This window comes from Pseudomonas sp. HMSC065H01 (genome assembly GCF_001815235.1).
Taxonomy (GTDB): domain Bacteria; phylum Pseudomonadota; class Gammaproteobacteria; order Pseudomonadales; family Pseudomonadaceae; genus Pseudomonas; species Pseudomonas aeruginosa.
In genome coordinates this window covers 1-55,105 of record NZ_KV819829.1, presented here as the reverse complement: position 1 = coordinate 55,105, position 55,105 = coordinate 1, and the positions used below count along the sequence as shown (strand labels likewise).

General features: G+C 68.3%; 52 protein-coding genes. 36 read left to right on the top strand and 16 right to left on the bottom strand.

The genetic code is table 11. The features are described from left to right. Positions 1-74: 74 nt before the first annotated feature. The 3 genes from atsA to HMPREF3014_RS01310 all read right to left on the bottom strand — a co-directional run bounded on the left by atsA (position 75) and on the right by HMPREF3014_RS01310 (position 4,225). Complete coding sequence (gene atsA, locus HMPREF3014_RS01320; RefSeq protein WP_023085734.1) at positions 75-1,685, bottom strand: arylsulfatase AtsA; 1,611 nt, start codon at positions 1,683-1,685, stop codon at positions 75-77. Between the two features lie 87 nt (positions 1,686-1,772). After that, positions 1,773-2,612, bottom strand: coding sequence for an ABC transporter ATP-binding protein (locus tag HMPREF3014_RS01315; protein WP_023086868.1), 840 nt, complete (start codon positions 2,610-2,612; stop codon positions 1,773-1,775). Further along, positions 2,609-4,225, bottom strand: coding sequence for an ABC transporter permease (locus tag HMPREF3014_RS01310; RefSeq protein WP_003106694.1), 1,617 nt, complete (start codon positions 4,223-4,225; stop codon positions 2,609-2,611). Before HMPREF3014_RS01310 ends, HMPREF3014_RS01315 begins: the two co-directional genes overlap by 4 nt. Before the next feature lie 266 nt (positions 4,226-4,491). On the opposite strand from HMPREF3014_RS01310, the gene HMPREF3014_RS01305 reads away from it, so the two are divergent. Beyond that, complete coding sequence (locus tag HMPREF3014_RS01305; protein ID WP_003112655.1) at positions 4,492-5,553, top strand: ABC transporter substrate-binding protein; 1,062 nt, start codon at positions 4,492-4,494, stop codon at positions 5,551-5,553. A 22-nt stretch (positions 5,554-5,575) separates the two neighbouring features. Here HMPREF3014_RS01305 and HMPREF3014_RS01300 read toward each other — a convergent pair whose 3' ends face one another. Next, complete coding sequence (locus HMPREF3014_RS01300) at positions 5,576-6,934, bottom strand: OprD family porin (protein ID WP_023086869.1); 1,359 nt, start codon at positions 6,932-6,934, stop codon at positions 5,576-5,578. 247 nt (positions 6,935-7,181) lie between these two features. On the opposite strand from HMPREF3014_RS01300, the gene HMPREF3014_RS01295 reads away from it, so the two are divergent. Beyond that, positions 7,182-7,907: an acid phosphatase gene (locus HMPREF3014_RS01295; RefSeq protein ID WP_003083962.1), complete on the top strand. Its 726-nt coding sequence runs from the start codon at positions 7,182-7,184 to the stop codon at positions 7,905-7,907. A 23-nt stretch (positions 7,908-7,930) separates the two neighbouring features. On the opposite strand, the gene HMPREF3014_RS01290 is transcribed toward HMPREF3014_RS01295, so the two are convergent. After that, entirely contained in the window at positions 7,931-8,848 is a 918-nt protein-coding gene (locus HMPREF3014_RS01290; RefSeq protein ID WP_003083964.1) for a LysR family transcriptional regulator, read from the bottom strand. A 349-nt stretch (positions 8,849-9,197) separates the two neighbouring features. Between HMPREF3014_RS01290 and HMPREF3014_RS01285 the strand changes: the two genes are divergently transcribed. The 9 genes from HMPREF3014_RS01285 to HMPREF3014_RS01245 all read left to right on the top strand — a co-directional run bounded on the left by HMPREF3014_RS01285 (position 9,198) and on the right by HMPREF3014_RS01245 (position 19,371). Beyond that, positions 9,198-11,570, top strand: a complete 2,373-nt coding sequence (locus tag HMPREF3014_RS01285; RefSeq protein ID WP_023086870.1) for a TonB-dependent receptor — start codon at positions 9,198-9,200, stop codon at positions 11,568-11,570. Positions 11,571-11,610: 40 nt separating this feature from the next. After that, entirely contained in the window at positions 11,611-12,513 is a 903-nt protein-coding gene (locus HMPREF3014_RS01280) for a TauD/TfdA dioxygenase family protein (RefSeq protein WP_023086871.1), read from the top strand. A 67-nt stretch (positions 12,514-12,580) separates the two neighbouring features. Continuing rightward, positions 12,581-13,480: a TauD/TfdA dioxygenase family protein gene (locus tag HMPREF3014_RS01275; RefSeq protein ID WP_010793568.1), complete on the top strand. Its 900-nt coding sequence runs from the start codon at positions 12,581-12,583 to the stop codon at positions 13,478-13,480. 646 nt (positions 13,481-14,126) lie between these two features. Continuing rightward, a complete protein-coding gene (locus tag HMPREF3014_RS01270) occupies positions 14,127-15,245 on the top strand; it encodes a Re/Si-specific NAD(P)(+) transhydrogenase subunit alpha (protein ID WP_003083972.1) in 1,119 nt (372 codons plus the stop codon). Between the two features lie 75 nt (positions 15,246-15,320). Beyond that, a complete protein-coding gene (locus HMPREF3014_RS01265; RefSeq protein ID WP_003083974.1) occupies positions 15,321-15,629 on the top strand; it encodes an NAD(P) transhydrogenase subunit alpha part 2 in 309 nt (102 codons plus the stop codon). Next, positions 15,629-17,065, top strand: coding sequence for an NAD(P)(+) transhydrogenase (Re/Si-specific) subunit beta (locus tag HMPREF3014_RS01260; protein WP_003083975.1), 1,437 nt, complete (start codon positions 15,629-15,631; stop codon positions 17,063-17,065). Before HMPREF3014_RS01265 ends, HMPREF3014_RS01260 begins: the two co-directional genes overlap by 1 nt. Positions 17,066-17,407: 342 nt before the next feature. Then, positions 17,408-18,220, top strand: a complete 813-nt coding sequence (locus HMPREF3014_RS01255) for an energy transducer TonB (protein WP_003117234.1) — start codon at positions 17,408-17,410, stop codon at positions 18,218-18,220. A 28-nt stretch (positions 18,221-18,248) separates the two neighbouring features. Beyond that, the gene (locus HMPREF3014_RS01250) at positions 18,249-18,968 is read left to right on the top strand and encodes a MotA/TolQ/ExbB proton channel family protein (RefSeq protein WP_003083979.1); all 720 of its coding nucleotides are present in this window, start codon (positions 18,249-18,251) and stop codon (positions 18,966-18,968) included. A gap of 1 nt (position 18,969) precedes the next feature. Beyond that, entirely contained in the window at positions 18,970-19,371 is a 402-nt protein-coding gene (locus HMPREF3014_RS01245; protein WP_003106175.1) for an ExbD/TolR family protein, read from the top strand. 180 nt (positions 19,372-19,551) lie between these two features. Here the strand turns inward: HMPREF3014_RS01245 and HMPREF3014_RS01240 are convergent, their stop codons facing one another. Next, the gene (locus HMPREF3014_RS01240; protein ID WP_003111981.1) at positions 19,552-19,764 is read right to left on the bottom strand and encodes a DUF3079 domain-containing protein; all 213 of its coding nucleotides are present in this window, start codon (positions 19,762-19,764) and stop codon (positions 19,552-19,554) included. Positions 19,765-19,979: 215 nt separating this feature from the next. Here HMPREF3014_RS01240 and HMPREF3014_RS01235 point away from each other — a divergent pair, with 215 nt between their 5' ends. Continuing rightward, a complete protein-coding gene (locus HMPREF3014_RS01235; RefSeq protein ID WP_003106176.1) occupies positions 19,980-20,561 on the top strand; it encodes an alpha/beta hydrolase in 582 nt (193 codons plus the stop codon). Between the two features lie 7 nt (positions 20,562-20,568). On the opposite strand, the gene HMPREF3014_RS01230 is transcribed toward HMPREF3014_RS01235, so the two are convergent. The 5 genes from HMPREF3014_RS01230 to HMPREF3014_RS01210 all read right to left on the bottom strand — a co-directional run bounded on the left by HMPREF3014_RS01230 (position 20,569) and on the right by HMPREF3014_RS01210 (position 26,013). Then, on the bottom strand, positions 20,569-22,026 hold the full coding sequence (locus HMPREF3014_RS01230) for an amidase (protein ID WP_004346843.1): 1,458 nt from the start codon (positions 22,024-22,026) through the stop codon (positions 20,569-20,571). Between the two features lie 65 nt (positions 22,027-22,091). After that, positions 22,092-23,126, bottom strand: a complete 1,035-nt coding sequence (locus HMPREF3014_RS01225) for an ABC transporter substrate-binding protein (RefSeq protein ID WP_003106178.1) — start codon at positions 23,124-23,126, stop codon at positions 22,092-22,094. Positions 23,127-23,148: 22 nt separating this feature from the next. After that, on the bottom strand, positions 23,149-23,958 hold the full coding sequence (locus HMPREF3014_RS01220; protein WP_003106179.1) for an ABC transporter permease: 810 nt from the start codon (positions 23,956-23,958) through the stop codon (positions 23,149-23,151). Beyond that, positions 23,955-24,875 carry an ABC transporter permease gene (locus tag HMPREF3014_RS01215; RefSeq protein ID WP_009875683.1) on the bottom strand — a complete coding sequence of 307 codons (921 nt, stop codon included), beginning with the start codon at positions 24,873-24,875 and terminating at the stop codon, positions 23,955-23,957. The genes HMPREF3014_RS01220 and HMPREF3014_RS01215 overlap by 4 nt, the downstream gene beginning before the upstream one ends. A gap of 25 nt (positions 24,876-24,900) precedes the next feature. Then, the gene (locus HMPREF3014_RS01210; RefSeq protein WP_003106181.1) at positions 24,901-26,013 is read right to left on the bottom strand and encodes an ABC transporter ATP-binding protein; all 1,113 of its coding nucleotides are present in this window, start codon (positions 26,011-26,013) and stop codon (positions 24,901-24,903) included. A gap of 230 nt (positions 26,014-26,243) precedes the next feature. Between HMPREF3014_RS01210 and HMPREF3014_RS01205 the strand changes: the two genes are divergently transcribed. The 10 genes from HMPREF3014_RS01205 (at position 26,244) to madM (ending at position 34,631) form a co-directional block, all read left to right on the top strand. Further along, on the top strand, positions 26,244-27,137 hold the full coding sequence (locus HMPREF3014_RS01205) for a LysR substrate-binding domain-containing protein (RefSeq protein WP_003106182.1): 894 nt from the start codon (positions 26,244-26,246) through the stop codon (positions 27,135-27,137). A gap of 120 nt (positions 27,138-27,257) precedes the next feature. Then, positions 27,258-28,922 carry a malonate decarboxylase subunit alpha gene (mdcA, locus tag HMPREF3014_RS01200; RefSeq protein WP_003145070.1) on the top strand — a complete coding sequence of 555 codons (1,665 nt, stop codon included), beginning with the start codon at positions 27,258-27,260 and terminating at the stop codon, positions 28,920-28,922. Further along, positions 28,922-29,803: a triphosphoribosyl-dephospho-CoA synthase gene (locus tag HMPREF3014_RS01195; protein WP_003117235.1), complete on the top strand. Its 882-nt coding sequence runs from the start codon at positions 28,922-28,924 to the stop codon at positions 29,801-29,803. Before mdcA ends, HMPREF3014_RS01195 begins: the two co-directional genes overlap by 1 nt. Position 29,804: 1 nt before the next feature. Then, a complete protein-coding gene (locus tag HMPREF3014_RS01190; RefSeq protein ID WP_003084001.1) occupies positions 29,805-30,104 on the top strand; it encodes a malonate decarboxylase subunit delta in 300 nt (99 codons plus the stop codon). After that, positions 30,097-30,960, top strand: coding sequence for a biotin-independent malonate decarboxylase subunit beta (locus tag HMPREF3014_RS01185; RefSeq protein ID WP_003084003.1), 864 nt, complete (start codon positions 30,097-30,099; stop codon positions 30,958-30,960). Before HMPREF3014_RS01190 ends, HMPREF3014_RS01185 begins: the two co-directional genes overlap by 8 nt. Next, a complete protein-coding gene (gene mdcE, locus HMPREF3014_RS01180) occupies positions 30,957-31,763 on the top strand; it encodes a biotin-independent malonate decarboxylase subunit gamma (protein ID WP_003133103.1) in 807 nt (268 codons plus the stop codon). Before HMPREF3014_RS01185 ends, mdcE begins: the two co-directional genes overlap by 4 nt. 15 nt (positions 31,764-31,778) lie before the next feature. Beyond that, positions 31,779-32,471, top strand: a complete 693-nt coding sequence (locus HMPREF3014_RS01175) for a malonate decarboxylase holo-ACP synthase (protein WP_003118606.1) — start codon at positions 31,779-31,781, stop codon at positions 32,469-32,471. After that, the gene (gene mdcH, locus HMPREF3014_RS01170) at positions 32,468-33,400 is read left to right on the top strand and encodes a malonate decarboxylase subunit epsilon (RefSeq protein ID WP_003133101.1); all 933 of its coding nucleotides are present in this window, start codon (positions 32,468-32,470) and stop codon (positions 33,398-33,400) included. The genes HMPREF3014_RS01175 and mdcH overlap by 4 nt, the downstream gene beginning before the upstream one ends. Before the next feature lie 56 nt (positions 33,401-33,456). Then, positions 33,457-33,861: a malonate transporter subunit MadL gene (madL, locus tag HMPREF3014_RS01165; protein ID WP_003110240.1), complete on the top strand. Its 405-nt coding sequence runs from the start codon at positions 33,457-33,459 to the stop codon at positions 33,859-33,861. A gap of 5 nt (positions 33,862-33,866) precedes the next feature. Continuing rightward, positions 33,867-34,631 (top strand): malonate transporter subunit MadM, encoded by a 765-nt coding sequence (madM, locus tag HMPREF3014_RS01160; protein ID WP_003084016.1) that lies wholly within the window; start codon positions 33,867-33,869, stop codon positions 34,629-34,631. A gap of 73 nt (positions 34,632-34,704) precedes the next feature. On the opposite strand, the gene HMPREF3014_RS01155 is transcribed toward madM, so the two are convergent. From HMPREF3014_RS01155 to HMPREF3014_RS01145, 3 genes are all read right to left on the bottom strand, one after another. Then, entirely contained in the window at positions 34,705-35,634 is a 930-nt protein-coding gene (locus HMPREF3014_RS01155; RefSeq protein ID WP_003084019.1) for a LysR family transcriptional regulator, read from the bottom strand. Between the two features lie 187 nt (positions 35,635-35,821). Continuing rightward, entirely contained in the window at positions 35,822-36,259 is a 438-nt protein-coding gene (locus tag HMPREF3014_RS01150) for a hypothetical protein (RefSeq protein ID WP_023086872.1), read from the bottom strand. 191 nt (positions 36,260-36,450) lie between these two features. Beyond that, positions 36,451-37,371: a LysR substrate-binding domain-containing protein gene (locus HMPREF3014_RS01145; protein WP_023086873.1), complete on the bottom strand. Its 921-nt coding sequence runs from the start codon at positions 37,369-37,371 to the stop codon at positions 36,451-36,453. A 350-nt stretch (positions 37,372-37,721) separates the two neighbouring features. Between HMPREF3014_RS01145 and HMPREF3014_RS01140 the strand changes: the two genes are divergently transcribed. The 4 genes from HMPREF3014_RS01140 to HMPREF3014_RS01125 all read left to right on the top strand — a co-directional run bounded on the left by HMPREF3014_RS01140 (position 37,722) and on the right by HMPREF3014_RS01125 (position 43,338). After that, positions 37,722-39,212, top strand: coding sequence for an aldehyde dehydrogenase (locus HMPREF3014_RS01140; protein ID WP_023086779.1), 1,491 nt, complete (start codon positions 37,722-37,724; stop codon positions 39,210-39,212). A 57-nt stretch (positions 39,213-39,269) separates the two neighbouring features. Continuing rightward, a complete protein-coding gene (locus HMPREF3014_RS01135; RefSeq protein WP_003084045.1) occupies positions 39,270-40,703 on the top strand; it encodes an APC family permease in 1,434 nt (477 codons plus the stop codon). A gap of 30 nt (positions 40,704-40,733) precedes the next feature. Continuing rightward, positions 40,734-42,116, top strand: coding sequence for an aspartate aminotransferase family protein (locus HMPREF3014_RS01130; RefSeq protein WP_003101901.1), 1,383 nt, complete (start codon positions 40,734-40,736; stop codon positions 42,114-42,116). A gap of 163 nt (positions 42,117-42,279) precedes the next feature. Next, positions 42,280-43,338 (top strand): ABC transporter substrate-binding protein, encoded by a 1,059-nt coding sequence (locus HMPREF3014_RS01125; RefSeq protein ID WP_003101898.1) that lies wholly within the window; start codon positions 42,280-42,282, stop codon positions 43,336-43,338. A 76-nt stretch (positions 43,339-43,414) separates the two neighbouring features. On the opposite strand, the gene HMPREF3014_RS01120 is transcribed toward HMPREF3014_RS01125, so the two are convergent. Both HMPREF3014_RS01120 and HMPREF3014_RS01115 read right to left on the bottom strand, forming a co-directional pair. Next, a complete protein-coding gene (locus tag HMPREF3014_RS01120) occupies positions 43,415-44,296 on the bottom strand; it encodes a dihydrodipicolinate synthase family protein (RefSeq protein ID WP_003101895.1) in 882 nt (293 codons plus the stop codon). A 59-nt stretch (positions 44,297-44,355) separates the two neighbouring features. Next, positions 44,356-45,138 (bottom strand): aldolase, encoded by a 783-nt coding sequence (locus HMPREF3014_RS01115; RefSeq protein ID WP_003101894.1) that lies wholly within the window; start codon positions 45,136-45,138, stop codon positions 44,356-44,358. A 154-nt stretch (positions 45,139-45,292) separates the two neighbouring features. Here HMPREF3014_RS01115 and HMPREF3014_RS01110 point away from each other — a divergent pair, with 154 nt between their 5' ends. The 10 genes from HMPREF3014_RS01110 to HMPREF3014_RS01065 all read left to right on the top strand — a co-directional run bounded on the left by HMPREF3014_RS01110 (position 45,293) and on the right by HMPREF3014_RS01065 (position 55,023). Further along, positions 45,293-45,832 (top strand): helix-turn-helix domain-containing protein, encoded by a 540-nt coding sequence (locus tag HMPREF3014_RS01110; RefSeq protein WP_003084057.1) that lies wholly within the window; start codon positions 45,293-45,295, stop codon positions 45,830-45,832. Between the two features lie 150 nt (positions 45,833-45,982). Beyond that, positions 45,983-46,834: a CoA transferase subunit A gene (locus HMPREF3014_RS01105; RefSeq protein ID WP_034067916.1), complete on the top strand. Its 852-nt coding sequence runs from the start codon at positions 45,983-45,985 to the stop codon at positions 46,832-46,834. Continuing rightward, complete coding sequence (locus HMPREF3014_RS01100; RefSeq protein ID WP_003084062.1) at positions 46,831-47,613, top strand: CoA-transferase subunit beta; 783 nt, start codon at positions 46,831-46,833, stop codon at positions 47,611-47,613. Before HMPREF3014_RS01105 ends, HMPREF3014_RS01100 begins: the two co-directional genes overlap by 4 nt. Beyond that, positions 47,610-48,815, top strand: coding sequence for a 3-oxoadipyl-CoA thiolase (pcaF, locus tag HMPREF3014_RS01095; protein ID WP_019681270.1), 1,206 nt, complete (start codon positions 47,610-47,612; stop codon positions 48,813-48,815). Before HMPREF3014_RS01100 ends, pcaF begins: the two co-directional genes overlap by 4 nt. Before the next feature lie 149 nt (positions 48,816-48,964). Further along, entirely contained in the window at positions 48,965-50,263 is a 1,299-nt protein-coding gene (locus HMPREF3014_RS01090; RefSeq protein ID WP_003101889.1) for an MFS family transporter, read from the top strand. A gap of 22 nt (positions 50,264-50,285) precedes the next feature. Continuing rightward, complete coding sequence (locus HMPREF3014_RS01085) at positions 50,286-51,665, top strand: 3-carboxy-cis,cis-muconate cycloisomerase (protein ID WP_003145060.1); 1,380 nt, start codon at positions 50,286-50,288, stop codon at positions 51,663-51,665. Between the two features lie 14 nt (positions 51,666-51,679). Beyond that, positions 51,680-52,471 (top strand): 3-oxoadipate enol-lactonase, encoded by a 792-nt coding sequence (gene pcaD, locus HMPREF3014_RS01080; protein ID WP_023086780.1) that lies wholly within the window; start codon positions 51,680-51,682, stop codon positions 52,469-52,471. A gap of 10 nt (positions 52,472-52,481) precedes the next feature. Beyond that, positions 52,482-52,883 (top strand): 4-carboxymuconolactone decarboxylase, encoded by a 402-nt coding sequence (gene pcaC, locus HMPREF3014_RS01075; RefSeq protein ID WP_023086781.1) that lies wholly within the window; start codon positions 52,482-52,484, stop codon positions 52,881-52,883. A 174-nt stretch (positions 52,884-53,057) separates the two neighbouring features. Further along, on the top strand, positions 53,058-53,999 hold the full coding sequence (locus HMPREF3014_RS01070; protein ID WP_003084073.1) for a LysR family transcriptional regulator: 942 nt from the start codon (positions 53,058-53,060) through the stop codon (positions 53,997-53,999). Positions 54,000-54,189: 190 nt separating this feature from the next. Then, a complete protein-coding gene (locus tag HMPREF3014_RS01065) occupies positions 54,190-55,023 on the top strand; it encodes a hypothetical protein (RefSeq protein ID WP_009875688.1) in 834 nt (277 codons plus the stop codon). Positions 55,024-55,105: the final 82 nt, after the last annotated feature.

Sequence of the window (55,105 nt, the reverse complement as noted above, 5' to 3'; positions counted from 1 at the left end):
GAAGTAGCCCCTCTCCCCGACCTTCTGGCCAGACGTTCCCTCCTGAAGGGAGAGGGCGAGGGGAGAGGTTCCGCTTATCGCAGCAGGAAAGGCGAAGCCCCCTCTACGACACCGGTCTCGCTGACGTATCGCTTCCAATGCTCGATCAGCTCCGCCAGCTTGCCCGGCTGGCTGTCAGCGAGGTCGTGGATCTCGCCCGGGTCGCGGGCCAGGTCGTAGAGCTGCCAGGTGGCCGGGCCCACCGGGGCCGGCAGGTACACCGCCTTCCAGTCGCCCTGGCGGATCGCACGCATGCCGAACAGCTCCCAGCCGGTCACGGTGTTCTCGTCGTGGGCCGCCTCGGTCTCGCCGGAAAGCCAACCCAGCCAAGACCTGCCGCGCGGCTCGGCGATCTCGCGGCCGCGCCAGCGCTTGCCTGGGTGGCGGACACCGGCGAGGTCGAGGAGGGTCGGGGTGACGTCCATCACCGTGGCGAAGGCATGGCTGATCGCACCCTGCCGGCTTAGCCGCGGGTAGCGCACCAGCGCTGGCACGCGAATCCCGCCCTGGGTTGTGAACGCCTTGTACAGGCGCGATGGTGCGGTGGCCGCCTGGGCCCAGCGCGGGCCATACCAGACGTAGGAATTGGCGCGGCCGATGTTTTCCAGGCTGTTGTCGTAGTGCCGGTCGAGAAAGCCCAGCAGGTCCGGGCCGAATTTCGGGAACGCCTCCAGCAGGGCGCCTTCGGCGCCGTTGTCGGACATGAACAGGACGAAGGTGTTGTCCAGCTCGCCCTGCCGGCGCAGGTAGTCCACGACCCTGCCGATGTTCCAGTCCATGCGCTCGACCATCGCCGCGTAGACCTCCATCGCCCGCGCCGACTTAGCCCGCTCCTCGTCCTCCAGGGCCTCCCACTCGCGGGTCAGGGCGAGCACCGGATGGGCTTCGACGTCCGCTTCCACCAGGCCCAGCTCCTTGAGCCGGGCCAGGCGTTCCTGGCGCAGCGCTTCTGGACCGGCGTCGTAGCGACCGCGGTACTTCTCGACGATCTCCCGCGGCGCTTGCAGCGGCCAGTGCGGCGCGGAGAACGGCAGGTAGGCGAAGAACGGCCGGCTCTGGTCGCGCTCCTTGAGGTATTGCAGCAGCTTGTCGCCGAAGGCGTCGGAGGAATAGAAGCCCTCCGGCAGCGTGTCGAGGTAGCGCTCGTCTTCCACGTAGAGCGCTGGCGTACCCTTGAGGATGCGCGGAGTGCTTTCGTCGTAGGGCGGCTCGAAACCATAGTGGTTGGCGGCGCCCGGCAGCAGCGAGAAGGAGCGCTCGAAACCGCGTGCATGGGGCGTCTGTTCCGGCTTCAGGCCGAGGTGCCACTTGCCGGCCATGAGGGTCTGGTAGCCGGCCTCGCGGAGCAGCTCCGGCAGCGCCACCACGCGCTCGTTGAGATGCCCTTCGTAACCCGGCTTGCCTGCCAGTTCCGGGGTCAGCGCCTCGGCCATGGTGCCGATCCCGGCGATGTGGTGGTCGGTGCCGGTGAGCAGCATCGAGCGGGTCGGCGAGCAGGTCGAGGCGGTGTGGAAGTCGGTCAGGCGCAGGCCGGCGATGGCCAGGGCGTCGAGGTTCGGCGTGGCGATCTCGCCGCCGAAGGCGCCGATATCGGAGAAGCCCAGGTCGTCGGCGACGATCACCAGGAAGTTGGGGCGTTTGCTCATGCGCGGGTCTCGTCTGGATGGGAGGAGAAGGTGGGGCCCTCGCCCCCGCCCTTCCCGCAGGGGGAAAGGGCCAGGGCAAGGGGCTTTTCAGCAAGCGAGGAATTCGAAGGGCAGGTTTTCCACCCGTCGCGGCGGCGGCGCGACGTACTCGCCGTCGGCGGTCAGTTCGTGCAGCAGCGCTTCGCGCTGGCGCAGGAAGTCGAAGCCACCGCGCTCGCGCGGATGCGCCAGGCCCACCTCGACCACCCGCCTGATCCGCCCCGGACGCGGCTCCATCACCACCACCCGGTCGGCCAGGTAGAGCGCCTCCTCGACGTCGTGGGTGACCAGCAGGGTGGTGATACGGGTACGCCGGCGGATCGCCAGCAACTCTTCCTGCAACTGCTGGCGGGTCAGTGCGTCGAGGGCGCTGAACGGCTCGTCGAGCAGCAGCAGGCGCGGGCTGGCCACCAGGCCACGGGCGATCGCCACGCGCTGGGCCATGCCGCCGGACAACTGGTGCGGGTAGGCACGCTCGAAGCCGTGCAGGCCGACCAGGCGGATATATTCGTCGATCCGCGCCGCCTTGTCGGTTTCGCCAAGGGCTTCGTTGACCAGGCCGAGGGCGACGTTCTGCTGCACCGTCAGCCAGGGGAACAGGCGGTGCTCCTGGAACACGATGCCGCGTTCGCCGCCGATGCCGGCGATTGGCCGGCCGTCGACGCGGATCTCGCCGTCGTAGTCGCGGTCCAGGCCGCTCAGCAGGCGCAGCAGGGTCGACTTGCCGCAGCCACTGGCGCCGACGATGGCGATGAACTCGCCCTCGCCGATCTCCAGGTCGAACTGCTGGATCGCTTCCAGTCGCCGGCCGTCCACGGCGAAGTGCTTGCGCACCTGGCGGAAGCTGACCAGCGGGGTGCCCGTGGCGGGCGCGGTGAATGCGTTCATGCGTGTCTCCAGCGCGTGGCGCGCGCTTCGATGCGTTGGCCGAGGGCATTGAGCAGGGCGCCGGTGAGGCCGACCAGGAGCATGCCGGCGCCGATCAGGTCCATGCGGAACAATTGCTGGGCGCCGATCATCAGGCTGCCGATGCCGCCGTCGGAGGGCATGAAGTACTCGGCGCCGATGGTTCCCAGCCAGGCGTAGATCAGCGCCAGGCGCAGGCCGGCGAACACCGACGGGGCGGCACCCGGCAGGACCAGCCGGAGCAGCCGTCGCCAGGGACCCAGGCGCAGCACCCGGGCCGCCTCGCCGAGGCTCGGCGGCAGGCTGGCGATGCCGCGCTGGGTGGCCAGCAGCAGCGGGAAGAAGGCGGCGATTGCGACGAACGTCAGCTTGGCCGGTTCGCCCAGGCCGAACCAGGCGGTGAGCAGCGGTACCCAGGCGAAGATCGCCACCTGCCGCAGAGCCGCGAAAGTGGGGCCGAAGAAGCGTTCCGCCGGGCGCCACAGGCCGAGCAGCAGGCCGCCGAGGAAACCCAGGCCGCCGCCCAGCAGGAGCCCGCCGAGCGTGCGCTTCAGGCTGTCGAACAGGGCGCCTGGGAGGCTGCCGTCGAGCGCTCCGCTCCAGGTCGCCCGCGCCACTTCCAGAGGGCTGGCGAGGATCGCCGGGTCGACCCATTCGGCGCTGCTCGCCGACTGCCACAGGAGCAGCAGCGCCAGCGGCGGCAGCCACACCTGCAGGCGCTGCCAGCCGCGTCCCGGCGGGCGCCGGCGGAATTCGCCGGTGGCGGCTTGCGGCCAGTGCAGCAGGCGGCGGTCGAGCCACTGGATGGCGCGGTCCATGCCCACCCCGACCAGGCCGATGATGAGGATGCAGACGAACACGATGTCGAGCATGAACAGTTGCCGGCCCTGCACCATCAGGTAGCCGATACCCTCGCTGGAAGCCAGCAACTCGACCGCCAGCAGCGAGGTCCAGCCCTGCGCCAGGGCCAGGCGCAGCCCGGTGAGGAAGGCCGGCAGCGCCGCCGGCAGGATCAGCCGCCAGACCAGCAGGCGTGGCGGCAGGCGCAGTACTGCGGCGGCTTCGCGCAGCTTGGGCTGGGCGTCGCGCACGCCGACCAGGGTATGGATGGTCACCGGCACCACGACCGCTTTCACCAGCACCACCAGCTTGAGCAGTTCGCCGATGCCGAAGAACAGCATGAACAGCGGGATCCAGGCCAGCGTGGGGATTTGCGCGAGGGCGCTGAAGGTGGGGAAGACCAGGCGCTCGGCACGCGGACTGAAGCCCAGCCAGGCGCCTAGCGCGGCGCCGCTGGCGACCCCGGCGAGCAGGCCCCAGGCCAGGCGCCGCAGGCTGATCGCCAATTCGCTCCAGAGTTCGCCGGCGAGCAACTCGCGGGCGCTCTGCCAGACCAGCTCGGGAGTTGGCAGCACCTGGGCCGACATCCAGTGGCGATGGCTGGCGACCCACCACAGCAGCGCCAGCCCGAGCGGCAGCAACCAGGGCAGCAGGCCGTCCCCCAGGCGCCGGGCGAAAGCCGCGGAGGGCGGCGGCGCCAGGCGCGGCAGGGGCCGGCTCCAGGCGGGCGAAAGGGTTTTATCGATATTCTTCATGGGAATATAAATCGCCGAATCAATGCATTTTTTCGCTAAGAAGGGCCATTTAAAGAAAGGCACCAGGCAGCGGCAAATGCATTTGGAGAATATTTTCCATGCTCTGGCTGCATATGACGCGGAGAGGCCCGTGCGGCCTGTCATACTGCTTGTGGTTATAAAAAAATGAATTTTTATTATTTATTTTCGAGGCGCCGCTGTGCATAGCTAGCCGCACACCCGCTCCCGGCGGGAATCCCTCTCTTCCCGTTCCAAGGAGCCGCCCCATGAAAGCGCTTACGTCTTCCCTGCTCGGTCTGTTCGCCGCGCCTGTGCTCGCCGGCCTGCTCGGTGCCTACGTGCCGCTGGCGAGCGCCGCTCCGCCGAAGGAAATCCGCATCGCGGTGCCGGACGTCAGCGCCGGCAGTTCGCACTCGGGCGGCGGCGTGGTCGACGTGCTCTACACCCGCCAGTTGCTGGAGAAGGAGTTCGCCAACGACGGCATCGCGGTGAAATGGAGCTTCTTCAAGGGCGCCGGCCCGGTGGTCAACGAAGCGTTCGCCAACGGCCAGGTGGACTTCGCCTACCTCGGCGACCTGGCGGCGATCATCGGCAAGTCCGGAGGCCTGGACAGCCGCCTGCTGGCCGCTACCGCGCGAGGGGTCAACCACTATCTCGGCGTGCAGCCGGGCTCCGGGATCAAGACCCTGGAGGATCTCAAGGGCAAGCGCGTTGGCATCTTCCGTGGCACCGCCAGCCAGTTGTCGTTCGACAATGCCCTGGCCAGCGTCGGTCTCAGCGAGAAGGACCTGAAGGTGATCAACCTCGATTTCAGTGCCGCCCTGTCCGCCCTCGCAGCCAGGCAGATCGATGCCACCTGGGGCCTGGCCGGACTGTTCGCCCTGCGCGACCGCGGGCTCGCGGAAATTCCGCTGAGCACCCGCGACCTGAACGGCGCCGGCACCCTGCAGGCGCTGCTGGTCGGCTCCGGAGCCTTCGTCGATGCCCATCCGGACATCACCGAGCGGCTGCTCAAGGTGCAGTTGCAGGCCCAGGACTGGCTGGCCCGCGAGGAGAACCGCGACGCTTACATCGAACTGGTGTCGAAGCAGGCCAGCTACCCGGTGGTGATCCTGCAGAGCGAGTACCGTGGCCGCAAGCTGGGCGACGCCCTGTCGCCGCGCCTGGACGCCGATTTCCTTGGCCGGCTGGATGCTTCGATCCAGGCGGCCAAGCGTTTCGGCCTGATCCGTCGCGAATTCAGCGCCGAGCAGTGGGCCGCGCCGGAACTGCTGGAGGCGGCCGGCAAGCTGGCGAAGGCCAAGGCCGTGGCGCAAGCGGCGGAGTGACGCCGCGCCGCGGCCCGGGGCGTCACCAGATCGAGCGGGAGTAATCGACGACCAGCCGGGTTTCGTCGATGTCGCCGTCGAGATAGCTCGCGTTGCCCCGGTGCCAGGCCTGCGAGGCGCGCAGGGCGAGGCCGGCGAGGGGGCCCGCCTTGACCCGATAGGCGAAGCCGAGGTCGCTTTCCCGGTGCCGCCCGTCACGCCCGTAGAGTCCGGCGTAGATGCTCTCGGCGGCACTGCTGGCGCTGGCCCCGGCACGGCCGCGGGCATGCAGCGCATGCAGGCTGAGCCCAGGCAGGCCGAGCGCGCCGAGGTCCAGGTCATAGCGTAATTGCCAGGAACGCTCGCCCGGTCCGTTGAAGTCGGAGTAGCCCACCGAGTTGGCCAGTACCATGGACGCGCTGGAGCGCCCGTCGCCGAAGGCCATGTAGTCGAACGGCTGCTCGCCATGGACACGCTGGTAGGCCAGGGTGATGCGCTGCGGCCCCTGTTCGTAGCCCAGGGCCAGGGAGCTGGCCAGGGTGTCGATGCGGCCGAAGCGGCTCTGGCCGCTGTCGCGGGTGCGGTAGGCGTCGAGGTCGACCCGCAGCGCGCGCTCCCCGCCCAGCGGCTGGCGATGGCTGGTGCCGAAATAGGCCTGCTGCCAGATGTCGTCGAAGCGCGAGGCGTAGAGCGACAGTTGCAGCCGCTCCGTGGCCTGCCATTGACCGCCGAGGAAGCCGACCGCGTTGAGGCGCACCGGATAGGCGCCGAGGCGTCCGTAGACGGTGCTGATGTCGCCGCGGACCTTGGATTCGCCGGGGCCGGAGGCGGCGGTGAAGCGCCCGCCCTCGAGCAGCAGCCCGTCGAACGAGCGGTCCTCCAGCAGCAGGCCGTAGGCCATGCCGGCCAGCGTGCGGTTGCTGCTGGCGGCGAACACCGGCGCGCTGGTGGTGGTCTGGCCGTACTTCAGGCGGGTTTCGCCGTGGCGTAGCCTGAGGGCGCCACCGACCTTGCCGTAGCGATGGTCGGGATGGCCGTCGGCGCCGACCGGCAGGTTGCCGGTGCCGGTGCGGCCGCCGCCGCTGTCCAGTTGCAGGCCGAGCATGGCATGGGCGTCGAGGCCGAAGCCGAGGCTGCCCGGCGTGTAGCCGGAGGCGAACTGGAGGCGCAGGCCCTGGGTGGCTTCCTCGCGGTAGCCGTTGCGCTCGCTCCTGGGCTTGAAGCGGTTGCGCCCGGCGTTGTTCGGGCTGTCGCGGTAGTCGCGGTTGAAGTAGTAGGTGCGAGCGAGGAACTGCAGTTCGCTGTCCTCGACGAAGCCCCCATCCCCGGCCGTCGCGGCCGCCCCTTCGGAAAGCGTGCCGGCGACCAGGCCGGCGAATACAGCGCGTCTGAGATTTTGCATTTATTGTTTTCTCCCACCTGAGTGCCAGGTGGGCGCAGTCTCGGAAGTCGCTCCGCAGGCCGCTTGTGTTTCCCTGCCTCGGCTTTTGCCGGGGCCTGCCATTGGCAGGGGCTGGCATGTGCAACGGCAGGCCGGGTCAAGCATTTCGGAAGTCACCGACGGAGAGTGTGGCGTCGGCCGTCATCCGCAACGGCCGTGGGTGGGAGCCTAGGCTCCCGATGCTACCTCGCCTCAGGGAATACGCTTCATGAACAACAAGACCCTATGCCCTTCGCTCTTGCTCTGCCTTTCGCTGCTTGCACCGCTGTCTTGTCTCGGGGAGACCGCCGCCGCGCCCTATCCGCTGGCCCACCCACCGCGCCTGGCCGACTACCTCCCGCCGCCGCCGGCGGCGGACTCGGCTGCGGCCGTCGCCGATCTCGGCGCGGTGCTGGAGGCGCAACGCCTGCGCACGCCCGAACAGGTACGCCGGGTACGCGCCCACGACCAGTGGGAGGACAACGTCTTCCCCTTCGCCGGCGACCTGCTGGGCGCCTCGTTCGACAAGGAACGCCTGCCGCTGACCCGGAGTTTCTTCAACCGCGCCCAGGAAAACCTGGTCGAGGTGCTGATGCCGGCGAAGAAGCACTTCGCCCGCCCGCGTCCCTACGAAGTGACACCGAAGGTGAAGCCGGTGCTGCCGCCGCCGGAGGGGGAGTCCTATCCCAGCGGCCACACCATGGACAGCTACTTCAAGGCCTCGCTGCTGAGCATGCTGGTGCCGGAGCATCACGATGCGTTCTTCGCCCGCGCCGAGGAGCATGCGCAGAGCCGTGTGCTGGCCGGCGTGCACTTCCCCAGCGACCTGGAAGGCGGGCAGACCGCCGCCGCGGCGCTGGTGGCGAGCCTGCTGGCCGATCCGGCGGTGGCCGCCGACTTCGCCGCGGTGCGCGAGGAGCTGCGCGGCGCGCTGGGGTTGCCGAAACTCCAGTAGAGGAAGGGAAAGCGCGCGGCGGCTCAGGCCGCCGCGTGTTGCGCCTGGTCCAGTTCCACCAGCGTCTCGATCATCGCCTTGGCCGCTGCCGAAAGCCGGTAGCCGCTGCGGCTGATGATGCCGCAGCGGGCGCTGAGGCTATCCAGGTTCTGCGGCAGGTTGCGCCACTGTAGCGGTTGCAGTTCGCCGCGCTGCAGGTAGGGGCGCAGGGTCTCGTCGCTGGCGATGCCGATGGCGTCGGTCTGGCGGACGATACGGATCAGCGCGTGCATGTTCTCGCAGCGGATGTTGGCGGCGAAGTCGATCTTGCCGCTGAGGTTCGCCAGCAGCTTGCGGATGCCCGGGGGAATCAGGGTCGAGGCCAGCGGGTAGTTGAACAGGTCGTTGGTGGACAGGCTGTCCTTGCCCAGCAGCGGATGTTGCGGACGGCAGAAGAACTGGCCGCGGCGCGGGGTCAGCGGGCGCGTCTGGAAGTTCGGGTCGGCCTCGAAGTCGCGGATGTCGGCGACGAAGAATTCGATCTCTTCGCGGAGCAGGGCGCGGCTGAGCTTTTCCCAGTTGTCCACGTCCAGGCTGATCTGCACCCGCGGGTGGCGGTTGATGAAGTCGGCCACCGCGTCCGGCACCAGTTGCTGGGCCGGCGCCGGCCCGCTGCCGAAGCGCAGCTCGCCGGCATCCAGCTTGTTCAACTGGGCGATCTCGTGGATCAGGTTGGCCGACCCCTGCACCAGGCTCAGCGCGTGTTGCAGCACCACCTGGCCTTCCGGCGTCGGGCGCAGGTCCTTGCTGCCACGGTCCACCAACTGACAGCCAAGCTCCTGCTCCAGGCCCTGGATGCTGCGGCTGAAGGCCGGCTGGGTGATGCCCATGGCGTCCGCCGCGCGGACGAAACTGCGGTGTTCGGCGAGGGCGATGAAGTAACGCAGTTGGCGCAGATCCATGATGCTTTACCGGCATTGGAAATATTGGACAAAGGCATTTGCCGTTCGGGATGTGCTGGTTTTAAATGCAAGCTCTTATTCCGTCAACAAAGAACAAATTAGAAAAATATGCGATTTAGTAATAAGCATAGATAGACCCCAGGAGCTGAACATGGTCCACCGTGCCTTTGCCGCCCCACCTCCGCCGTTCCGAATGCCCTTCCGCGTCGCCGGCGGCTGTCGCCCCTGACAGTCGCCCGGGGCTGAGCTGTCCGCCGGCCCCCTTCGAACCTTTCGCCAGATCGCTGCCTTGCGCGGCATGGCCGCCTGCTGCCTGCGTCCGGCTGCGCCGGAACCGAGGACATTCACGATGAAGCACCACTACCGCCTGCCGCTCCGCCGAACGCCGCCCGGCGGCTCCGACTACGCCCTGGCCCTGCTGCTCGCCCTCGGCGGTGCGTTGCCGGCCAGTGCCGCCGATGCTCCCGCGCCCGCCGAGGAAGCGCCGCCGCTGGCTAGCAGCGTCCCGGACAAGGCCGATACGGCCCTGGGCAAGGTCACTGTCACCGCGCGTCGCCGCGAGGAGGATTCGCAGAAGGTACCGACGCCGATCACCGTGCTCGGCGGCGAGACTCTCGAGGCCCAGCGCATCTCCCGGGTGCAGGACCTGCAGCAGGTGCTGCCCAGCGTCAATGTCGCCTACATCCATGCGCGGCAGTCGAGCGTCGCCGTGCGCGGCATCGGCAACAACCCCGCCAGCGACGGCCTGGAAGGCAGCGCCGGGATCTACCTCGACAACGTCTACCTGGGACGTCCGGGAATGGCCGTGTTCGACCTGCTGGACATCGAGCAACTGGAGCTGCTGCGCGGTCCGCAGGGCACCCTGTTCGGCAAGAACACCACCGCCGGGGTGCTGAACATCAGCACCCGCGCGCCGACCTTCACTGCCGAGCGTACCGTCGAGGTCTCCGGCGGGCAGGATGGCTACTTCCAGGGCCGCGGCACGGTTTCCGGGCCGCTCGGCGAAACCCTCGCCGGACGCCTCTCGGCCTATCGCACCCGCGACGACGGCTACATCAAGAACATCCACGACGACAACTATCTCAACGGCGGCGAGCGCCAGGGCGCGCGCGGGCAATTGCTGTTCGAGCCGAACGAGGACTTCAGCCTGCGCTGGATCGCCGACTACAACGAGGAGGATTCGAGCAACGGCAGCATGGTGGTCTACGGCGGCGCCGAGCGTTTCTGGCAGCGCGCCGCGCTGGTCGGCGCTTTGCCGTTGCGCGATCCGCAGCGCAGGAAGGTCAACATCAACGGCCGCCAGCACGTCAGCGTGCACCAGGGCGGCAGCTCGCTGGAGGCCAACTGGAACCTCGCCGGCGGCTACCGCCTGACCTCCATCAGCGCCTACCGCTACTGGCACTTCACCCCGGCCAACGACGAGCAACTGAACGTCTCGGCGATCAACGACACCGGGGTGGAAGTGCACGACCGGCAGTTCTCCCAGGAGATCCGCCTGGCCTCGCCCACCGGCGGTGCCTTCGACTACGTGGTGGGCGCCTACGCGTTCAGGCAGAACCTCGGCAACAAGACCTTCACCTCCTACGGACCGTTGGCCGACCTGTACCTGCTCGGCGCCAATCTCGGCGCGCTGAACGACACCTACTCGAAGGCCAACGGCAAGATCGAGACCGACAGCTTCGCGCTGTTCGCCCAGGGCACCTGGCACCTTACCGAACGCCTGGACTTCACCGCCGGCCTGCGTGGTACCTACGAGGAGAAGAACGCCAAGGTCGAGCGCTTCGCTCCGCTGGGCGGCGCGGCGGTCGGCGGGGTCGGCGCGGCGGTGCGCAACGGCCAGCTCGGCGCCTACGATTCCGGCGATCTCAGCCAGTACAACTTCGCCCCTTCGGCGTTGCTCAGCCTCAGCTACCAGTTCAGCGACGACCTGCTCGGCTACGCCAGCCTGTCCCACGGCGAGAAGTCCGGCGGGGTCAACCTGGCGGTGGGCAGCGCACCGAGCGCCGGCGCCGATTCGCTGCTGGTCGGACCGGAGCGCGCCAACGACGCCGAGCTGGGCCTGAAGAGCACGCTCTTCGACCGGCGCCTGCTGCTCAACGCCAACCTGTTCTGGACCGGCATCCACGGCTACCAGGCCACCACCCTGTACCAGGCGCCGGGCTCGACCCAGTTGGTGCAGGTGCTGGCCAACGCCGGCAGCGTGCGCTCGCGTGGTCTGGAGTTCGAGGCCACCGCGCTGCCGTTGCGCGGCCTGACCCTGAACTTCAACGGCTCCTATAACGACGTCACCTACCTGTCGTTCAAGGATGCCCCGTGCCCTGCGGAAGTCAGCACCCGGCCCGGCGCGCCGAGCAGTTGCGACCTCACCGGGCAGCGCGTGGTCGGCGCCTCGAAATGGATCGCCAATCTCAATGGCGAATACCAGTGGCGCCTCGACGACCGCTTCCAACCCTACGTCAGCGCCAGCTACGCCTACCGCTCCTCCGCCGAGGGCACGCTGGACAACTCCGACCTTTCGAAGATCGACGGCTACGCCCTGGTGAACCTCGCCGCCGGTCTGCGCAGCGATCTCGGCGACGGCCAACTGGACACCTCGGTATGGCTGAAGAACGCCTTCGACAAGGACTACTACCTGAGCGCCTTCGCCAGCATCAACGGCTCCTACACCGCATCGGTGGGGCAGCCGCGCACGCTCGGCGTATCGCTGCGCTACGACTTCTGAGCCTTCACCCACGCAGTACCCCACGCATGAGGAACATGACATGAGCAATGCAGCACAAGCCCTCGCCACGCCGGTACGGCTCGACGTCCGGCCGGTCGCCGGACGGATCGGCGCGGAGATTCGCGGTGTGACCCTGTCCGGCGAACTGGACGCCGCCACCGTCGAGGCGATCCAGGCCGCCCTGGTACGCCACAAGGTGATCTTCTTCCGGGACCAGAGCCATCTCGACGACCAGACCCAGGAGGCCTTCGCCCACTTGCTCGGCGAACCGGTCGCCCACCCCACCGTGCCGTCCCGCGAAGGCACCCGCTTCCTCCTCGAGCTGGATGGCGCCGAAGGCCGCCGGGCCAATTCCTGGCATACCGACGTGACCTTCGTCGAGGTCTACCCGAAGGCCTCGATCCTGCGCAGCGTGGTGGCCCCGGAGTCCGGCGGCGACACCGTCTGGGCCAACACGGCGAGCGCTTACGCCGACCTGCCGGCGGAGCTGCGCGAGCTGGCCGACCGGCTCTGGGCGGTGCACAGCAACGAATACGACTACGCCGGGGTCAAGCCCAGCGCCTCGGTGGAGCAGTTGGAGAACTACCGCAAGGTGTTCACCTCGACCGTCTACGAGACCGAGCACCCGGTGGTCCGCGTGCATCCGCAAAGCGGCGAGCGGACGCTGCTCCTCGGCCACTTCGTGAAACGCCTGAAGGGTCTTTCGCAGCATGACTCGGCGCACCTCTTCGCGGTGCTGCAGGGGCACGTCACGCGCCTGGAGAACACCGTGCGCTGGCGCTGGCAGGCCGGCGACGTGGCGATCTGGGACAATCGCGCGACCCAGCACTACGCGATCGACGACTACGGCGACCAGCCGCGCGTGGTGCGCCGGGTGACCCTCGGCGGCGACGTGCCGGTAGGCATCGACGGGCAACGCAGCCGGACGATCCGGAAGGCATGACGGACCCGGCCCTCTCCTCGCCGGGGAGGGCGACCACAGGAAGAACGAACCCGCGAGGACCCCTTACATGAGCCAATCCGCCACCGCCCGGCAACCCGAACCCGAGGTCGCCGAGGCATTCCGCATCACCCCCCTGGAGGCGCCGCTGGGCGCCGAAGTCCGTGGCCTCGACGCGCGCCGGCCGCTGGCGCCGGAGCAGGTCCTGGCGCTCAAGCAGGCGCTGCGCGAGCACCACATCCTGGTGTTCCGCCAGCAGCACCTCGACGATGAGCAGTACTTGCGCTTCGCCACCCTGTTCGGCTCGGTGTTCCAGCCGCCGGCGGACATCCCGGTGCTGTCCTCGGGTGGCGACGGCAAGGTGCCGGACATCGTCAAGGTGGCCAACACCGGCGACGGCGAACTGGGCAACTTCGCCCTGCCGGCACACATCGACCACCAATGGACGCCGGTGCCGTCCTCCGGCTCGTTCCTCTACGCACTGGAGGTGCCGTCCAGTGGCGGCGAGACGCGCTTCACCAACCTGACGCGCGCCTACGAGAGCCTCGACGAGGCGACCCGGCGCGAGATCGATGGCCTGCGCCTGATCAACTACAACCCCTTCATCCGCCTGCGCGAGGGCGGCTACGGCGGCGGTTTCGCCACCTACCGCACGCCGGACATCGAACCGATCCAGGGCAGCGAGCACCCGCTGGTACGCACCCACCCGGAAAGCGGCCGGCGCGTACTGTTCCTCAGCGCCCACACCGAGGTGGAGATTCCCGGCTACGACCCCGCGCGGGGCCAGGCGCTGATCGGTCGCCTGCGCGAACATCTGGCGCGCCCGGAACTGAGCTACAGCCACGCCTGGTCGGTGGGCGACATCGTCTGGTGGGACAACCAGGCCGTGCTGCATGCGCGCAACGCCTTCCCGGCCAGCGAGCGGCGGCGCCTGAAGCGCATCAGCCTGGCGGGCAGCCGTCCGTTCTGAGCCGGCATCCCCCAGCGTGCGCCGGCTCCTCCGTTGCCGACCGGCGTAGGTCGCTGCGCGCCGCTCTGGCGAGCCCCTTCCGTTCCGGCGAATAGCTAGCAGAACTGCGACATGCTGTCGCAGTTCTGCCATTTCTCCGCGTCTATCCTGCCCATAGGGCAATTCGCCTTTGGTCTAACGAGCTGGCCTGCAGCGCCCATGGAAAGGCGATCCTGACTTTGTAGTCAAAGTTTTGCTTTGCTACTTTGGCCAGGCATCAGGGATTGCTGATACAGCGTATTAAAAACATTAATTACCCCGCCATTCCGCGGCGCTGGCAGGATATTTTCCCGTCGAAACCGTAGCGGCTTGACCTGATAGCCGGTCATTCACGGCAGGGATGTCATATTCTCGCGCGGGCTTCCCCGGATAGGCTGCACGCCAGTCAGGACGCGCCCGGCGGTGATGGGCGGGAATTGTTGGTCGGTTTATGACTTGTAGTTTCTCTGTCGTATGCCTTCAGAACTTGTTGAAGGCTTTTCGGCTCGATTGCACAATGCCGCGCCAAGGTTCGTTCGCGAATCGCGGTATGTGAGCTAGACCTCCGCAGCCGGTGCGCCATCCGCAGTGCCCCGGACTACTCGACAATCACGCAGGAGATTCGTGAGTGCAGATCGGTGTCCCCCTCGAGACCCATGCCGGTGAGACGCGGGTTTCCGCCACCCCGGAAACCGTCAAGAAGCTGATCGGCCAAGGCCACCAGGTGATCGTCCAGAGCGGCGCCGGCGTCAACGCCAGCCAGCCGGACAGTGCCTATGAAGCCGCCGGCGCGACGATCGGCAGCGCCGCCGAGGCCTTCGGCGCCGACCTGGTGCTGAAGGTGGTCGCGCCCAGCGCCGCCGAGCTGGCCCAGATGAAAAGCGGTGCCGTGCTGGTCGGCATGCTCAACCCCTTCGACAACGAGAACATCGCCCGCATGGCCGAGCGCGGCATCACCGCCTTCGCCCTCGAGGCCGCGCCGCGTACCTCGCGGGCGCAGAGCCTGGACGTGCTCTCCTCGCAGGCCAACATCGCCGGCTACAAGGCGGTGATGCTCGCCGCCAACCACTACCCGCGCTTCATGCCGATGCTGATGACCGCCGCCGGCACCGTGAAGGCCGCCCGCGTGCTGATCCTCGGCGCCGGCGTCGCCGGCCTGCAGGCGATCGCCACGGCCAAGCGCCTGGGCGCGGTGATCGAGGCTTCCGACGTGCGTCCGGCGGTGAAGGAGCAGATCGAGTCGCTCGGCGCCAAGTTCGTCGACGTGCCCTACGAGACCGACGAAGAGCGCGAGTGCGCCGAAGGCGTCGGCGGCTACGCGCGGCCGATGCCGGCCTCGTGGATGGAGCGCCAGGCCAAGGCCGTGCACGAGCGCGCCAAGCAGTCGGACATCGTCATCACCACCGCGCTGATCCCCGGCCGCAAGGCGCCGACGCTGCTGCACGAGGCGACCGTGGCGGAGATGAAGCCGGGCTCGGTGGTCATCGACCTGGCCGCCGCCCAGGGCGGCAACTGCCCGCTGACCGAGGCCGACCAGGTCGTGGTCCGGCACGGCGTGACCATCGTCGGCCACAGCAACCTGGCAGCGCTGGTACCGGCGGACGCCTCGGCGCTATACGCGCGCAACATCCTCGACTTCCTCAAGCTCACCCTGAACGCCGAAGGCTTCAGCGTGAACCTCGAGGACGACATCGTCGCCGCCTGCCTGATGTGCCGCGACGGCCAGGCGGTGCGCAAGAACGGCTGAGCCGCTGCGTCGGGAAGCTTCGATAACGATAAATGCGCACGCCTCGCGCCTGCGCCCTGAAGACCGGTGAAAACGATGGATATCATTTCTGACGGGATCTACAACCTGATCATCTTCGTGCTGGCCGTGTACGTCGGCTACCACGTGGTATGGAACGTCACCCCTGCCTTGCACACCCCGCTGATGGCGGTGACCAACGCGATTTCCGCGATCGTCATCGTCGGCGCCATGCTCGCCGCCGCCCTGACCGTGACCCCGCTGGGCAAGGCCATGGGCACCCTCGCCGTGGCCCTGGCCGCGGTCAATGTGTTCGGTGGCTTCCTGGTCACCCGGCGCATGCTGGAAATGTTCAAGAAGAAAGCGCCGAAGGCGGGGGGCCACTGATGAGCATGAACCTGGTCACCCTCCTGTACCTCATCGCCTCGGTCTGCTTCATCCAGGCCCTGAAAGGCCTGTCGCACCCGACCACCTCGCGCCGCGGCAACCTCTTCGGCATGGTCGGCATGGCCATCGCCGTGGCCACCACCGTCGGCCTGGTGTTCAAGCTGGGCGCGGAGATCGCCACCACCGGCGTCGGCTACATCGTCGTCGGCCTGCTGGTCGGCGGTACCGCCGGCTCAATCATGGCCAAGCGCGTCGAGATGACCAAGATGCCCGAGCTGGTCGCCTTCATGCACAGCATGATCGGCCTGGCCGCGGTGTTCATCGCCATCGCCGCGGTGGTCGAGCCGCAGTCGCTGGGGATCGTCGCGCACCTGGGCGACACCATTCCCACCGGCAACCGCCTGGAGCTGTTCCTCGGCGCGGCCATCGGCGCCATCACCTTCTCCGGTTCGGTGATCGCCTTCGGCAAGCTCTCCGGCAAGTACAAGTTTCGCCTGTTCCAGGGCACCCCGGTGCAGTTCTCCGGGCAGCACCTGCTGAACCTGGTGCTCGGCCTGGCAACCCTCGGCCTGGGCCTGGTGTTCATGTTCACCGGCAACCTCACCGCCTTCGCCGTGATGCTGGCGCTGGCCTTCGTCCTCGGCGTGCTGATCATCATCCCCATCGGCGGCGCCGACATGCCGGTGGTGGTGTCGATGCTCAACTCCTATTCCGGCTGGGCCGCGGCGGGTATCGGCTTCTCGCTGAACAACTCGATGCTGATCATCGCCGGCTCGCTGGTCGGCTCCTCGGGCGCGATCCTCTCCTACATCATGTGCAAGGCGATGAACCGCTCGTTCTTCAACGTCATCCTCGGCGGCTTCGGCGCCGAAGCCGACGCCGGCGGCCCGGCGGGCTCCAAGGAGCAGCGTCCGGTGAAGTCCGGTTCGGCCGACGATGCCTCGTTCCTGCTGACCAACGCCGACAGCGTGATCATCGTCCCCGGCTACGGCCTGGCGGTGGCCCGTGCCCAGCACGCGCTGATGGAACTGGCGGAGAAGCTGACCCATCGCGGGGTCACCGTGAAGTTCGCCATCCACCCGGTCGCCGGGCGCATGCCGGGGCACATGAACGTGCTGCTGGCCGAGGCCGAGGTGCCCTACGAGCAGGTGTTCGAGATGGAGGACATCAACTCCGAGTTCGGCCAGACCGACGTGGTCCTGGTGCTCGGTGCCAACGACGTGGTCAACCCGGCGGCGAAGAACGATCCGAAGTCGCCCATCGCCGGCATGCCGATCCTCGAGGCCTACAAGGCCAAGACCGTGATCGTCAACAAGCGCTCCATGGCCAGCGGCTACGCCGGCCTGGACAACGAGCTGTTCTACCTGGACAAGACCATGATGGTGTTCGGCGACGCCAAGAAAGTCATCGAAGACATGGTCAAGGCGGTGGAGTGATTCCCCGCTGGGGCCACCAGAACCCCGGCCCAGGCCGGGGTTTTTCGTTTTCGCGGGTTGCCCGCGCAGCGTTCTCCGCCGCTTCCAACGGCGAAAACACCAGCCTTTCAGGAATATTTTTCATGCCCGCAAGGCATGGGTTTTTCGTCGGATCGCTGTAGCCCGCCAACCACGCGGCCTGTGGCGACAGGGGCGAAACCCATAGCTCCAGAAGTTATTTCCATAACAAAAATAATTACTTCAGGCGCTAAGCCTCCTTGCCAATCATGCAACTCCCTGCGCCGCTAGGACTCCAGCACGGACCTGAGCGGCCATCGAGTTCGTCAGTGCAAGGAGCTTTTCATGGCAACACCCCAGCCCGTCGATGCCCGCACGCAGCCCTGGCGCGAGACGCCCGGCGGCGACCTGGTGGCGCTCGGTCGGCCGGTTCGCCAGGCGTTGCACCTGGTTCGCCACAACCCGGCACAGGGTCGGGTGCTCAGCCGGCGCGAGACGATCCTGCTGGTCCTGTTCGCCCTGACCCTGCACGGAGCGGTGATCCATTGGCTGAGCCAGCAGAGAACCCCGGCGCTGCCCGAGGTGCCGCCACAGGTGCCGCCGATGACCATCGAGTTCACCGCCCCGGCGCCGCCGGTGGTGGAACCGCCGCCGCCCGAGCCGTTGCCGCCGGTGGTCGAGGAGCCGCCACCGCCGGTGGTCGACGAGAACGCGGTGAAGCCGCCGCCGCCGAAGCCGGTGCCAAAGCCGAAACCCAAGCCCAAGCCGCAACCCCGGCCCAAGCCGGCGCCGAAGGCCGTCGAGCCGGCTCCGCCCGCGCCGCCGCAACCCGCCGCGCCACCCGCCCCGCCGGCGCCAGCCGCCGCCCCGGCGCCGCTGACGCCGCCGTCGGCGAACGCCGGCTACCTGCACAACCCGGCGCCGGAATACCCCGCCCTGGCCATGCGCCGCGGCTGGGAGGGCACCGTGCTGTTGCGGGTGCATGTCCTCGCCAGCGGCAGCCCGAGCGAGATCCAGGTGCAGAAGTCGAGCGGACGCGAAGCCCTCGACCAGGCCGCGGTGAAAGCGGTCAAGCGCTGGTCCTTCGTTCCCGCCAAGCGCGGCGACAAGGCCGAGGACGGCTGGGTCAGCGTACCGATCGATTTCAAGTTGAACTGAATCTGCAGCGTCACGAGGAGCATCCGTCATGAGTCTGTTAACCACCCCGCTCGAATCCGTCGAAGGCGCCGTCATCTGGCTGCTGGTCGGCTTTTCCGTGGTCACCTGGGGCCTGGCCCTGGTCAAGGGCGTGCAGTTCGCCCGGCAGAAGCGCCAGGACCGGCAGTTCCAGAAGCAGTTCTGGAGCGCCACCAGCCTCGACTCCGCCGGCGAGCAGGCGCAGGACAAGCAGGGCGCCGGCGCCCGCGTGGCCCAGGCCGGCTTCGCCGCGATCCAGGTGCAGGACAACGGCCAGCCCGACCTGGCCCAGTCGATCAACCACCAGGACCGTCTCGAACGCGCCCTGCGCCAGCAGATCCAGCGCGAGCGGCGTTCCCTGGAGTCGGGCCTGGCGGTGCTCGCCTCGATCGGCTCGACCTCGCCCTTCATCGGTCTGTTCGGCACCGTCTGGGGCATCATGGAGGCGCTCAAGGGGATCAGCGCGGCCGGCTCGGCGAGCCTGGAGACCGTGGCCGGGCCGATCGGCAGCGCGCTGATCGCCACCGGCGTGGGAATCGCCGTCGCGGTGCCGGCGGTGCTGGTCTACAACTACTTCCTGCGGCGCCTGAAGCTGACCGCCGCCGACCTCGACGACTTCGCCCACGACTTCTACAGCCTGGCGCAGAAGAGCGCGTTCCGCGTCATCGTCCATCCCTCCGCCGCGCGCCAGGCCGGCAACCCCTCGCGCAACGTGAAGGAGGCGTCCTGACATGGCCTTCTCGACCCAGGACAGCGACGAAGTCCTTTCCGAAATCAACGTCACCCCGCTGGTCGACGTGATGCTGGTGCTGCTGGTGGTGTTCATCGTCACCGCGCCGCTGCTGACCAACTCGATCCCGATCAACCTGCCGAAGACCGAATCGGTGGCCCCGCCGGAGCAGAAGGATCCCCTGGTGGTGAGCATCGATGGCGCCGGCAAGCTGTTCGTCAACAAGGACGAGATCCAGCCGGAGCTGCTGGAGAGCAACCTGGCCGCGGCCAAGGCGAAGGACGCCGAGGTCCGCGTGCAGTTGCAGGCCGACGAAGGGGTGAACTACGGCCAGGTGGCGAAGGCCATGGCTTCCATCGAGCGCGCCGGGATCACCAGGCTGGCGGTGATCACCGCACGCTGAAGCGAATCCACGCCGTCCGGCGCAGGCCGGGCGGGCAACGGTTTCGACCGCTCCGATCCGGGCAGGGGAGAGCGGTCTTTTTTATTCCGGATGGACGCTCCTCGGGCGTGTCCGCCGAGGCCGGGCTCGCGAATGCGTCGCGCACCCTGTCCGGCGCTCGCACGTCCCACGCCTGGGTGCTCAGGCCTGGCGTGCCGGCGCCTCCTGCTCCTTGGCGTCCTCCGTTCCTTCGACTTCCCATTCACCGGCCCAGTCCTCGCCGAACAGTTCGCTGGGATGCTGGGTGCGGCTGGCGCCGTTGCCGCAGCCCATAGATTCCGCCGAACAATAGCGGTCGCAACCCCAGCAGATGCGCTCCGGATGGCTGGGATGGAGAGGAAATTTCTTGGCCATGATCCTGTCCCGATACCTGATGCCTGCGCTCAGGTATACCGCCGATGGCTTGCGCCGCCCAGGCGTTGCCGCGGAAAAGTGGCTTCGGCTTGCGCTGGATCAACTCGATTGGCATATATGTATTAATAGAATATTAAAATTGCTTTTTATTCCTTAGAGAAAAAAGGCTGCGCCCTTACACTTCCCTGGTGATGAATTTTTCTGGAGGGTTCTCCATGCACAGCGAACGCGTCCGTTATGTGTTGGTGCCCGGTTGGTACGGCTCGGAAGACGCCCATTGGCAAAGTCACTGGCAGCGCGCGCTGCCCAATGCCTCACGGGTCGAGCAACAGGACTGGATCACCCCGCTGCGCGCCGACTGGATCGCCGAGCTGGACGCCGAGATCCGCCGCCAGCCCGGGCCGGTGGTGCTGATCGCGCACAGCCTGGGTTGTGTGACAGTGGCGCTGTGGGCGGCCCAGGCCGAGCGCCGGGTGCGCGACCAGGTACGCGGCGCCCTGCTGGTGGCGCCGGCCGACGTCGAGCGCGAGAGCTGCGCCGAGGCGCTGCGCAACTTCGCGCCGATCAGCCGCGAGCCGTTGCCGTTCCCCAGCGTGCTGGTGGGTTCCGACAACGACCAGGCCTGCAGCCCGCAGCGCGCCATGCACCTGGCCCGCGCCTGGGGCGCGGAGACGGTGATCCTGCCCGAGGCCGGGCACATCAACGTGAAGTCCGGCCACGGCGCCTGGGAGGCCGGCTACCGTCACCTGTTCCGCTTGCAGTACCTGATCGACAGCCAGGCTCGCCGCCGCGCCTGAGACCACTTCAGTTCGCCAGCAGCGGCGACGGCTGGCGCTCGAACCAGCGGCTGGCCCGCTCGTAGGCGTGGGCCAGTTGCAGTACCGCGAAGTCGGCCTGGTGCGGACCGATGATTTGCAGGCCCATCGGCAGTCCCTCGGCATTGAAGCCCGCCTGCACATTGGCCACCGGGCAGCCGGACAGGCTGCCGGGAACCACCACTTCCATCCAGCGGTGATAGGTGTCCATTGCCACGCCTTCGATGCTGCGCGGCCAGGGGGTTTCCTTGGCGAAGGGAAATACCTGCGCGCTGGGCAGCAACAGGTAGTCGTAGCGCTCGAACAGCCGGCCGATGGCGCGATACCAGTCGCTGCGGATGACCGACGCGCGAAAGACCGCGTCGGCGCCCAGGCGCAGCCCGTTCTCCACCTCCCAGAGCGCTTCCGGCTTCAGCAGGGCACGCTTCGCCGGATCGGCATGCACGCCGCCGAGCGAGCCGGCCACCAGCCAGTGGCGCAAGGTGCGCCAGCATTCCCAGAGGCGCTCCGGGGCGAAGCCGAGGTTCGCTTCTTCGATCTCGCAGCCGAGGCTGCGGAAATCGCCTAGCGCGCGCTGGCACAGTTGGAGGATGCCGTCCTGCATAGGCAGGTAGCCATCGAGGTCGCCCAGCCAGCCCAGCCGGATGCCTTCGAAATCGCGCTCCAGCGGAGCGGCGAACCGCGCGCCGGGTTCGGCGATGGATAGCGGCGCGCGGCGATCGGCGCCAGCCTGCACCGAGAGCAGCAGGGCGGTGTCGCGCACGCTGCGGCCCATCGGGCCTTCGTAGCCGAGCTGGTCGAAGAACAGGTCGGCGCTGTCGTCGAACGGTACGCGGCCTTGGGAAGGGCGGAAGCCGATGACGTTGTTGAAGGCCGCCGGGTTGCGCAGCGAGCCCATCATGTCGCTGCCGTCGGCCACCGGTACCAGGTGCAGCGCGAGGGCAGCGGCGGCTCCGCCGCTGCTGCCGCCGGCGCTGAGGCGTTCGTCGTAGGCGCAGGCGGTGGCGCCGAACAGCGGGTTGTAGGTCTGCGAGCCGAGGCCGAACTCGGGGGTGTTGGTCTTGCCGATGAGAATCGCGCCGGCGGCCCTGATCCGCTCCACCATGATCCCGTCGCGCTCGGGAATGTAGTCGCGGTACAGCGGCGAGCCGAGGGTGGTGCGGATGCCACGGGTCAGCGACAGGTCCTTGATGGCATGTGGCAGACCGTGCATCCAGCCACGCCATTCGCCACGGGCGAGTTCGCCGTCGCGCGCGTCCGCCTCTTCCAGCAGGCGTTCCGCCGGCAGCAGGCTGACCAGGGCGTTGACCCGTGGGTTGAAGCGCTCGATATGCGCCAGGTAGGCCTGCATCACCTCGCGGCAGGACACCTGGCGCAGGCGGATGCGTTCGGCAAGCTGGTGGGCCTGGAGCAGGACCAGCTCGTTGATCGGAGGGTTGGGCTTCATCGGGGTCGGGCCTTGGCAGTCGAGAAGGGGCGCCCCTGTGCCAGGGGCGCGAAACGGCGCTGCGCTCAGCGCATCAGGTTGGTCCACAGGCGGTCGGCGAGGCGGATCGCGTCTTCGCCGCAGGTCTGGCTGAACACCACGCGGGTACCGGCGGGGACGTGCAGCTCCGGGGCGTCCTTGAGACTGGCGTCGAGGTAGGGCTCGACGCCCTTCACCGGGCTCTGGTGCTTGAGGAAGTTCTGGGTCAGCGCGGCGTTCTCCGGCTGGGCGAGGAAGGCGATGAAGCGCCGCGCGTTGTCCGGGTTGCGGCTGCCGCGCGGGATCACCAGGTTGTCCACCCAGGCCAGCACGCCTTCCTTCGGATACAGGTACTTCAGGCTCGGCTTGAGTTCGCGCGCACGCATCGACGAGCCGCCCCAGAACATCGACATGTCCACCTCGCCCGCGGCGAGGTTCTCGCGGATCGAGCCGGCCTTGGAGCTGTAGGTCTTGACGAAGGGTTTCTGCGCCTTGAGCAGTTCGAGGACGCGCTGCATCTGCTTCGGGTCCGCGCTACAGAGTGGGATGCCCAGGTACAGGCTGGCCATGTCGACCACCTCGCTCACCGAGTCGAACATGTTGATCCGCCCGCGCAGTTCTTCCGGCGGCTGGTAGAGCACCGCGTAGCTGTCGGCCGGGCCGGCGTAGCGCGCGCCATCCAGCACCACGCTGGTGGTGCCCCAGATGAAGGGCACGCTGTAGGCGCCCTCCGGGTCCCAGGCGGGCTTCTTCAGGTTGTCGAGCAGGTTGGCGTAGTACGGCTCGGCGGCCGGGTCGAAGCGCTCGAGCAATGCTTCCTTGACCAGGATCGGAACGAACTGCTGCGAAGGAATCGCCACGTCGTAGCCGGCGCCGCCCTGCTTGAGCTTGGCCAGCAGGGTTTCGTTGGAGTCATAGGAGTCCACCGTGACGCGGATGCCGCTTTCCTTCTCGAATTTCTCCAGCAACTGCGGCGAGAAGTAGCCGCTCCAGCTGACCACGTTGAGTTGCCCGGCGGCCTGGGCGCTGCCGCCCAGGGCCAGGGTGAGGCCGAGGCCGATGCTTGCGATCCGTTGATGCATGGGGATTTCTCCGACGTAGGGCTCAGGCGCGTGGCTTGCCGAGCAGGTAGGAAAGGCTGACGAAGATCACGGAGACGCCGAGGATCAACGTCGACACGGCGTTGACGTCGGGCGTGACGCCCATCCGCAGCAGTCCGAAGATGAAGATCGGCAGGGTGGTGGTGCCGGCCTGCGAGACCATCATCGAGATCACGAAGTTGTCCAGCGAGACGATGAAGGCGAGCATCAGGCCGGAGAAGATGCCCGGCGCCAGCAGCGGCAGCGTCACCTTGCGCAGGGTCCGCCACGGACCGGCGTAGAGGTCGGCGGCGGCCTGCTCCAGCGAAAGGTCCATGTCATCCAGGCGGGCACGGATCGGCAGGTAGGCGAACGGGATGCAGAACACCGTGTGGGCGATGATCAGGTTGCCGTAGCCGAGAGACAGCCCGACGGTGGAAAACAGCGCCAGGGTGGCGACCCCGACCACGATTTCCGGCAGCACCAGGGGCAGCATGATCGCTCCCATCGACAGGCGCAGGCCCCTGAACTTCGCCCCACGCGAGGTGCCGAGGGCGGCCAGGGTGGCGATCGCGGTGGCCGCGGCGCTGGCGCACACGGCGATCAGCAGGCTGTTGCCGGCGGCCTGGCGCAGCGCCTGGTTGGCGAAGGCGGCGCGGTACCAGTCGAGGCTGAAGCCGGTCCAGACGGTGGCCGACTGGTTGGCGTTGAAGGAGTACACCACCAGCACCAGGATCGGCGCGTACAGGTACAGGTAGAACAACAAGCTGAAGGCACCGAAGCCGGGGAAGTCCTGGACGTTATGGCGGCTGCCTTTCCACAGGCGCGCGATCATCGGCCCATCCCCCGTGCGAGACGTTCGGCGCGCCAGGCGTAGACGGTCAGGACCAGCATCACCGCAGCCATCAGCACCAGCGACAGGGCGGCGCCGAACGGCCAGTTCCGGGCGTCGGCGAACTGCCGGAAGATCAGGTTGCCAAGCATCATGCGGGTGCCTCCGCCAAGCAGTTCCGGGGCGATCATCGCGCCCAGGCAGGGCACGAAGGTCAGGATGGCGCCGGCCAGGATGCCCGGCCGGGCGATCGGCAGGACCACCTTGCGTAGCGTGCGCAGGCGGCCGGCGTAGAGGTCCTGGGCGGCTTCCAGCAGGCGCATGTCCATTTTCTCCAGGGTCGCGTAGATCGGCAGTACCACGAAGGGCGCGTAGGTGTAGACCAGGCCGAGCAGCACCGCGCCGTCGCTGTAGAGCAGCGGCAACGGGTGGTCGACCAGGCCGAGGCCGAGCAGGCCGTTGTTGATCACTCCGCTGCCGCGCAGCAGGAGGATCCAGGCGTAGGTGCGGATCAGCAGGTTGGCCCAGAACGGCACGGTGATCAGGAAGATCAGCAGGCCGCGCCGACGCGGCGGCTGCATGGCCAGCCAGACCGCCACCGGGAAGCCGAGCGACAGGGTGATGAGGGTGGTCAGCGCGGCGATGCCGAGCGAGCGCAGGGCGATTGTCAGGTAGGAGTCGGCGAAGGCCAGGCTGTCGTCCATCTGCCGTTCGAAGAGCAGGGATACGTACGCCTCGCCGCTGAAGGCCCGGTCGACCCCGCCATAGGGGTTGGCCTCCATCAGCGAATAGGCGGCGACGATGAGGATCGGCAACACCAGGAACAGGCCGATGGCGACCAGCGCCGGAGTGACGCCGAGGAAGCTGCGCAGGGCCTGGCGACGCTGCAAGGCTGCGCCGGGGGAAGGGATCGGATGCATGGCTGGGGTCCGTTGCCGAAGGGGATCAATCCAGCAGGACGCTGGCGCTGTCTTTGGCCACGGCCAGGCAGGCAGCTTCGCCGGTGGCGAAGCGCCGTGCCGTGCCGTTCGGTGTGCGCACCGTCAGCAGGCTGCCGTCGGCCAGGCGCACCCGGTATTGCAGGTCGGTGCCGAGGTAGACCTGGCTTTCCACCGTGCAGGGCAGGCCGCCGCCGGTGTTGGCCGCCAGCAGGTCCAGGCGTTCCGGGCGGATCGACAGGCAGACCCGGGCTCCGGCTGCCAGGCCGTCGCGCGCGGCGGCCTCGAACGCTTCGCCGCCGGGACCGCGGTACAGCGCCAGCGGGCCGTCGCGCTGGAGCAGCTCGGCTTCGATGAAATTGGTCTCGCCAATGAAGTCGGCGACAAAGCGGTTGCCGGGGCGCTCGTAGATCTCTTCCGGCGGCCCGACCTGTTGCACCTGTCCCTCGGAGAGCACGGCGATGCGATCGGACATGGTCAGCGCCTCCTCCTGGTCGTGGGTGACGAAAATGAAGGTGATCCCGGTCTTCGCCTGGATCGCCTTGAGTTCCTCGCGCATCGCCTGGCGCAGCTTCAGGTCGAGGGCCGAGAGCGGTTCGTCGAGCAGCAGCACCCGCGGTTGCGGCGCCAGCGCACGGGCCAGTGCCACGCGTTGCTGCTGGCCTCCTGAAAGCTGCCCGGGACGGCGATCGGCGAAACGTTCCATCTGCACCAGGGCGAGCATCTCGCGGACCCGCTCGGCGATCTCCGCCTTGCCCAGGCTGCGTCCCAGTGGGCGCGATTCGAGGCCGAAGGCGAGGTTCTCGGCGATGCTCATGTGCGGGAACAGCGCATAGTGCTGGAACACGGTGTTCACCGGGCGCTCGAAGGGCGGTCGCGCGGCGATGTTCTCGCCGTAGAGGAGGATCTCGCCCTCCGTGGGAAACTCGAAGCCGGCGATCATCCGCAGCAGGGTGGTCTTGCCGCAGCCGGACGGGCCGAGGAGGGTGAAGAATTCATTGTCGCGGATATCCAGGTCGACGCGCTTCAGCGCCACCGGGCCGCTCTCGGGATCGCCGTACACCTTGCGTACCGCGCGGATGGACACTGCATGGGTACGCAGCGAATGCAGGGCACTCATGGACTTACCTCCGATTCCCCTTCGTGCGTGCCGCAATGCGGCGCGACGATGGTTGTTGTTCTTATGGCAGGGCTGGAAAGTAGGCTTCCGCGAGGTGGCGGAAGGGTAGCGCCGGCTTGTGGTCGCCGATGGCTGGAGCGGATGATGCGGAAAAGGGGCGGCTGTCGAAAGCTCAATTTTCTTATATAAGGTGTTAAAAAAATTAACACCTAGCGAGGTTCGCAAGGCCCATGTCGATCCCCCGTCTGCCCCCGTTGAACGCTGTGCGCGCCTTCGAGGCCGCCGCCCGCCTGGGTAGCTACGTGGCGGCGGCGAAAGCCCTGCACGTAACCCAGCCGGCGGTCGGCCGGCATGTCCGGCTGCTGGAAGACTGGCTTGGCGCGCGTCTGTTCGAACGTACTTCGCGTGGCGTGCTGTTGACCCCGGCCGGGCGGCAGTACTACGCCGCGGTGTCCACCGCGTTGCAGCAGATCGCCGAGGCCGGCGGCCAGCTCAGTGGCGCGCGCTGGCTGCGGATCATGGCGGTGCCGGCGTTCTCCCGGCGCTGGCTGACGTCGCGCCTGGAAACCCTCTGCGCACAGCGACCGGGGCTGAAGATCGCCCTCGAACCCAATCCCACCTTCGACCACGTGGAGGAGCGCAGCGCCGACCTCGGTATCGTCTATGGCCTGCCGGGCCAGTACGCCAACCCGCGCGCGCTGCTGATCCGGCCCAAGGTGTTCCCGGTGTGCTCGCCGGCCTACCTGGCCGCCGCCGGACCGCTGGAGTCGGCGGAGCAACTGGTCGCGCACAAGCTCATCCATGTCGACGACGGCGAGTGGTGGAACCTCTGGTTCTCCGCCATCGGGGTCGACGTCGAGGTCCGTCCGGCGGTGCTCTACCTGAGCAACGATCATGCCCTGGCGCGGGCCGAAGAGGGTCTCGGCATCGCCCTGGCCAACGAGGTGCTGGTCCGCCAGGAACTGCGCAGCGGCGCTCTGGTGCGGCCCCTGGCCGCCGAGGCGGCACTGGAGTGCTACCAGGTGCTGACCCCGCCCGGCACGCCCTCGGCGGACGTCGAGTGGTTCATCGGCTGGTTGGGCGAGGCCCTGCGCGAAGAGTTTCCGGACGCCGTGACGTCCTGAACGCAGCGCCAGCGCTGCATCGTTAACCCAAGCGTAACGATCATGTCGGCTGCTTGATTGAACAGGCCTGGCGGCCTGCCTACCGTGGCTCCTCACCACAGCGTGAAACCTGGAGCCGACATGACGACACCGATCTCTCCCCCGCCGCAGTGGTCGCGGCGCCGCCAGGAAAAGCAGCGGCGCCTCGAGCGCGTGCGCGGCCTGGCTGACGGCGCGGTGCTGCCGCGCGAACGCCTGGTCGCCGCGCTGGAGGCGCTGATCGCGCCGGGCGATCGGGTGGTGCTGGAAGGCAACAACCAGAAGCAGGCGGATTTCCTCTCCCGTTCGCTGGCGCGGGTCGATCCCGGCAAGCTGCACGACCTGCACATGATCATGCCCAGCGTCGGCCGCCCGGAGCATCTCGACCTGTTCGAACTGGGCATCGCGCGCAAGCTCGACTTCTCCTTCTCCGGCCCGCAGAGCTTGCGCATCGGCCAGTTGCTCGAAGACGGCCTGCTGGAGATCGGCGCGATCCACACCTACATCGAGCTGTACGCGCGGCTGGTGGTCGACCTGATCCCCAACGTGGCGCTGGTCGCCGGTTTCGTCGCCGACCGCGAAGGCAACGTGTACACCGGGCCGAGCACGGAAGACACCCCGGCGCTGGTGGAGCCCACCGCGTTCAGCGACGGCATCGTCATCGTCCAGGTCAACCGTATCGTCGACGACCCGCGCGACCTGCCGCGAGTGGATATCCCGGCGTCCTGGGTGGACTTCGTGGTCGAGGCCGACCAGCCGTTCTACATCGAGCCGCTGTTCACCCGCGACCCGCGCCACATCAAGCCGGTCCACGTGCTGATGGCGATGATGGCGATCCGCGGCATCTACCAGCGGCACAACGTGCAGTCGCTGAACCACGGCATCGGCTTCAACACCGCGGCCATCGAGCTGATCCTGCCGACCTACGGCGAGTCCCTCGGCCTGAAGGGCAAGATCTGCCGACACTGGACCCTCAACCCGCACCCGACCCTTATCCCCGCCATCGAGAGCGGCTGGGTCGAGAGCGTGCACTGTTTCGGCACCGAGCTGGGCATGGAGGGCTACATCGCCCAGCGTCCCGACGTGTTCTTCACCGGTCGCGACGGCTCGCTGCGTTCCAATCGGATGTTCTGCCAACTGGCAGGACAATACGCCGTCGACCTGTTCATCGGCGCTACCCTCCAGGTCGACGGCGACGGCCATTCCTCCACCGTCACCCGCGGACGCCTGGCCGGCTTCGGCGGCGCCCCGAACATGGGCCACGACCCGCGCGGCCGGCGCCACTCGACGCCGGCCTGGCTGGACATGCGGGGCGAACCCGAGGCCTTGCTGGAGCGCGGCAGGAAGCTGGTGGTGCAGATGGTCGAGACCTTCCAGGACGGCGGCAAGCCGACCTTCGTCGAGCGCCTCGACGCGCTGGAGGTGGCGCGCCAGACCGGCATGCCGCTGGCGCCGGTGATGATCTATGGCGACGACGTCACCCATGTGCTCACCGAGGAAGGCATCGCCTACCTGTACAAGGCGCGCTCCCTGGAGGAACGCCAGGCGATGATCGCGGCGGTGGCGGGGATCAGTCCGATCGGCCTGCGCCACGATCCGCGCGAGACCCAGCGGATGCGCCGCGAAGGGCTGATCGCGCTGCCCGAGGACCTCGGCATCCGCCGCACCGACGCCTCGCGCGAGCTGCTGGCGGCGAAGAGCATCGCCGAGCTGGTCGAGTGGTCCGGCGGGCTGTACCAGCCGCCGGCGCGTTTCAGGAGCTGGTGATGAACGCCATCGCGAACCTCGCGGCGACGCCGTGTGCCGACCTCGGCGAATGCCTGGCCGACCTGGCGGTGGACGCCCTCATCGACGAAGCCGAACTGTCGCCCAAGCCGGCCCTGGTGGACCGCCGCGGCAATGGCGCGCATGCCGACCTGCACCTGGGCCTGATGCAGGCCTCGGCGCTGAGCCTGTGGCCGTGTTTCAAGGAAATGGCCGACGCCGCACAGCGGCATGGGCGCATCGATGCGCGCCTGCGCGGCGTCCTTGGCCAACTGGGGCGCGACGGCGAGGCGGCGATGCTGCGTACCACCGAAGGCGTGAACACCCATCGCGGAGCGATCTGGGCGCTCGGCCTGCTGGTCGCGGCCGCCGCTCTCGAACCGCGCCGCACGCAGGCCGGCGAAGTGGCCGCGCGCGCAGGACGCATCGCCCTGCTCGACGATCCGGCGGCCGCCATCGGCGACAGCCACGGCGAGCGCGTCCGTCGGCGCTACGGCGTCGGCGGCGCCCGCGAGGAGGCGCGTCTCGGCTTCCCCCGCGCAGTGCGCCACGGCCTGCCGCAGCTATGGCGCAGCCGCGAAGGCGGCGCTGGCGAGCAGAACGCCAGGCTCGATGCGCTGCTGGCGATCATGAGCGTCCTCGACGATACCTGCGTGCTGCACCGCGCCGGCCGCGTCGGCCTCGCCGCGATGCAGGATGGCGCCCGCGCGGTGCTCGCCGCCGGCGGCAGCGCCAGTCTCGCCGGGCGTCGCCGCCTGTGCGAGCTGGACCGCCGCCTGCTGGCGCTGAACGCTTCGCCCGGCGGCGCCGCCGACCTGCTGGCCGCCTGTCTTTTCCTCGATCGCCTGCCCGCCGTGTCCGGTGGGTGGGCTGGGAGTCTCTGAGATGGAAACCCTGACCTTCGAATTTCCCGCCGGCGCTCCGGCGCGCGGTCGCGCCCTGGCCGGCTGCGTCGGCTCCGGCGACCTGGAGGTGCTGCTCGAGCCGGCCGCCGGAGGCGCGCTGAGCATCCAGGTGGTGACCTCGGTAAACGGCAGCGGCCCGCGCTGGCAACAACTTTTCGCGCGGGTCTTCGCGGCGTCCACGGCGCCGGCCGCGTCGATCCGCATCCACGATTTCGGCGCCACTCCCGGGGTGGTCCGCCTGCGCCTGGAGCAGGCACTGGAGGAGGCTGGCCATGACTGACGTCGCCCGCCTGCTGGCGCTGCGCAGCTTCACCGAACTGGGAGCGCGCCAACGCGCCCGGGCCCTGCTTGACGCGGGCAGCTTCCGCGAGTTGCTCGATCCCTTCGCCGGCGTGCAGTCGCCCTGGCTGGAACGACAGGGCATCGTGCCCCAGGCCGACGATGGGGTAGTGGTCGCCCGTGGCCTCCTCGACGGCCAGCCGGCGGTGCTCGCCGCCATCGAAGGTGCTTTCCAGGGCGGCAGCCTTGGCGAAGTCAGCGGAGCGAAGATCGCCGGCGCGCTGGAGCTGGCCGCCGAGGACAATCGCAACGGCGTTCCGACCCGGGCCCTGCTGTTGCTGGAAACCGGTGGCGTGCGCCTGCAGGAAGCCAACCTCGGACTGGCGGCGATCGCCGAGATCCAGGCGGCCATCGTCGATCTGCAGCGCTACCAGCCGGTGGTGGCGGTGATTGCCGGGCCGGTCGGCTGCTTCGGCGGCATGTCCATCGCCGCCGGGCTGTGCAGCTACGTGCTGGTGACCCGCGAGGCGCGCCTCGGCTTGAACGGTCCGCAGGTGATCGAACAGGAGGCCGGCATCGCTGAATACGACTCGCGCGACCGGCCGTTCATCTGGAGCCTCACCGGCGGCGAGCAGCGCTTCGCCAGCGGTCTCGCCGACGCCTACCTGGCCGACGACCTCGATGAGGTACGCACCTCGGTACTCGCGTATTTCGCCAAGGGCCTGCCGGCACGGCCGCGCTGCCGCCGCGCCGAGGATTACCTGCGGCGGCTGGGCGACCTCGATACCGCCGAGCAACCGGATGCCGCCGGCGTGCGCCGGCTGTACCAGGGGCTGGGCCAAGGAGATGCAACATGAGCCAACCGTTCACTTCCCGTGGCCTGGCCTGGTTCCAGGCGCTGGCCGGTAGCCTCGCGCCGCGTCCCGGCGATCCTGCTTCGTTGCGCGTCGCCGATGCCGAGCTGGACGGCTACCCGGTGCGTTTCCTGGCCGTCGTGCCCGATCCCGACAATCCGTTCCCGCGCGCTCGCCAGGGCGAGGTCGGGCTGCTCGAGGGCTGGGGCCTGGCCGCCGCCGTCGACGAGGCGCTGGAGGCCGACCGCGAGGCGCCACGCAAGCGCGCGCTGCTGGCCATCGTCGACGTGCCGAGCCAGGCCTACGGCCGCCGCGAGGAGGCCCTGGGTATCCACCAGGCGCTGGCCGGGGCGGTGGATGCCTACGCCCGCGCCCGACTCGCCGGGCATCCGCTGATCGGCCTGCTGGTGGGCAAGGCGATGTCCGGTGCGTTCCTCGCCCACGGCTACCAGGCCAACCGCCTGATCGCCTTGCACGATCCGGGGGTGATGGTCCACGCCATGGGCAAGGCCGCCGCCGCGCGGATCACCCTGCGCAGCGTCGAGGAACTGGAGGCGTTGGCGGCGAAGGTGCCGCCGATGGCCTACGACATCGACAGCTACGCGTCGCTCGGCCTGCTCTGGAGGACCCTTCCGGTGGAGACCGTCGAGGTGCCGTCGACGGCGGACCTGGTGCGGGTCCGCACCTGCCTGGGCGAGGCCCTGGCCGATATCCTCGGCGGCCCGCGCGACCTCGGCGGCCGCCTCGGCGCGGCCAACCGCGAGGCGTCGGCGCGGGTGCGCCGGCTGCTGCGCGAGCAGTGGTGAATTCAGGAGCGAGCCGTGGTCATCGCGAACAGCTCACAGCGGGGCTCCAGCCGGCGACGGCTCGCTCCTGATCCGATGCGTCGCAGGGCAGGGCCGGAACCCCATGACTTGCTCCTGGGCATGGCGCCGGCGCATTTGCCGGAGAATGCTCCGGCCTGGGTCTGCGCGGCACTGAAGGCCGGCTGGCCGGTGGTGGTGCGCCGTGCGCCGGCAGATCCCGCGCGGGTGGCCATCGGCGTGCGCGGCCTGGCGCGGGAGCAGCGCTGGGCCGGCTGGATGCCGTTGGCGGCAATCACCCGGCGCTTGCGCCCGGAAGCGCTGGGCCAGCGCGAGCCGGCGATGCTGCGCGATCTGCCGGCCTGGCGTGCCTTGCGCGACCTGCGTGCGCCGCTGAACGCGCTGGGACTGGCCTGGGGCGTGACCGGCGGCGCCGGTTTCGAGCTGGCCAGCGGGGTCGCCGTGCTGCATCCGGACAGCGACCTCGACCTGCTGCTGCGCACCCCGCGCCCGTTCCCGCGCGATGACGCGCTGCGCCTGCTGCAGTGCTTCGAGCAGTGTCCCTGCCGGATCGACCTGCAACTGCAGACCCCGGCGGGCGGCGTGGCCCTGCGCGAATGGGCCGAGGGTCGGCCCCGGGTGCTGGCGAAAGGCAGCGAGGCGCCGCTGTTGCTGGAAGACCCCTGGCGGATCGCGGAGGTCGAGGCATGAGCGTGCTGTTCGCCTATCCCGGCCAGGGCGCCCAACGTCCCGGCATGCTCGCGGCCTTGCCCGACGAACCGCCGGTGCGCGCCTGCCTGGAGCAGGCGGCGGACTGTCTCGGCCAGGCGCCGGCCGAACTGGAGAGCGCCGAGGCCTTGCGCGGCACCCGCGCGGTGCAGTTGTGCCTGCTGATCGCCGGGGTCGCCGCCAGCCGCCTGCTGGAGACGCGCGGGCATCGGCCGGGGCTGGTCGCCGGGCTGTCCATCGGCGCCTATCCGGCGGCGGTGGTAGCCGGTGCGCTGGACTTCGACGACGCGCTGCGTCTGGTGGCGCTGCGCGGCGAACTGATGCAGGCCGCCTGGCCCGAGGGCTACGGGATGAGCGCCATCCTCGGTCTCGACCAGGCGCAACTGGATGCGCTGATCCTGATGGTGCGGCGCGAGCACCCGCCGCTCTACCTGGCCAACGTCAACGCCGAGCGGCAACTGGTGGTGGCCGGTAGCGAAGCGGCGCTGGCCGCCCTCGCCGAACGCGCCCGTGCCGCCGGCGCCAGCGCGGCGAAGCGCCTGGCGGTGAGCGTACCGTCGCACTGTGCGCTGCTCGACGAACCGGCCGCGCGCCTGGCCGAAGCCTTCGCCGGTATCCGCCTGCGTCGGCCGCGCGTGCCCTACCTGAGCAGCAGCCGGGCGCGCCTGGTCGCCGAACCTGCCGCGCTGGCCGACGATCTCGCCGGCAACATGGCGCGCCGCGTCGAGTGGCTGGCGACATTGCGCAGCGCCTACGAGCGCGGTGCCCGCCTGCATCTCGAGCTGCCGCCGGGACGGATCCTCAGCGGGCTGGCGCGGCCTCTGTTCGGCTGCGCCACGCCGGCCTTCGAAGGCTCCCGGGCGGATACCCTGGACGCGCTGTTGCGCGAGGAGGAAAAGAGAACCCGATAAGCGTTCGTTCGAGGCATAAAAACAACAACATCGATCCGCAACCGAGGACAACAATAATGATTATCTACGGTGTCGCACTGCTGTCTCTGTGTACCCTCGCCGGGCTGTTCATCGGCGAGATCCTTGGCGTGCTGCTCGGCGTGCCGGCCAACGTCGGTGGCGTCGGCATCGCCATGCTGCTGCTGATCTTCGTCGGCGGCTACCTGGGCAAGCGTGGCCTGCTCTCGGCGAAGACCGAGCAGGGCGTGGAGTTCTGGAGCGCGGTCTACATTCCCATCGTGGTCGCCATGGCCGCCCAGCAGAATGTCCTCGGCGCGCTGAGCGGCGGGCCGGCCGCTATCCTCGCCGGCATCGCCGCGGTCGCCGTGGCCTTCGCCCTGGTCCCGCTGCTCGACCGCTTCGGCCGGAAGAAAGCCGAAGGCGCCCCGCCGTTGAAACCGCGCACCAGCGTGCAGGGGTGAGCGCCATGTTCGAGTCCCTGAACAAAGTCATCAATGGCTACGGCCTGATCAGCGGCTTCGCCATCATCGGCGTGACCATGGCGGTGTCCTACTGGTTGTCGGCGCGCCTCACCCGCGGGCGCCTGCACGGCTCGGCGATCGCGATCTTCCTCGGCCTGGTGCTGTCCTACGTCGGCGGCGTCGCCACCGGCGGGCAGAAAGGATTGGTGGACGTGCCCCTGATGTCCGGTATCGGCCTGCTGGGTGGCGCCATGCTGCGCGACTTCGCCATCGTCGCCACGGCCTTCGGGGTGAATGTCGAGGAACTGCGTCGGGCAGGGGTTTCCGGGGTGGTGTCGCTGTTCCTCGGGGTCGGTTCGTCGTTCGTCGCCGGGGTCGCGGTGGCCATGGCGTTCGGCTACACCGATGCGGTCAGCCTGACCACCATCGGCGCCGGCGCGGTCACCTACATCGTCGGACCGGTGACCGGCGCCGCCCTGGGGGCCAGCTCCGAGGTGATGGCGCTGAGCATCGCCGCCGGGTTGGTGAAGGCGATCCTGGTGATGGTCCTGACGCCTTTCGTCGCGCCCTACATCGGCCTGAACAATCCACGTACGGCGGTGATCTTCGGTGGTCTCATGGGCACCTCCAGCGGCGTCGCCGGCGGCCTCGCCGCCACCGACCCGAAGCTGGTGCCCTACGGTTGCCTGACCGCGGCGTTCTATACCGCCATCGGTTGCCTGCTGGGGCCGTCGCTGCTGTATTTCAGCGTGCGCGGCCTGGTTGGGTGAGCGGGCTCGTCCGGGCACCCTCTCCCTGAAGGGCGAGGGTTGGGGAGAGGTCAGCGGGCTGGACTTCCGTCCGCTATCCCGCCGCCTCCTGCTCCAGGCGCAGGCTGTACATCCGGCACTCCGCGAGCAATGCCAGCAGGTTCGGGTCGCGCTCCTTGGCCTTGAGGAACACCACGCCGATGTGCTGCTGCAGGCGATAGCGCGGTTGCAGCGGGATCAGCCGCACGCGGTTCTCGTAGACCGCCTCGATGCGTTTGGGCAGCAGCGCATGGCCGACCCCCGAGCTGACCATGCTGAGGAGGGTGAATATGTCGTTCACCTGCATGGCGATCTGCGGTTCGAAGCCGGCCTGCTGGAACACCCGGGTGCCGTCCTGATGGGTGGCGAAGCCCTGGGTGAGCGTGACGAAGGGCGTGTCGCGCAGGGTGCTGAGATCGATCTCGGCGAGCCTGGCGTAGGGCGAGTCCACCGGCACGGCGAGGAAGATGTCATCGGAGAACAGCGGCAGGTGCTCGCAGTCGGGATCGCTGACGCTGTCGTTGAGCGACACCAGGATGGCGTCCAGCTCCATGTTCTTCAGCTGGTAGAACAGATCGACGTTGGAGCCGAGGATCAGGTCGATGTTCAGCGCGCTGCGTCGCAGCTTGAGACCCATGATCAGTTGCGGCACGGTCTTCACCGTCAGCGAATAGAGCGCGCCGAGCTTGAAGCGCTCGGCGGAGAAGCCGGCCGCCTCGCGGGTCAGGCGCACCGTGTCGAGTACCTCCTGGACCAGCTTCTGCGCGCGCTCCTCGAGCACGTAGGCGCTTTCCAGCGGGGTCAGGTTGCGTCCCTCGTGCTTGAACAGCGGGCAGCGCAGGGCGCTTTCCAGCGAGTGGATGGCGCGGTGCACGCTGACGTTGCTGGTGCCCAGTTCCGCCGCCGCGCGCGCCAGGTTGCCGGTGCGCATGAAGGCGAGGAAGGTTTCCAGCTTCTTGAGGGTGATTTCTTCGTCGATCAGCATCCGCGTTCCCCTGGCCGGTGGCGTCGGGGGATTGTGCCTGAGGTGGCGCGGGAGGGGTAAAAAGGGCCGTCATGTCCTAGCGCGTGGCGGAGCATGACGGCCTGGAAACGCCTTGGGGAAGGCGGAGTTGCACTGACCGGATGGAATCCCGCTTCGGCAGCCTGAGCCGCCGATAGGCTAACGGAACTCAGCGGATGGAGCGGATGGTGCCCTTGCTGCCGGTGACCTTGACGTCGACCTTCTTGAACAGGAAGTAGTCGATCACCGAAACCTCGTAGCGCGGCGCCACGATCAGGTCGGCATTGGAGTTCTTCACCGCCTTGAACGCGGCGGCGGCCTTGGCCGAGGACACCGGGTCGAAGGCGCCGAGGCTCAGGCCCGAGCCGCTTTCTGCGCCGTAGGTGACGCCGTCGGCGAACTGGCTGTCGCCACCGAACTTGAGGAAGCCGAACAGGATATTGACCGAGGAGTCTCCGCTGATCGGCTCGCCGACGGCGACGTCGGCCTTGAGGTCGGTTTTCACCGCGCCGGCCACCGGGGCGATGGGCTGGCTGACGTTGTAGCTGGCGCAGCCGGTCAGCGAGGCCGCGGCGAACAGCAGGGCGGGCAACAGGAACTTCTTCATCTGACTCTCCATGATGATTCATCGATGAGGCGGCAGGCCCGAATGTCCATCGATCCCTGGGCGCTGCCGGACTGCCGGACCGGGGTGGTCCGGAGCGCCGGCCACCCTAGCAACGGAGGCTTTTTGCCACAGTCATCGGATTCGTCTTTGTCAGAAAGAAAGTTCCTCTTGGAATGTCGGAAAGCTGAGGGTCAGTGCCGGCGCTCGGCAAGCTTGCCCAGTTGCTCCCGGCAGTAGTCGACGAACAATCGTGCCGGCTTGGTCAGTTGCGCGCGTTTCAGCCAGGCGGCGGCGAGCCCGGAGGTGGACACCGGCTCGGTGAGGTCGACCATGACCACCTTCTTGCCGTCGTAGGTGCATTCCGAATGCGGGCGGGTGACCAGCAGGGAGAAGCCGAAGCCCTGGCCGACCATGCCGCGCACCATCTCGATGGACGGCGAGCTGAAGGCGATGTTCGGCGTCAGGCCGAGTTCCTCGAACAGGCTGACGAAATAGGTGCGGCTGGGCTGCACGTCGAGCAGGATCATCGGTTCCAGGCACAGGTCGCGCAGCGACACTTGCGCCTGCCCGGCGAAGCGGTGCCCTTCGGGGAGCAGCGCGTGGGGTCGTTGCGGCGGCATCAGCGGCTCGGTCTCGATGGTCGAGTCGAGGTCGTGCTCGTAGAGGAAGGCCAGGTCGAAGCGCCCGGAGGTGAGGCCTTGCACCAGTTCCTGCTGCTCTCCGTCGCGTATGCGGATCTCCACCCCCGGATAGGCCTGGCGAAAGCCGGCGATCAGGCCCGGCAGGTAGAGCGGGGCGACCGTCTCGAAGCAGCCGATGTCGATCTGCCCGGCGATCACGTCGTTGTCGGCCAGGGCGTTCTGCTCGAACTCGTGGGCCATCCGCAGCAGTTCCTGCGCCTTGCGGTAGAAGCGCGCGCCGGCGGGGGTCAGCGACACGCCCTGGGCGTGGTGGCGGATGAACAGCTGCACGCCGAAGCTTTCCTCCAGACCCTTCACCGCCGTGGAGATCGACGGCTGGGCGATGTACAGCTTGCGCGAGGCCTCGGCCACGCTGCCGCATTCCACGGTGGTCACGAAATACTTGAGTTGCCGCAAGGTATAGGACGCCACTGCAAGACCTCATCGGCGCATCATCCTCCCCGGGCCGGGAGTGCGCGCCTCGATTGTTGTGTCCGCCGCGCTGCAAGCAAGTTGCAGGCCGCTGCCGAGCGTCGCGGCGCTGGCCGCGACGACGATTGCCCGCCTGCACGATAACCCAGCACGACGCACTTTGCCGGGGCACGCCTGGCCAGCTTTTTCTTATGTCCCGAGGACATTTTTAATAATTTTCCTTCGCCGCGGCTTGCGCGACCATCCTTCCCCATCGACCCCATGGACAGCGGTCCGCCTCCCGGCGGTCCGGGCCATGCGTGCAGAACCACGACCGGCGCAGACCGGCGAGATAACAAGGAGAAGGTGGGGTGTTCGAACTCAGCGATTGGCAACGGCGCGCCGCGACACAGCGCTTCATCGACCAGGCCCTGATCGGCGGCCGCCAGCGTCCAGCCGCCAGCGGCGCTACCTTCGACGCCATCGATCCGGCGAGCAATCGCCTGCTGGCGCGGGTCGCGGCCTGCGATGCGGCCGACGTCGACGCGGCAGTGGCCGCCGCCCGCCGCGCCTTCGACGAAGGCCCCTGGGCGCGTCTCGCCCCGGTCGAGCGCAAGCGCGTGCTGCTGCGCCTGGCCGAGCTGATGCTGGCCCATCGCGAAGAGCTGGCGCTGCTCGACTCGCTGAACATGGGCAAGCCGGTGATGGACGCCTGGAACATCGATGTACCCGGCGCCGCCCACGTCTTCGCCTGGTATGCGGAAAGCCTCGACAAGCTCTACGACCAGGTCGCGCCGACCGCCCAGCAGACCCTGGCCACCATTACCCGCGTGCCGCTGGGGGTGATCGGCGCGGTGGTGCCGTGGAACTTCCCGCTCGACATGGCCGCCTGGAAGCTCGCCCCGGCCCTGGCCGCCGGCAACTCGGTGGTGCTCAAGCCGGCCGAGCAGTCGCCGTTCTCCGCCCTGCGCCTGGCCGAGCTGGCCCTGGAGGCGGGGGTGCCGGAAGGCGTGCTGAACGTGGTGCCGGGCCTCGGCGAGCAGGCCGGCAAGGCCCTCGGCTTGCACCCGGATGTGGACGCACTGGTGTTCACCGGCTCCACCGAGGTCGGCAAGTACTTCATGCAGTATTCCGCGCAATCCAACCTCAAGCAGGTCTGGCTGGAGTGCGGCGGCAAGAGTCCGAACCTGGTGTTCGCCGATTGCCGCGATCTTGACCTGGCGGCGGAAAAGGCCGCCTTCGGCATTTTCTTCAACCAGGGCGAGGTCTGTTCGGCGAACTCGCGCTTGCTGGTGGAGCGTTCGATCCACGACGAGTTCGTCGAGCGCCTGCTGGCCAAGGCCCGCGACTGGCAGCCGGGCGATCCGCTGGACCCGGCCAGCCGCGCCGGCGCCATCGTCGACCGCCGGCAGACCGCCGGGATTCTCGCCGCCATCGAGCGGGCGCAAGGCGAGGGCGCGACCCTGCTCGGCGGTGGCCGCCAGTTGACGATCAACGGTTCGGACAACTTCATCGAACCGACCCTGTTCGGCGGAGTACGCCCGGACATGCAGCTGGCCCGCGAGGAAATCTTCGGTCCGGTGCTGGCGATCAGCGCCTTCGACTCCGAGGACGAGGCCATACGCCTGGCCAACGACAGCCGCTACGGCCTCGCCGCCTCGCTGTGGAGCGACGACCTGCACCGTGCGCACCGGGTGGCGCGGCGCTTGAATGCCGGAACGGTGTCGGTGAATACCGTGGACGCGCTGGACGTCGCGGTGCCTTTCGGCGGCGGCAAGCAGTCCGGCTTCGGTCGCGACCTGTCGCTGCATTCCTTCGACAAGTACACCCAGTTGAAGACGACCTGGTTCCAGTTGCGCTGAAGACGCGACGGACGCGACACGACTCGATGCCGATAACGACAACAAGAGGACGATCGAATGAACGACACGCCGAACGTGCGTGAGCCGGCCCTGCGCCGCGTGCTCGGGCTGGGACCGCTGCTGGCGGTGGCCATCGGCCTGGTGGTTTCCCAGGGCGTGATGGTACTGATGCTGCAAGGCGCCGGGACGGCCGGCCTGGGCTTCATCGTGCCGCTGGGAGTGGCCTACCTGCTGGCGCTGAGCTACGCCTTTTCCTTTTCCGAGCTGGCCCTGATGATTCCCCGCGCCGGTAGCCTGAGCAGCTACACCGAGGTGGCCATCGGGCATTTCCCGGCGATCCTGGCGACCTTTTCCGGCTACGTGGTGGTGGCGATGTTCGCCCTCTCGGCGGAACTGCTGCTGCTCGACCTGATCATCGGCAAGGTCTACCCCGGCGCGCTGCCACCGATGCTGGTGGCCTACGGCGTGCTCGGTCTGTTCACCCTGCTCAACCTGCTCGGCATCGACATCTTCGCGCGCCTGCAGAGCGCGCTGGCGCTGCTGATGATGATCGTCCTGCTGGTGCTCGGCCTGGGTGCGGTGAGCAGCGACCACGCTTCCGCGCAGACCGCCCTGGCGAGCGGCTGGAACCCGCTCGGGGTAAGCGCCCTGGCGCTCACCGCGATGGCCGTGTGGGGCTTCGTCGGCGCCGAGTTCGTCTGCCCGCTGGTGGAGGAGACGCGGCGTCCGGAGCGCAACATCCCGCGTTCGATGATCCTCGGCCTGAGCATCATCTTCCTGACCATCGCCCTCTACTGCTTCGGTGCGCTGCTGTGCATCCCGCAGGCGGAACTGGCCGGCGACCCGCTGCCACACTTCCTCTTCGCCAACCGCGTGTTCGGCGAGTACGGCCAGCTGTTCCTGGTGATCGCCGCGATCACCGCCACCTGCAGCACCCTCAACTCGTCGCTGGCGGCGATCCCGCGGATGCTCTACGGGATGGCGCAGAACGGCCAGGCCTTCCCGCAATTCAAGCAGCTCAGCCGGCGGGCGCGCACGCCCTGGGTGGCGGTGCTGTTCGTCGCCGCGATCACCGGCCTGCCGATCCTGATCCTCGGCCAGGACCCGGACTCGATCAACCTGCTGCTGCTCGCCGCCGCGCTGGCCTGGCTGCTGGCCTACATCATCGCCCACGTCGACGTGCTGGCCCTGCGCCGTCGCTATCCGCACATCGCCCGTCCGTTCCGCACGCCGTTCTACCCGCTGCCGCAACTGTTCGGCATCGCCGGGATGATCTACGCGGTGGTCCACGTCTCGCCGACCCCGGAAATGACCGGACGGATCTTCGCCAGCGCCGGCGTGGTGCTCGGCGTGGTCTCGCTGGTGGCGGTGGTGTGGATCAAGGGCGTGATGCGCAAGCCCCTCTTCGTACCCGAACCGCTCGAGACGGCCGGTGAGACTGCCCAGGGCAAGTCCGTCGCCCTCGATCCCCTGCAATCCCCTTCGGCCTGACGCGCCAAGGGAACAAGGAGAACACAGACGATGACCGCTCAGCTCAACCCGCAGCGCGACACCCGCGACTACCAGCAACTGGACGCCGCGCACCACATCCACGCCTTCCTCGACCAGAAGGCGCTGAACCGCGAAGGCCCGCGGGTGATGGTCCGCGGCGATGGCCTGCAGCTCTGGGACAACGACGGCAAGCGCTACCTGGACGGCATGTCCGGCCTCTGGTGCACCAACCTCGGCTACGGCCGCCAGGACCTCGCCGCCGCCGCCAGCCGCCAGCTGGAACAACTGCCGTACTACAACATGTTCTTCCACACCACCCACCCGGCGGTGGTGGAGCTTTCCGAGATGCTCTTCAGCCTGCTGCCGGACCACTACAGCCACGCGATCTACACCAACTCCGGCTCCGAGGCCAACGAGGTGCTGATCCGTACCGTGCGGCGCTACTGGCAGATCCTCGGCAAGCCGCAGAAGAAGATCATGATCGGCCGCTGGAACGGCTACCACGGCTCGACCCTGGGCAGCACCGCGCTCGGCGGGATGAAGTTCATGCACGAGATGGGCGGCATGCTGCCGGACTTCGCCCACATCGACGAACCCTACTGGTACGCCAACGGCGGCGAGCTGAGCCCGGCCGAGTTCGGTCGCCGCGCGGCGCTGCAACTGGAGGAGAAGATCCTCGAACTGGGCGCGGAGAACGTCGCCGCCTTCGTCGCCGAGCCCTTCCAGGGCGCCGGCGGCATGATCTTCCCGCCGCAAAGCTATTGGCCGGAGATCCAGCGCATCTGCCGGCAGTACGACGTGCTGCTGTGCGCCGACGAAGTGATCGGCGGCTTCGGCCGCACCGGCGAATGGTTCGCCCACGAACACTTCGGCTTCCAGCCGGACACCCTGTCCATCGCCAAGGGCCTGACGTCCGGCTACATCCCCATGGGCGGCCTGGTACTCGGCAAGCGCATCGCCGAGGTGCTGGTGGAGCAGGGCGGGGTGTTCGCCCACGGCCTGACCTATTCCGGCCACCCGGTGGCGGCGGCGGTGGCCATCGCCAACCTCAAGGCGCTGCGCGACGAGGGCGTGGTCACGCGGGTCAGGGAGGAGACCGGACCCTACCTGCAACGCTGCCTGCGCGAGGTCTTCGGCGACCATCCGCTGGTCGGCGAGGTCCAGGGCGCCGGCTTCGTCGCCGCGCTGCAGTTCGCCGAGGACAAGGCGACCCGCAAGCGCTTCGCCAACGAGAACGATCTGGCCTGGCGCTGCCGCACCATCGGCTTCGAGGAGGGCGTGATCATCCGCTCCACCCTCGGCCGCATGATCATGGCCCCGGCGCTGGTGGCCGGGCGTGCCGAGATCGACGAACTGATCGACAAGACCCGTATCGCGGTGGATCGCACCGCGCGCGAGATCGGCGTGCTCTGACGCGCCCCGGCGGCCCGGCCTCGGCCGGGTCGCCTGCGACACGGAGCGTCCCCCCATAACGACGATGCGGCGCCTGGCGACCGCGCGCGGAACCGTTTCGGCCTCTGGCCGGCAACTGCCTCAGCAACATCACAACAATGCCAATCGGCTGTGGGAGTGTTCCATGTTCAAGTCCTTGCACCAGTACGCACACGTGTTTTCCCGGTTGTCCCTGTTCGGCCTGGCGTTCGCCGCGGCGGCCCAGGCGCAGAGCCAGAGCCTGACGGTGATCTCCTTCGGCGGCGCGACCAAGGCCGCCCAGGAACAGGCCTATTTCAAACCCTTCGAGCGAAGCGGCGGCGGGCAGGTGGTCGCCGGCGAATACAACGGCGAAATGGCCAAGGTGAAGGCCATGGTCGACGTCGGCAAGGTCAGCTGGGACGTGGTCGAGGTGGAGAGCCCCGAACTGCTCCGCGGCTGCGACGAGGGGCTGTTCGAACGCCTCGACCCGGCGCGTTTCGGCGACCCCGCGCAGTTCGTCCCCGGCACTTTCAGCGAGTGCGGGGTGGCCACCTACGTCTGGTCGATGGTGATGGCCTACGACTCGACGAAGCTGGCCAGGGCGCCGCAGTCCTGGGCGGATTTCTGGAACGTCCGCGAGTTCCCCGGCAAGCGTGGCCTGCGCAAGGGCGCCAAGTACACCCTGGAAGTGGCGTTGCTGGCCGACGGGGTGAAGGCGGAGGACCTCTACAAGGTACTCGCCACCCCGGAGGGGGTCAGCCGCGCCTTCGCCAAGCTCGACCAGCTCAAGCCGAACATCCAGTGGTGGGAGGCCGGCGCCCAGCCGCCGCAATGGCTGGCGGCCGGCGACGTGGTGATGAGCGCGGCCTACAACGGGCGCATCGCCGCTGCGCAGAAGGAGGGGGTGAAACTGGCCATCGTCTGGCCCGGCAGTCTCTACGATCCGGAGTACTGGGCGGTGGTGAAGGGCACGCCGAACAAGGCGCTGGCGGAGAAATTCATCGCCTTCGCCAGCCAGCCGCAGACGCAGAAGGTGTTCTCCGAGCAGATCCCCTACGGGCCGGTACACAAGGGCACCCTGGCGTTGCTGCCGAAGACGGTGCAGGAGGCGCTGCCGACCGCGCCGGCCAACCTCGAAGGCGCGCGGGCGGTGGATGCCGAGTTCTGGGTGGACCACGGCGAGGAGCTGGAACAGCGTTTCAATGCCTGGGCGGCGCGCTGAGCGCGCTGCGCGTCGGCAAAAAAACGACGGGCCCCAAGTCGTCCGGGCCCGTCGGGTCAAAGCGCTGACGGGGTGATCAGCGCAGCTCTTCCAACAACCCCTGCAGATACCGACAGCCCTCGGTATCCAGCGCCTGCACCGGAAGGCGCGGCGCCCCCACCTCCAGGCCGGAGAGGCCCAGGCCGGCCTTGATGGTGGTCGGCAGGCCCCGGCGGAGGATGAAGTCGAGCAGCGGCAACTGCCGGTAGAACAGCGCGCGGGCCTTCTCCAGGTCGCCGTCGAGCACCGCCTGGTAGAGCTGGCCGTTGAGCGTCGGGATCAGGTTCGGCGCGGCGCTGCACCAGCCTTTCGCGCCGGCCACGAAGGCCTCCAGCGCCAGCGGGTTGCAGCCGTTGTAGAAGGGCACCCGGCCTTCGCCGAGCAGGCGCAGCTTGTGCATGCGCTGGATGTCGCCGGTGCTCTCCTTGACCATGGTCACGTTGTCCACTTCGCGGACGATGCGCAGGATCAGTTCCACCGACATGTCGATGCCGCTGGTGCCCGGGTTGTTGTAGAGCATCACCGGCACGCCGATGGCTTCGCCCACCGCGCGGTAGTGCTGGAACACTTCCGCCTCGTTGAGCTTCCAGTAGGAGATCGGCAGGACCATCACCGCCTCGGCGCCGAGGGATTCGGCGAACTGCGCGCGGCGTACGGTCTTGGCGGTGGTCAGGTCGGAGACGCTGACGATGGTCGGCACGCGATGGGCGACGGTCTTCAGGGTGAAGTCGACCACCTCGTCCCATTCCGGGTCGCTCAGGTAGGCGCCTTCGCCGGTGCTGCCGAGCGGGGCGATGGCGTGCACGCCGCCGTCGATCAGGCGCTCGATGGAGCGGCCGAGGGCCGGCAGGTCGAGACCGCCGTCGGCGGCGAAGGGGGTGATGGTGTAGCCGATGATGCCGTGGATGGATGCGGACATTGGATGTACCCGTGACATTGAGTGGGAAATGCCAGGACGGACCTGGTGGGAAAGGTCGTTCAGCTCAGGCAGTCGCTGTTGCGCGGCAGGCAGCGCCGGGCGTAGTAGTTGAATGCGGCGCCGTGGCGCTTCGGGGTGGAGATCCAGTCGTGGGCCTCGCGCGCCAGGGCCGGCGGGATCGGCTTGATCTCCCCGGCGGCCATCGCCAGCAACTGCATCTTCGCCGCGCGCTCGAGCAGCACCGCGATCACGCAGGCCTCCTCGATGCTTGCACCGGTGGCCAGCAGGCCGTGATGGGAGAGCAGGATGGCGCGCTTGTCGCCGAGGGCGGCGGAGATGATCTCGCCTTCCTCGTTGCCTACCGGCACGCCCGGCCAGTCCTTGAGGAAGGCGCAGTCTTCGTATAGCGGGCAAAGGTCCATGTGCGAGACCTGCAGCGGTACTTCCAGGGTCGACAGCGCGGCGATGTGCAGCGGGTGGGTGTGGATGATGCAGTTGACGTCCGGGCGGGCGCGATAGACCCAGCTGTGGAAGCGATTGGCCGGATTCGCCATGCCGTGCCCGTGGAGGACGTTGAGGTCTTCGTCGACCAGCAGCAGGTTGCCGGCGCTGATCTCGTCGAAGCCCAGGCCCAGTTGCTGGGTGTAGTAGGTCCCCGCCTCCGGGCCGCGCGAGGTGATCTGCCCGGCGAGCCCGGAGTCGTGGCCGGCCTCGAAGAGAATCCGGCAGGTCAGGGCCAGCTTTTGCCGGTCAGTCCACGTATTATCGCCGAGGCTGCTTTTCATCTGCTTCAGCGCGTGCTGGATCAGTTGATCCTTGGGTAATTCCAGTGTCGTAGCCATGCGAGGTTCCTTTGACGGAGCGAGTCGGGGGAAACGCCAGGCAGTTGCGCGCCACGCAACGACCCGGCTGTAAATGACACGGATCAAGTTATATGACACAAAGTGTCATTAGCAAGAGAAAAGTTTCATCGCCATCGGGAGAAGGCTGTCCTCAATGTCCATGCGCTTGAAATTGCTGAGAAAAAAACTCGGGGTCACGCTGGAGACCCTGGCCGACAAGACCGGCCTGACCAAGAGCTACCTGTCCAAGGTCGAGCGCGGGCTGAACACGCCGTCCATTGCCGCCGCGCTGAAGCTGGCGAAGGCGTTGAACGTGCAGGTGGAGGAGCTGTTCTCCGAGGAAAGCGACGGTGTCGACGGCTACAGCATCGTTCGTCGCGACCAGCGCAAGTCGCTGTCCAGCGGCGACGACGGCCCGGCCTACGCCTCCCTCGCGCAGCAGATCGGCGCCCGCGCGCTGTTGCCGTTCATCGTCCACCCCCCGCGCGATTTCAGTCACTCGACGTTCAAGGAGCACCTCGGCGAAGAGTTCATCTTCGTCCATGAGGGCCAGGTCGAGGTCGACTTCATGAACCAGCGGATCATCCTCGAGCGCGGCGACGCCCTGCATTTCAACGCACAGAAGCCGCACCGCATCCGCTCCCTGGGGGAGACCCAGGCGGAATTGCTGGTGGTGATCCACAGCGACGAATGAGGCGACGGCTTCGGTCGATCGGATGCTTGCTAACGTTCTGTTCGATTATCGAACTGTTAATCGATTATCGGATTGTGAGCCCTCGGACCCCGGCGTAAGGTTCTCGTCACGTGCCGTCCAGGCAGCGCACAACAAGACGAGACCCGACCGATGGCTGAAATCCTCTCCCTGCGCGAAGCGGTGCGACGCTTCGTCCACGATGGCGACAGCGTCGCCCTCGAAGGCTTCACTCACCTGATCCCGACGGCCGCCGGCCACGAGCTGATCCGCCAGGGCAGGAAAGACCTGACGCTGATCCGCATGACTCCCGACCTGGTCTACGACCTGCTGATCGGTGCAGGCTGCGCGAAGAAGCTGGTGTTCTCCTGGGGCGGCAACCCCGGCGTCGGTTCGCTGCACCGCCTGCGCGACGCGGTGGAGAAGGGCTGGCCGCAACCGCTGGAGATCGAGGAACACAGCCACGCCGACCTCGCCAACGCCTATGTCGCCGGCGCCTCCGGGCTGCCCTTCGCAGTGCTGCGCGCCTACGCCGGCTCCGACCTGCCGAAGGTCAACCCGCTGATCCGCAGCGTCACCTGCCCGTTCACCGGCGAAGTGCTGGCGGCGGTGCCCTCGGTGCGCCCGGACGTCAGCGTGATCCACGCGCAGAAGGCCGACCGCAAGGGCAACGTTCTGCTCTGGGGCATCCTCGGCGTGCAGAAGGAAGCGGCCCTGGCGGCGAAGCGCTGCATCGTCACCGTCGAGGAGATCGTCGACGAACTGGACGCCCCGATGAACGCCTGCGTCCTGCCGAGCTGGGCGCTCAGCGCCGTGTGCCTGGTGCCCGGCGGCGCGCATCCGTCCTATGCCCACGGCTACTACGAGCGCGACAACCGCTTCTACCAGGACTGGGACCCGATCGCCCGCGACCGCGAAAGCTTCACCCCGTGGATCGACGAATACATCCGGGGGACCGAGGATTTCGGCGCCTTCCAGGCCAAGCTCGCGGAGGGCAAGCGATGAGCAGCTACAGCACCAACGAGATGATGACCGTGGCCGCCGCCCGCCGCCTGCACAACGGCGCGGTGTGCTTCGTCGGCATCGGCCTGCCGTCGAAGGCCGCCAACCTGGCGCGCCTGACTTCCTCGCCGGACGTCGTGCTGATCTACGAGTCCGGGCCGATCGGCGCCAAGCCCAGCGTCCTGCCGCTGTCCATCGGCGACGGCGAGTTGGCCGAGACCGCCGATACCGTGGTCCCCACCGGCGAGATCTTCCGCTACTGGCTGCAGGGCGGACGGATCGACGTCGGCTTCCTCGGCGCGGCCCAGGTCGACCGCTTCGGCAACATCAACACCACCGTGATCGGCGACTACCGCCAGCCCAAGGTGCGCCTGCCGGGAGCCGGCGGCGCGCCGGAAATCGCCGGCAGCGCCAAGGAAGTGCTGATCATCCTCAAGCAGTCGCACCGCACCTTCGTCGACAAGCTGGCCTTCGTCACCTCGGTCGGCCATGGCGAGGGCGGCGACTCGCGCCAGCGCCTGGGCCTGCCGGGCAAGGGGCCGGTGGCGATCATCACCGACCTGTGCATCATGGAGCCGGAAGCCGGCAGCAACGAGTTCGTGGTCACTTCGCTGCATCCGGGCGTGACCCGCGAGCAGGTGGTCGAGGCCACCGGCTGGGCGATCCGCTTCGCCGAGCGGGTCGCCGAGACGCCCGCGCCGAGCGAGGTCGAACTCGCCGCGCTGCGCGACCTCGAGGCGCGCACCGCGGCCGCCCATGGACAGAAGGGGAGCGACGAATGAGCCGCGAGGTATTCATCTGCGATGCCGTGCGCACGCCGATCGGCCGTTTCGGCGGCAGTCTTTCCGCGGTGCGCGCCGACGACCTCGCGGCGGTGCCGCTGAAGGCCCTGGTCGAGCGCAACCCGGGGGTCGACTGGTCGGCGTTGGACGAGGTGTTCCTCGGCTGCGCCAACCAGGCCGGCGAGGACAACCGTAACGTGGCGCGCATGGCGCTGCTGCTGGCCGGTTTGCCGGAGAGCGTGCCCGGCGTCACCCTCAACCGCCTCTGCGCCTCGGGGATGGACGCCATCGGCACGGCGTTCCGCGCCATCGCCTGCGGCGAGATGGAGCTGGCCATCGCCGGCGGCGTCGAGTCGATGTCGCGCGCGCCGTACGTGATGGGCAAGGCCGATAGCGCCTTCGGGCGCGGCCAGAAGATCGAGGACACCACCATCGGCTGGCGCTTCGTCAATCCGCTGATGAAGGAGCAGTACGGCATCGACCCGATGCCGCAGACCGCCGACAACGTCGCCGACGACTATCGCGTGTCGCGTGCCGACCAGGATGCCTTCGCCCTGCGCAGCCAGCAGCGCGCCGGCAGGGCGCAGGAGGCCGGTTTCTTCGCCGAGGAAATCGTCCCGGTGACGATTCGCGGGCGCAAGGGCGACACCCTGGTCGAGCACGACGAGCATCCGCGTCCCGACACCACCCTGGAGGCGCTGGCCCGGCTCAAGCCGGTCAACGGGCCGGAGAGGACCGTCACCGCCGGCAACGCGTCCGGGGTCAACGACGGCGCCGCCGCGCTGGTCCTGGCCTCCGCGGAGGCAGTGGAGAAGCACGGCCTGACTCCGCGCGCGCGGGTGCTGGGCATGGCCAGCGCCGGCGTCGCCCCACGGATCATGGGCATCGGCCCGGTGCCGGCGGTGCGCAAGCTGCTGCGGCGCCTGGACCTGGCGATCGACGCCTTCGACGTGATCGAACTCAACGAAGCCTTCGCCAGCCAGGGCCTGGCCTGCCTGCGCGAACTGGGCGTGGCCGACGACAGTGAGAAGGTCAACCCGAACGGCGGTGCCATCGCCCTCGGCCACCCGCTGGGGATGAGCGGTGCGCGGCTGGTCCTCACCGCGCTCCATCAACTTGAGAAGAGCGGCGGCCGGCGCGGCCTGGCGACCATGTGCGTAGGCGTCGGCCAAGGCCTGGCGCTGGCCATCGAGCGGGTCTGACTGGCACAACCGGGTCGCCCGCCCGGTATCAAGAGCGCGCGTCGCGCGGCGCTGCCCATGTTTCGGCGGCGGCGCGGCGCGTGTGCAGCGGAACAGGACGCTCCGTCGCACGGTCAGGATGAAACGGACCCTGTCGAGAGAACAACAGCATGACTGCCCCTGTTCACCAGTACAGCAACGAAGAACGCCGCAAGCGCATCTTCGCCATCGTCGGCGCCTCCTCCGGCAACCTCGTGGAATGGTTCGACTTCTACGTCTACGCCTTCTGCGCGATCTACTTCGCACCGGCCTTCTTCCCCTCCGACAACCCCACGGTGCAGTTGCTGAACACCGCCGGGGTCTTCGCCGCCGGCTTCCTCATGCGCCCCATCGGCGGCTGGATGTTCGGCCGCATCGCCGACAAGCACGGGCGCAAGACCGCCATGCTGATCTCGGTGGTGATGATGTGCGCCGGCTCCCTGGCGATCGCCTGCATGCCCACCTACGCCAGCATCGGCACCCTGGCGCCGGCCCTGCTGTTGCTGGCGCGGATGTTCCAGGGCCTGTCGGTGGGCGGCGAGTACGGCACCAGCGCGACCTACATGAGCGAGGTGGCGCTCAAGGGCCAGCGCGGCTTCTTCGCCTCGTTCCAGTACGTCACCCTGATCGGCGGACAGTTGCTGGCGGTGCTGGTGGTGGTGATCCTGCAGCAGTTGCTGAGCGAGGACGAACTGCGCGCCTGGGGCTGGCGGATCCCCTTCGTGATCGGCGCGATCACCGCGGTGATCGCCCTCTGGCTGCGGCGCTCGCTGAACGAGACCGCTTCGAAGTCGACCCTGGAGCGCAAGGAATCCGGCACCTTCGCCGAGCTGTTCAAGCACAAGCGGGCCTTCTTCACCGTGCTCGGCTTCACCGCCGGCGGCTCGCTGATCTTCTACACCTTCACCACCTACATGCAGAAGTACCTGGTCAACACCGCCGGGATGAGCGCCAAGACCGCCAGCGCGGTGATGACCTTCGCCCTGCTGGCGTACATGCTGATGCAACCGCTGTTCGGCATGCTTTCCGATCGCATCGGGCGCAAGACCTCGATGCTCTGGTTCGGCACCCTGGGCACGCTCTGCACCCTGCCGATCCTGCTCGCGCTGAAGACCGTGAGCAGTCCCTACATGGCCTTCTTCCTGATCATCCTGGCGCTGGCCATCGTCAGCCTGTACACCTCCATCAGCGGCCTGATCAAGGCCGAGATGTTCCCGCCGGAGGTGCGCGCCCTCGGCGTCGGAGTGTCCTACGCGGTGGGCAACGCGATCTTCGGCGGCTCGGCCGAGTACGTCGCCCTGGGGCTGAAGTCGGTAGGGATGGAGAACGTCTTCTACTGGTATGTTTCAGCCATGTGCCTGCTGGCGCTGCTGGTCTGCGTGAGCCTGCCGGACCTGCGCAAGGTCAGCTACCTGAACGACGAGCCCTGACGGGCCGGGAAAAGGAAAACCGATGAGCGACGTACCCGCCAACCAGTTGTTCGATGCCTATTTCACGGCGGCGCCGATGCGCGCGGTGTTCTCCGACCGCGGCCGCCTGCAAGGCATGCTCGACTTCGAGGCCGCCCTGGCCCGCGCCGAGGCGCGCACCGGGGTGGTTCCCGCGACGGCGGTGGCGCCGATCGAGGCGGCCTGCCGCGCCGAACTGTACGACCCGCTGGCGCTGGCCGAGGCGGTCGCCACTGCCGGCAACTCGGCGATCCCGCTGGTCAAGGCGCTGGGCCGCCAGGTGGCGGCTGGCGACGCCGAGGCCGAGCGCTACGTGCATCTCGGCGCCACCAGCCAGGACGCCATGGACAGCGGCCTGGTGCTGCAACTGCGCCGTGCGCTGGCCTTGCTCGAGCAGGATCTGCAACGTCTTGCCGAGGTCCTGGCGGACCAGGCCGAACGGCATGCCGACACGCCGCTGGCCGGGCGCACCTGGTTGCAGCACGCCACCCCGGTGACCCTGGGCATGAAGCTCGCCGGCCTGCTCGGTGCCTTGACCCGGCACCGCCAGCGCCTGCGCGAGTTGCGCCCGCGCCTGCTGGTGCTGCAATTCGGCGGCGCCTCGGGGACGCTCGCCGCGCTCGGCGAACAGGCCCTGCCGGTGGCCGCGGCGCTGGCCGAGGAGCTGGGCCTGGCTTTGCCCGAACAACCCTGGCACACCCAGCGCGACCGCCTGGTGGAATTCGCCAGCGTGCTCGGCCTGGTGGCCGGTAGCCTCGGCAAGTTCGGTCGCGATGTCAGCCTGCTGATGCAGACCGAGGCCGGCGAGGTCTTCGAGCCGGCCGGCGCCGGGCGCGGCGGTTCCTCGACCATGCCGCACAAGCGCAACCCGGTGAGCAGCGCGGTGCTGATCGCCGCCGCCACCCGTGCGCCGGGGCTGGTCTCGACCCTGTTCGCGGCGATGCCGCAGGAACACGAGCGCAGCCTCGGTCTCTGGCACGCCGAGTGGGAAACCCTGCCGGAACTCTGTTGCCTGGTTGCCGGCGCGCTGCAACAGGCGATCGGCCTGCTCGAAGGCCTGGAGGTGGACGCCCAGCGGATGCGCCGCAACCTTGGCCTGACCCACGGCCTGGTGCTCGCCGAGGCGGTGAGCATCGCTCTGGCCCGCCGTATCGGCCGCGAAGCCGCGCACCATCTGGTGGAACAGTGCTGCCGCCGCGCCGTCGAGCAGCGCCGCGAGTTGCGCGCGGTGCTCGGCGAAGAGGCGCGGGTGAGCGCCGAGTTGTCCGGCGACGAACTGGACCGCCTGCTCGATCCCGCCCATTACCTCGGCCAGGCCCGCGCCTGGGTCGAGCGCGCGCTCGCCGAACACCATGCCCTGGGCTTCGAACCCCATCCCGCCTGACTGGAGATCCCTTCGTGCCAACCGTACGCCTCGCCGACGGCGACCTGAACTACTCCCTGGAAGGACCGGCCGGCGCGCCGGTCCTGCTGTTGTCAAACTCGCTGGGCACCGACCTGGGCATGTGGGACACGCAGATCCCCGCACTCACCGCCCATTTCCGCGTGCTGCGCTACGACACCCGCGGCCACGGCGCCTCGCTGGTCACCCCCGGACCGTACGCCATCGGCCAGCTCGGCGCCGACGTGCTTGCCCTGCTCGATGCCCTCGAGCTGCCGCGCGTGCATTTCTGCGGGCTGTCCATGGGCGGCCTGATCGGCCAGTGGCTGGGCATCCACGCCGGCGAGCGGCTCGGCCGGCTGGTGCTGTGCAACACCGCGGCGAAGATTGCCAGCGACGAGGTCTGGAACACCCGCATCGATACCGTCCTGAAAGGCGGCGAGCAGGCCATGCGTGACCTGCGCGACGCCTCGGTGGCGCGCTGGTTCACCGCGGGCTTCGCCGAGCGCGAACCGGCGCAGGTCGAGCGCATCGTCGCGATGCTCGCGGCCACCTCGCCGCAGGGCTACGCGGCCAACTGCGCTGCGGTACGCGACGCCGATTTCCGCGAGCAGCTCGGGCTGGTCCAGGCGCCGACGCTGATCGTCGCCGGCAGCCACGATGCCGTGACCACTCCGGACAACGCCCGCTTCATGCAGGCGCGCATCGCCGACGCGCAGTTGGTCGAGTTCGCCGCCGCGCACCTGTCCAACGTCGAAGCGAGCGACGCCTTCAGCCGCCGCCTGGTCGATTTCCTGCTGTCCGCCTGAGGAGCCGCCGATGGACGAGAAACAACGCTACGAAGCCGGCATGCAAGTGCGCCGCGCGGTGCTCGGCGACGCCCATGTCGAGCGCAGCCTGGCCAACCTGACGCCGTTCAACGAAGAGTTCCAGGAAATGATCACCCGCCACGCCTGGGGCGACATCTGGACCCGTCCGGGGCTGCCGCGACACACCCGCAGCCTGGTCACCATCGCCATGCTGATCGGCATGAACCGCAACGAGGAACTCAAGCTGCATCTGCGCGCGGCGAAGAACAACGGGGTGAGCCGCGACGAGATCAAGGAAGTGATCATGCAGAGCGCCATCTACTGCGGTATTCCCGCGGCCAACGCGACCTTCCACCTGGCCGAATCGGTGTGGGACGAGCTTGGCGTGGAGTCGCAGCAGGCGTCCGGGTAGGTCGCCGGCGGCGCTAGCGGTAGGGCGAATGGCGTCGCAGGCGTTATCCGCCGATACCCCGAGGGCCAACGGCGGTTATCCGTCCTGCGCGTGGGCCGGCAAGGCGGCGCTTCCCCTTGCCAATCGCCGGCGTTTCCCGGAAGGTCGACAGCTCCGTCATCCCTTCGGTCCGCCATGAGCCGCAAGCTGCATATCCACGCGCCCGCGATCCACTACTTCGACATGGTTCGCCGCTGCCATTCGATCCGCGAAGCCGCGCGGCGCCTGAACGTCGCCTCGTCGGCGGTGAACCGGCAGATCCTCAAGCTGGAGGACGAGATCGGTGCGCCGCTGTTCGACCGCCTGCCCGGCGGCCTGCGCCTGACCGGAGCCGGGGAGATCTTCGCGCGCCACGTCACCGTGGTCCTGCAGGACATGGAGCGCGTGCGTTCCGAACTGGACGCGCTGCAAGGCCTGCGCACCGGCCATGTGGAGATCGCCACCATCGAAGCGGTGACCAGCGACCTGCTGCCCTGCGTGCTCAAGGCGATGCGCGAACGCTACCCGGACATCACCGTCGGCGTCACCCTGCTCGGTTCCCAGGCGATACCCGAGGCGGTGAGCAGTGGCGCGGTCGACCTCGGCCTGGCCTTCGCCCTGCCGCGCAGCGCCGACCTGCAACAGGTCAGCGTCGGCCATTTCCGCCTCGGTGCCATCGTCTCCCCGCAGCACCCGTTGGCGCGACACCAGGCCATCGCCTTCGCCGATTGCGTCGAACATGGCCTGATCATGGCCAAGAGCGAGCTGTCCATCCATCACCTGCTGGCGCCGCTCCAGCGCCGTTTGCGCGAACCGCGCCGGGCGGTGCTGGAGAGCAGCTCCCTGGAGCTGTCGCGACAACTGGCGCGGCGCGGGCTCGGCGTCGCCTTCCAGACCCGCCTGGGGATCGAGGCCGACATCGCCCAGGGCGAGCTGCGTTTCCTGCCGCTGAAAGACAATGGCGGCATCCACAGCGACCTCGGCCTCTACGTGCGTACCGGCCGTTACCTGCCGGTGGCGGTGGACGCCCTGGCCCGGCAGATCGCCGAGGAAGTGCGCCTGCGCGAGCGCGAGGAAGCGCGCCTGAACGAGGCCTGAGCGGCGCTCGCGCCGATGCCAGACGGCTTGCCCGAGCTTGCCCGTCCGCTGATGCCGTTTCGGCATCGGCATGTTCGATATTCTGTTCTTTGGTCAGCGCGGCGAAGTGCCGATACTGCCCCGCGACCCCGGCGCGAAACCGGGGGCTGAGTCGCCACAAGAACAACAAGCAACCAGCAGGACACACAGCATGAAGAAGATGATGCAGGGCGCCGCCGCCCTGATCGCGCTCGTCGGCGCCGGGGAGAGCATGGCGCTGGAATGGATGAGCAACAGCGTCGGTTTCCGTTACGGCCAGCAATTCACCAACCCGAACAACCCGGACAAGTTCGCCAAGCGCATCTACAGCTTCACCCACGCCGACGGCTATCGCTACGGCAGCAATTTCTTCAATCTCGATGTGTTCCTTTCCGACAACCGCGACCCGCGCAAGGGCACCGACCATGGTGGCAGCGAAGTCTATGCGGTCTACCGCCACCAGCTCTACGCTTCGCGGGTGTTCGACCGGCCGCTGAGCACCGGCCTGGTCAAGGACTACGCCTTCACCCTGGGCTTCGACGCCAGCCGCAACAACAACCTGGCTTCGGCCAAGAAGCGCGCCCTGGTGTTCGGCCCGACCCTCAAGTTCAACGGTCCCGGCGTGCTCGACCTGAGCCTGCTCTACTACCGCGAGAAGAACCACTTCGGCGTGCCCGGCGCGCGCCATCCCGACCACACCTTCGACACCACCTACATGCTCAACCTGACCTGGATGCGGCCGTTCAAGGTCGGCAACCGTGCGGCGAAGTTCCAGGGCTTCGTCAACTACGTGGGAGAGAAGGGCGAGGACTACAACGACAAGGACACCGCGGCGGAAACCCTGGTCCGCACCGCCCTGATGGTCGCCGCCCTGCCAGGCGACAAGCGCCAGCCGAACCTGTGGCTCGGCGTCGGCTACGAGTATTGGCACAACAAGTTCGGCGTCGACGGTGGCACCGGCAGCCGCACCTCGACGCCGACGTTGAATATGGAATTCACCTTCTGAAGCGAAGCGCCGTCGCCCTACGCGATGCCGCCAACCCTGGGGTGGGGCGGATAACGCCACCGGCGTTATCCGCCGATACACC

Excerpts from the sequence above, each read along its gene's own strand:
- HMPREF3014_RS01065 (WP_009875688.1), top strand. The coding sequence starts at position 54,190 with ATGAAGAAGATGATGCAGGGCGCCGCCGCCCTGATCGCGCTCGTCGGC.
- HMPREF3014_RS01285 (WP_023086870.1), top strand. The coding sequence starts at position 9,198 with ATGAAGCACCACTACCGCCTGCCGCTCCGCCGAACGCCGCCCGGCGGC.
- mdcA (WP_003145070.1), top strand. The coding sequence starts at position 27,258 with ATGACGACACCGATCTCTCCCCCGCCGCAGTGGTCGCGGCGCCGCCAG.
- HMPREF3014_RS01070 (WP_003084073.1), top strand. The coding sequence starts at position 53,058 with ATGAGCCGCAAGCTGCATATCCACGCGCCCGCGATCCACTACTTCGAC.
- HMPREF3014_RS01130 (WP_003101901.1), top strand. The coding sequence starts at position 40,734 with ATGACCGCTCAGCTCAACCCGCAGCGCGACACCCGCGACTACCAGCAA.
- HMPREF3014_RS01190 (WP_003084001.1), top strand. The coding sequence starts at position 29,805 with ATGGAAACCCTGACCTTCGAATTTCCCGCCGGCGCTCCGGCGCGCGGT.
- HMPREF3014_RS01220 (WP_003106179.1), bottom strand. The coding sequence starts at position 23,958 with ATGATCGCGCGCCTGTGGAAAGGCAGCCGCCATAACGTCCAGGACTTC.
- HMPREF3014_RS01085 (WP_003145060.1), top strand. The coding sequence starts at position 50,286 with ATGAGCGACGTACCCGCCAACCAGTTGTTCGATGCCTATTTCACGGCG.
- HMPREF3014_RS01265 (WP_003083974.1), top strand. The coding sequence starts at position 15,321 with ATGGATATCATTTCTGACGGGATCTACAACCTGATCATCTTCGTGCTG.
- HMPREF3014_RS01225 (WP_003106178.1), bottom strand. The coding sequence starts at position 23,126 with ATGCATCAACGGATCGCAAGCATCGGCCTCGGCCTCACCCTGGCCCTG.
- mdcE (WP_003133103.1), top strand. The coding sequence starts at position 30,957 with ATGAGCCAACCGTTCACTTCCCGTGGCCTGGCCTGGTTCCAGGCGCTG.
- HMPREF3014_RS01310 (WP_003106694.1), bottom strand. The coding sequence starts at position 4,225 with ATGAAGAATATCGATAAAACCCTTTCGCCCGCCTGGAGCCGGCCCCTG.
- HMPREF3014_RS01090 (WP_003101889.1), top strand. The coding sequence starts at position 48,965 with ATGACTGCCCCTGTTCACCAGTACAGCAACGAAGAACGCCGCAAGCGC.
- HMPREF3014_RS01245 (WP_003106175.1), top strand. The coding sequence starts at position 18,970 with ATGGCCTTCTCGACCCAGGACAGCGACGAAGTCCTTTCCGAAATCAAC.
- HMPREF3014_RS01275 (WP_010793568.1), top strand. The coding sequence starts at position 12,581 with ATGAGCCAATCCGCCACCGCCCGGCAACCCGAACCCGAGGTCGCCGAG.
- HMPREF3014_RS01255 (WP_003117234.1), top strand. The coding sequence starts at position 17,408 with ATGGCAACACCCCAGCCCGTCGATGCCCGCACGCAGCCCTGGCGCGAG.
- HMPREF3014_RS01210 (WP_003106181.1), bottom strand. The coding sequence starts at position 26,013 with ATGAGTGCCCTGCATTCGCTGCGTACCCATGCAGTGTCCATCCGCGCG.
- atsA (WP_023085734.1), bottom strand. The coding sequence starts at position 1,685 with ATGAGCAAACGCCCCAACTTCCTGGTGATCGTCGCCGACGACCTGGGC.
- HMPREF3014_RS01240 (WP_003111981.1), bottom strand. The coding sequence starts at position 19,764 with ATGGCCAAGAAATTTCCTCTCCATCCCAGCCATCCGGAGCGCATCTGC.
- HMPREF3014_RS01120 (WP_003101895.1), bottom strand. The coding sequence starts at position 44,296 with ATGTCCGCATCCATCCACGGCATCATCGGCTACACCATCACCCCCTTC.
- HMPREF3014_RS01315 (WP_023086868.1), bottom strand. The coding sequence starts at position 2,612 with ATGAACGCATTCACCGCGCCCGCCACGGGCACCCCGCTGGTCAGCTTC.
- HMPREF3014_RS01295 (WP_003083962.1), top strand. The coding sequence starts at position 7,182 with ATGAACAACAAGACCCTATGCCCTTCGCTCTTGCTCTGCCTTTCGCTG.
- HMPREF3014_RS01135 (WP_003084045.1), top strand. The coding sequence starts at position 39,270 with ATGAACGACACGCCGAACGTGCGTGAGCCGGCCCTGCGCCGCGTGCTC.
- HMPREF3014_RS01195 (WP_003117235.1), top strand. The coding sequence starts at position 28,922 with ATGAACGCCATCGCGAACCTCGCGGCGACGCCGTGTGCCGACCTCGGC.
- HMPREF3014_RS01300 (WP_023086869.1), bottom strand. The coding sequence starts at position 6,934 with ATGCAAAATCTCAGACGCGCTGTATTCGCCGGCCTGGTCGCCGGCACG.
- HMPREF3014_RS01185 (WP_003084003.1), top strand. The coding sequence starts at position 30,097 with ATGACTGACGTCGCCCGCCTGCTGGCGCTGCGCAGCTTCACCGAACTG.
- HMPREF3014_RS01110 (WP_003084057.1), top strand. The coding sequence starts at position 45,293 with ATGTCCATGCGCTTGAAATTGCTGAGAAAAAAACTCGGGGTCACGCTG.
- HMPREF3014_RS01215 (WP_009875683.1), bottom strand. The coding sequence starts at position 24,875 with ATGCATCCGATCCCTTCCCCCGGCGCAGCCTTGCAGCGTCGCCAGGCC.
- pcaF (WP_019681270.1), top strand. The coding sequence starts at position 47,610 with ATGAGCCGCGAGGTATTCATCTGCGATGCCGTGCGCACGCCGATCGGC.
- HMPREF3014_RS01280 (WP_023086871.1), top strand. The coding sequence starts at position 11,611 with ATGAGCAATGCAGCACAAGCCCTCGCCACGCCGGTACGGCTCGACGTC.
- HMPREF3014_RS01235 (WP_003106176.1), top strand. The coding sequence starts at position 19,980 with ATGCACAGCGAACGCGTCCGTTATGTGTTGGTGCCCGGTTGGTACGGC.
- madM (WP_003084016.1), top strand. The coding sequence starts at position 33,867 with ATGTTCGAGTCCCTGAACAAAGTCATCAATGGCTACGGCCTGATCAGC.
- HMPREF3014_RS01125 (WP_003101898.1), top strand. The coding sequence starts at position 42,280 with ATGTTCAAGTCCTTGCACCAGTACGCACACGTGTTTTCCCGGTTGTCC.
- HMPREF3014_RS01250 (WP_003083979.1), top strand. The coding sequence starts at position 18,249 with ATGAGTCTGTTAACCACCCCGCTCGAATCCGTCGAAGGCGCCGTCATC.
- HMPREF3014_RS01290 (WP_003083964.1), bottom strand. The coding sequence starts at position 8,848 with ATGGATCTGCGCCAACTGCGTTACTTCATCGCCCTCGCCGAACACCGC.
- HMPREF3014_RS01155 (WP_003084019.1), bottom strand. The coding sequence starts at position 35,634 with ATGCTGATCGACGAAGAAATCACCCTCAAGAAGCTGGAAACCTTCCTC.
- pcaC (WP_023086781.1), top strand. The coding sequence starts at position 52,482 with ATGGACGAGAAACAACGCTACGAAGCCGGCATGCAAGTGCGCCGCGCG.
- HMPREF3014_RS01230 (WP_004346843.1), bottom strand. The coding sequence starts at position 22,026 with ATGAAGCCCAACCCTCCGATCAACGAGCTGGTCCTGCTCCAGGCCCAC.
- madL (WP_003110240.1), top strand. The coding sequence starts at position 33,457 with ATGATTATCTACGGTGTCGCACTGCTGTCTCTGTGTACCCTCGCCGGG.
- HMPREF3014_RS01260 (WP_003083975.1), top strand. The coding sequence starts at position 15,629 with ATGAGCATGAACCTGGTCACCCTCCTGTACCTCATCGCCTCGGTCTGC.
- HMPREF3014_RS01100 (WP_003084062.1), top strand. The coding sequence starts at position 46,831 with ATGAGCAGCTACAGCACCAACGAGATGATGACCGTGGCCGCCGCCCGC.
- HMPREF3014_RS01150 (WP_023086872.1), bottom strand. The coding sequence starts at position 36,259 with ATGAAGAAGTTCCTGTTGCCCGCCCTGCTGTTCGCCGCGGCCTCGCTG.
- HMPREF3014_RS01105 (WP_034067916.1), top strand. The coding sequence starts at position 45,983 with ATGGCTGAAATCCTCTCCCTGCGCGAAGCGGTGCGACGCTTCGTCCAC.
- mdcH (WP_003133101.1), top strand. The coding sequence starts at position 32,468 with ATGAGCGTGCTGTTCGCCTATCCCGGCCAGGGCGCCCAACGTCCCGGC.
- HMPREF3014_RS01305 (WP_003112655.1), top strand. The coding sequence starts at position 4,492 with ATGAAAGCGCTTACGTCTTCCCTGCTCGGTCTGTTCGCCGCGCCTGTG.
- HMPREF3014_RS01115 (WP_003101894.1), bottom strand. The coding sequence starts at position 45,138 with ATGGCTACGACACTGGAATTACCCAAGGATCAACTGATCCAGCACGCG.
- HMPREF3014_RS01205 (WP_003106182.1), top strand. The coding sequence starts at position 26,244 with ATGTCGATCCCCCGTCTGCCCCCGTTGAACGCTGTGCGCGCCTTCGAG.